Genomic DNA, 42,982 nt, shown 5'->3' with positions numbered 1-42,982 from the left:
CCCGGTGCGATACCGGGCACAGACCCTCGCTGCCTAGACTCTCAGTTACCGAGTCCAACTTCCGGGGAGCAGTTCACGACCCGAGGGGGCCTTTCGGCCGTCCGGCTCGCCTTCTTCAGCAGCTGGGCGACCCCGGCCCCGGTGGTGCTGTTCGTGTTCTGCGATTGTGGACAGCGCCCTGATCAATGCCGTGCATCGTGGTCCCGGACCCGGTGACCGGCACGCCCATGGTGGTGCCGACGCTATGCGCGGGCGCGCACCGGCCTGAACACGACGGCCAGCGCGATCGCGGCGGCCAGCGCGACCCAGCCGGTCCAGCTGCTCACCCCGACCTGCGCGGCCAGGTTCGGCGTGCGCAGCTGGTCCGCGTCGATGAACAACGCGGTCAGCACAGTGGCGACGGCGTTGTTGGCCCCGTGCGCGAGCACGCACGGCCACACCGAACCGGAGGCCAGCCGCAGCCAGCCGAACAGCACGCCCAGCAGCACGGCCGTGACCAGGAACGGCGGCAGCCCGGCCAGCTCACGGCCACCGGCGCCGAGGTAGATCGGCAGATGCCACAACGCCCAGATCACCCCGGAGGACAGCAGCGCGGGCCACAACCCCAGCGGCAGCAGCCGGGGCAGCAGGAATCCGCGCCAGCCCCACTCCTCGCACCACATCAGCGGCAGGGTGAGGGTGAACAGCAGCGCGCTGGTGCCGAGCATGCTGCCGATCAGCGCCCACGGCACCCCGGTGCCGCCCAGGGTGTCCGGGGCGACGGCGGCCCGCAGGCCGGAGAAATCCGCCAGGTCGACCTGGTAGTCGCCGGTGAGCCAGCCGAGGCCGAGTCCGGCCAGGTTGACCACCGGGATCAGCAGGAATCCGAGCAGCAGCCAGCGTGGCCGGTGCGGCCGGACCAGCGCGGTCGCGGCCGGGATCGAGGCAGGCCGCACCGACCACCGCAGGGTGGCGAAGGTGGCCAGCGCGACGCAGACCATCGAGCCGCCCTCCAGCACCGCCGAGGGCAGGCGGCCGCCGAGCAGGGCCCACCACAACCAGGTGGAGCCGAAGGCCAGCAGGACAAAAACACCGATGTGCCGCCAGGGCACGGCCGGGGCGCGGGTAGGCGCGTCGAGCAAGGTCATGACTTCCCCTCAGTCGGTCTAGCTGTTATAGATTACATATAACAGCTAGACTGGACCGTGTGCAGCTGAGCATCGACCTCGACAGCGAGGTGCCGATCTACCAACAGATCCGGGACCGGATCGTGGAAGCGGTCGCCGACGGCGGCCTGGCCGAGGGCAGTCCGCTGCCGTCCACCCGGCAACTGGGCGCCGACCTGGCGATCAACTTCCACACCGTGAACAAGGCCTACGACCTGCTCCGGCGGGAAGGGGTGATCCGGATCAACCGCAAGAGCGGCGCGGTGGTGCGCCGCGACCCCGGTTCCGGACCGCCGGAGCCGGGGTTCACCGAGGACTGGCAGGCGCGCTTGCGCACCCTGCTGGCCGAGGCCGCGGTGCAGGGAGTCGGGGCCGATGAGGTGCTGCGGCGGTGTGGCGAGCTGCTCGCCACGTTCCGCACTGGGGAGGAGAACGAGACGTGATCATGACTGTGCTGCTCGACCTGCTGGTGATCGCGCTGGTCACCGCGGCGGCCTGGTCCGGGCCGCTGCTGGCCCGGCCGACGCTGCCCTTCGGGGTCAGGGTGCCCGCCGCCCACACCGAGGACCCGGCGATCCTGGAACACCGCACCCGCCACGGCCACCGGGTGGTGGCCAGCGGCGCGCTCGCCGCGGTCACCCTGCTCGGCTGGTGGCTGTGGACCGGCTGGGCGCCGGGCCCGGAACTGGTGCTGTTGCCGATGCTGGGCGCCGATATCGCCTGGGCTCTGCTGGCCGCGCGCGAAGTCCGGAAAACCAAGCGGGACAAGGACTTCGACGCGGGCACCCGCCGGGTGGCGACCGCCGACCTCGGCCTGCGTGCCAACCCGGTCCGCCTGCCCTGGCCCTGGCTGGCGCCCGCGATCCTGGTCACCAGCGCCACCGCCCTGCTGCACAGCCTGACCCCGGGCGCCACCTTCGCGCCGGTGCTCGCCCAGCTGCTGCTGATCACGCTGGTGCTGCTGGTTACGGCCGGAATCCTGCGCGCCCGCCCGGAAATCGACCCCGAACGCCCGGTCGGTTCGGCCCGCCGCTACCGCGTGTACCTGCACGGCTTCACCCGCCTGCTGCTGGCCTCGGCGGCCCTGGCCAACCTCACCGTGCTCGCACATGCGTTGTCGCAGTGGGGAATTCTCCCCACCGACGGTTGGCTCACCGCACTCGGCTACCTGCCGCTCGCGCTGGCACTGGCCGCCTGGCTGCGCTTCAGCATCCGGGTCGGCGAGGCCGGACACCGCCTGCCGGCCGAACCCGGCGAAGAAGCCCCGGTGCCGGTGCGCCGCGACGACGACCGGCACTGGCACCTGGCCGGGATGGTCTACCTCAACCGCCACGACCCCGCCGTGCTGGTGCACCGCCGCTCCGGCCTGTTCTGGACGCTCAACCTGGGCCACCCGCTCGCCTGGACCGCCGTCGCCGCGGTCGTCCTCCTCGCCACGCTGACCTCCCTCGGCGTGCTCGAGCTGCCCAGCCGGAGCTGACCCGGCGAAAAGCCGCGAAACGGTGAAGAACCACCATTCCGCCCGTCCACCTGCCTAGACTCCCGCGGACCCGCCCCGGCGACCGTGAGGAGAACCGTGCCCCTGTTCCTGACCCGGCTGCTCGCCCGGCTCGCCTTCCTCAGCAGCTGGGCGACCCCGGCCGCGGTGGTGCTGTTCGTGTTCTGCACCAGCTGGCCGCTGATGGCGCTGGCCGAACCAGCGGACAGCGACCTGGTGCGACCGGGCAACTACTGGTGGTACTTCGTGGTCACCGCCGCCACCGTGGGCTACGGCGACCTGTACCCGACCTCGGACTGGGGTCACCTGGTCGGGGTGTACGTGATCATCGGCGGGATCGTGGCGCTGACCACGGTGTTCACCAAACTCGCCACGGTGCTGGAACAGGCGAAGGGACGGCGCATGCTGGGCTCCAACACGGTGGACGCCACCGGTCACATCGTGCTGCTCGGCTACGAACCGGGCCGCACCGAACGTTTCGTGGACCGCCTGCGTGCCGAGGGCGCCGACCGGGTGGTGCTGTGCGCCCTGGAGGAGGTCGGCACGCACCCGATGCCCAGCCCCGAGATCGACTTCGTCCGCGGCCAGCTCACCGACGAAGCGGTGCTGCGCCGCGCCGCCGTGCCCAAGGCGGCGGCCGTGCTCATCGACGCGCACGACGACAACGAGGCCCTGGCCATCGCGGTCGCCGTCGACCACCTGGGCTCGCCCGCGCACATCGTGGTCGCCCTGCGCGACACCGACCGCACCAGCCTGATGCACTACGTGGACAAGAACATCCACTGCGTGCCCTGGCACCTGCCCCGGATGATCTCCGAGGAGCTGACCTCGCCGGGGATCGCGGAGGTGTACACCGAGCTGATGGCCCACGGCGGTGCGAACACGTATTCGTTGCGGATCCCGGAATCGCTGGGTTCGGTGTCCATTGAGGACTGTCAGCTGGCGCTGGGGCGCAAGCACGGGGTGACGGTGCTGGCGGTGCGGGACGGGGCGGGCACGCTGGTGGTGAATCCGAGCTGGCAGAGCGAGGCTCCGGCCGGGTCGGTGCTGTATTACGTGAGTCCGCAACGGTTGTCGGATCGGCAGGTGGAGGACGCGCTGCGCGGCTGATCGCGGTCAGTGGGTAGGGTGCTGCGGCATGGCAAGGATCGTGGATGAGGTCTCGCGGACATTCAACGAGTACCTCCTGCTGCCGAATCGGACCCGGAAGGAATGCACGACCGGGACCGTCGAGCTGCGCACACCCCTGGTGCGGCACCTGGTGGGCGAGGCGCCGGCGATCGAACTGCAGGCGCCGTTCACCTCGGCGATCATGCAGGCGGTCAGCTCGCCGGAACTCGCGATCGCGTTGGCCCGCAACGGTGGTCTGAGTTTCCTGCACCACAACCAGTCGATCGAGGAACAGGTCGCGGCCGTCCGGAAGGTGAAGAACTTCAAGGCCGGCTTCGTCACCAGCGACACGAACGTCCGGCCGGATGACACCCTGAGCCACCTGGTCGGCATCATGCGCCGCACCGGCCACAGCACCGCCGCGGTCACCCACGACGGGAGCGCGTCCGGCCGCCTGCTCGGGTTGGTGACCTCCCGCGACTTCCACCCCCAGCGCCACGATCTGGACGGACCCGTCAGCGGCCGGATGACGGCCATCGCCGAGCTGCCGCACGCCGGCGGTGACTGCACGCTCTCCGCGGCCAACGCCAGGCTGTGGGACGAGCGACTGGACTGTCTACCGGTGGTAGACGACGACGGGCGCCTCCAGCATCTGGTGTTCCGGTCCGACTACGCGGACAACAAGCGCTTCCCGAACCAGGTCGTGGACGGCGACAAGCGGCTGCGGGTGGGCGCGGGCATCAACACCCACGACTACCGCGAGCGGGTCCCCGCGCTGCTGGCGGCGGGCGCCGACGTGCTGTGCTTCGACTCCTCCGACGGCTACAGCGACTGGCAAGCCCAGGCCCTGACCTGGGTGAAAAAGCACTACCCGGAGATCCCGGCCGGTGGCGGCAACGTGGTCGACGGCGAGGCGTTCACCTTCCTCGCCGAAGCGGGCGCGGACTTCGTCAAGGTCGGCGTGGGCGGCGGCTCGATCTGCATCACCCGCGACCAGAAGGGCATCGGCCGCGGCCAGGCCAGCGCGGTCCTGGACGTCGCCGCGGCCAGGGACGCCTTCGCCGAGCGCACCGGCGAGTACGTGCCGATCTGCTCCGACGGCGGCCTGGTGCACGACTACCACGTGTCCCTGGCGCTGGCGATGGGCTCCGACTTCGTCATGATGGGCCGCTACTTCGCCCGCTTCGACCAGGCGCCGGGCGCGAAACTGCCCACGCGGGACGGCTTCGTCAAGGAGTACTGGGGCGAGGGCTCGAACCGGGCCCGCAACTGGCAGCGTTACGGCCAGGGCGGCCAGGGCCTGGTCTTCGAGGAGGGCGTCGACGGCTACGTCCCCTACGCGGGCGACCTGCACGAGGGCCTGGCGGTCACCATCGCGAAGATCAAGTCCACCATGGTCTCCTGCGGCTCTGTCTCGCTGCCGGAGTTCCAGTCCTCCGCCCGGCTGACGCTGGTCTCCGAGCAGAGCTTCCAGGAGAGCCACGCGAACGTGACGGTGCGGGACACCGCGGCGACCGTCGACTGAGCGGTCGGCGCCACGGGAGAGGTCGCGGGCGGGGTATTCGCGCGCCCGAATTCCTTGAATGCAATAGTGGCTTCAGTGCTGAATGAAATGAAAGTTTCGCTGGTCAAGGGCACAATCTAGCCCTGAGGAGGGTCACGGATCGTAGGTGTGCGGAGGTAGCTTGTGCCCGCCTTGGCGGTACAGTGATCTGGCAAGGAGGGGTACCCATGACGGCGTTGCCGACCGACTACCTTTACCCGCCTCCGGGTGGGTGGACGCTGGCTGACGTACGGGCCCTTCCGGAGAAGTGTCGTGTGGAAGTGCTTGACGGAGCCCTCATCGTGAACCCCAGTCCACTGCCCATCCACCAGCGCATCATGCGCCGACTCGCTGCGGCTCTGGAGCCCGCGTTGTCGCCGGAGTGGCAGCTGGAGGTCGACATCGACGTGCTCCTGGAAGAGGAGCCGCTCGATTACGTCGCCCCAGACATCGTGGTCTTCTCGGCCACTGTCCCGTTGACCACTCGCCCGATTCCCGCGGGCACCGTGTTACTCGCGGTCGAGGTGGTTTCCAAGGGGTCTCGTCGGGAGGACCGGGGTTCGAAGCCGTTGGCCTACGCCGAGGCCGGCGTCCCGCACTACTGGCGCCTGGAGAGCCAGGCCAGCGGCGCACTGGCCCCAGTCATGCACACCTACGTCCTGGACGTGGTGACCGGCACCTACACCGAGACCGGCGTGCACCACGACCGGTTGCGCAGCAAGGTGATCGGCCCCGTGGACATCGACCTCGCCGCGCTCACCCGCTGACCGCCTACTCCACCACCGTCGCCAGTCCGCGCAACCGCGCCGCGTCCTGACCCGGTGGCGCGCCGAACATCCGCCGATACTCCCGGCTGAACTGCGACGCGCTGTCATACCCCACCGAATGCCCCACCGCAGCCACCTCCCCACCCGCGGTCAGCAACTGCAGCCGGGCCTGCTGCAACCGCAGGTGTTTCTGGTACTGCACCGGACTCATCGCCGTCACCGCGCGGAAGTTCCGGTTCAAAGTGGACACACTCAACCCGATCGCCGCCGCCAGATCATCCACCCGCAGCACCTGGTCAAAACGGTGCTGGATCCAGCGGATGGCTTGCGCGATCGTGGTCAGGCGGCTGTCCGCCAGGCCGATCTGCCGCACCAGTCCCGCCTGCGGGCCGGTCATCAACCGCCAGTGGATCTCCCGCCGGACCGCGGGGCCGAGCACGCGCAGGTCCTCGGGGGAGTCGGTCAGGCGTAGCAACCGGAGCACCGCGTCGAGCAGGTCGCGGCCGGCGGTGTTGATCGCGATGGCCATGCCGTCGGCCGGGGCGGTCTGGCCCGGGCCGGCGTCCAGCAGGAGTTGGGCGATGGTCCTGGGGTCCAGGGGGAGGCCGAAGCCGAGGAAGGGTTGGGTGGGGGTGGCTTCGGTGACCTGGGAGACCAGGGGCAGGTCGACGGTGACGATCAGGTATTCGCCGGTGTGGTACTCGAAGACGTGCTCGGCCAGGGTGGAGCGTTTGGCGCCTTGGACGACCAGGGCGAAGGCGGGTTCGGCGACGGTGCCGAGGGGTTCGGTCGCCTCGGGGGTGGCGGCCACGATGAAACCTTTGTCGCGCAAGGGGTGTGGACTGCCCGCGGCCAGGGCGCGGATGCGGGTGCGGAGTTCGGCCAGGACGTCCATGGGGTCAGTGAAGCATGGTGGGCGGTGGGTGCCAACTCGATCCGGGCGAAGTTGAGCGGATCGTGCACTCGGCTGGGTCCATTGGTCTAGGGGTTCGGGGGTGCGGCTGGTGGAATCAAGGGGTAACGCGGACGGCTGTTTCGATGATCATTCTGGAGTGCGCAGATGTCTCTTGATTCCTATGTCACCCTGGGTCGTTCCGGCCTGCGGGTGAGCCCATTCACCTTGGGCACCATGACTTTTGGCGAGGACCACGGCTGGGGCAGCAGTGTCGAGGAGTCGAAGGAGATCCTGGCCGCCTACCTGGACCGGGGCGGCAACTCGGTGGACACCGCCAACATCTACACCAACGGCCACGCCGAGGCCGTCATCGGCGATTACCTGGCGAGCCGGCCGGGGTTGCGTGACCGGATCGTGCTGGGCACCAAGTTCTTCGCCAATCTGCACGAGCAGGATCCCAACGGCGGTGGGCCGGGCCGCAAGGCGATCATGAACCAGCTGGAGGACTCGTTGCGGCGGTTGCGCACCGACCACGTGGATCTGTACTGGCTGCACAACTTCGACCCGGTGACCCCGGTCGAGGAGACCCTGCGCGCGCTGGACGACCTGGTGCGCGCCGGGAAGATTCGCTACGTCGGCTTCTCCGACGTGCCGGCCTGGGCCACCGCCGAGGCCGCCACCATCGCCGGATTCCGTGGCTGGGCCCCGATTGTCGGCCTGCAGGTCGAGTACAGCCTGCTGGAACGCACTTCCGAGGGCGAGCTGCTGCCGATGGCGCAGGCGCTGGGCATGGGCGGAATGGCCTGGAGTCCGCTGCGCAGCGGGCACCTCTCCGGCAAGTACACCCGCGCGAACGGCGGCCCGGTGGACACCGCCCGCGCCGGCCTGGTCGGCGGCCCCCGCGAACGCGACTATCCGGTGCTGGCAGTCCTGGACGCGGTGGCGGCGGAAGCGGGCGCGTCCCCGGCAGCGGTGGCGCTGGCCTGGGTGCGCGGCCGGGCGGGCATCGCCTCCACGATCCTGGGCGCCCGGCGGCGGGAGCAGTTCGAGCAGAACCTGGCCGCCCTGGAGGTCACCCTCACCGCGGCCCAGGTGGCGGCCCTGGACGAGGTGTCCGCGCCCAGCCTGAACTTCCCGGCCGAGAACAACCGGACCCTGTCCCGGGCCTTGCAGTTCGCGGGCGCCAGGGTGGACGGGGTCGAGTCCGCGGTACTGCCGCTGTTGCGGGCCAGTGCGGTCCGGTACTGACATCTTCAGCATCCCGACAGCCCGCACACAGCTCCACGACAGTCACCGCCCGCACTGTGGTGGCATGCGCAACCGCCACCGCACCTACCAGGGCCGCCCACTGCCCCGGCCGCAGGACGAAGTTGTCGACCAGGGACTGGGTTTCGACCTGGGCACGTTGTTGAGCCGCCGCCGGGTGCTGGGCTTGTTCGGGCTCGGCGCCGCCGGACTGGCGCTGAGCGCGTGCACCCCCAGTGCCACCGGCACCGCTCCCGCCGGCACGTCCGCCGCCGCCGCCGCGTCGTTGGCGGAGATCCCGGAGGAGACCGCGGGACCGTTCCCGGGTGACGGCTCGAACGGGCCGGATGTGCTGGCGCAGAGTGGGATCGTGCGCAGTGACATCCGGTCCAGCTTCGGCGCGTTCACCGGTACCGCGACCGGTGTGCCGATGAACCTGGAACTGTCCATTGTGGACATAGCCAACGGCGGCAGGCCGTTCCAGGGTGTGGCGGTCTACGTCTGGCAGTGCGATGCCCTTGGCCGGTACTCGCTGTACTCCGACGGGGTGCGGAACGAGAACTACCTGCGGGGCGTGCAGATCGCCGACGCCGAGGGGTGGGTGCGGTTCCAGAGCATCTATCCCGCCTGTTACCCGGGGCGCTGGCCGCACATCCACTTCGAGGTCTACCCGGACCAGAACAGCATCGCCGACGTGGCCAACGTGCTGGTCACCTCCCAGGTCGCGCTGCCGCAGGAGGCGTCGGAAGCGGTGTACGGCCAGCCCGGCTACGAGCAGTCCGGGCCGACCTTCCGGCAGGTGAGCCTGGCGCGCGACAGCGTGTTCCGGGAGGACGGCGGCGCCAGTCAGCTGGCCACGGTGACCGGTGCGGTGGGCACCGGGTACACCGCCGCGTTGCGGGTTGGTGTGGACAGCTGAGCACCCGCACCTGACGGAACGTCAGATTTCGGGACATTTGTACCCGGATTTTGCGTACATCAGTCGATTACGGCGAACCCGAGCTGATCCCTACCTTGTAGCCGCGTCCCTTCGGCGCACTGGGGATCGGTTCACAGGGGGTTCGGATGACAGCCGCCGTGCTGCGTCATGTCCGCGGTCGACTTGGCCTACTCGGGATGGTCACGGCGCTCGTCGGTACCACCGTGCTGACCCTGCCCGCGGTGGCCGCACCGACCGCGCCCGCACAGCGGGTGGAGATCGAGTCGGAACGGACCGAGACCGCGCAGGTGTTCCAGGAACCGGATGGCTCGCGCACCCTGGAACAGCATCCGCGTCCGGTGCGGGTGCGTGCGGGCGCAGGGTGGCGGGCCCCGGACGCCACCCTGCGCGTGGGGTCCGACGGCCGGGTCACGCCGGTGGCCGCGGCGTTGCCGATCACCTTCTCCGGCGGGGGCCGCGGGCCGTTCGCGCGCCTGGGTCAGGCCGGGGCGGCACTGGAGTTGAGCTGGCCCGATCCGCTGCCCGCGCCAACGCTCTCCGGTGCCTCGGCGACCTATGCCGAGGTGCTGCCGGGCGTTGACCTGCGGGTGACGGCTCAGGTCAGCGGGTTCACGCACCTGCTGGTGGTGCGCACGGCCGAGGCGGCCCGGCAGCCGAGGCTGGCGAAGCTGACCTTCGGCACCCGCGCGGACGGGCTGCGGATGGCGGCGGGCGAGCAGGGCGGGCTCACCGCGACCGGCCCGGACGGCAAGGTGGTGTTCCGGGCCCCGCAGGCCCAGATGTGGGACTCGCCGGTCACCGGTCCGCGGGCGCCCGGCGCCACCGGTGCGGACGCGCGGCGGGTGCGCATGCCGGTGGAGCTGGGCCGGGACACGCTGAGCGTCACCCCGGACCGGGCCATGCTGGCCGATCCGGCCACCCGGTTCCCGGTCTACGTCGACCCGGGCTGGGACGGCGAACCCGGTGGCTGGGGCCTGGTCTACGGCACCCCGGATGCCTACCGCGACCAGTCCTATTGGCAGGGCGACGGCGACGGCATCGCCAAGGTTGGTTACAGCAACTGGGAACGGCCGACCGTGCTGGCCCGGTCCTTCTTCCAGTACGACGTGCGCAGCCTGAGGAATCGCCGGATTTCCGTTGGCAAGAGCAGTTTCGACGTGTTCCAGAGTTACGCGCCCTCCTGTCAGGCGCGCTGGACCGAGCTGTGGCAGACCCAGGTCTACGAGCCGTGGCACACCTGGAACAACCAGCCGCCCGGGGTGCGCAAGCTCGGCGCGCACAACGTGGCGCGCGGCTACAGCGCGGCCTGTCCCGGCGACTGGCTCGGCTTCGACGTGCGGGACGCGGCGGTGGACGCGGTGGGCGGCAACGGATTCGTCACGCTGATGCTGCGCGCGGGCGATGAGGGCGATCCGCAGGCCTGGCGCAAGTTCCATCCCAATCCCAAACTGGTGATCAACTACAACACCTACCCGGACCGGCCCGCCGAGCTGAACGCCGCCGGCAAGCCCTGTGCGGTGCAGCCGCAGGAACCGCATCTGCGGATCACCACGCCGCAGCTGAACGCGACCGTGGGGGATCCGGACGGCGGCATGGTGGCCGCCGAGTTCGAGTGGTGGATCCGCGGAGAGCGGCCGGTTGATTCCTTCCGCACCGCGACCCAGCACTCCGGCACCCCGTTCAGCGCTGCCATTCCGGCCGGGACCTTCGGCGACGGCGGCCGGATTGGTTGGCGGGTAAGGGCTTTTGACGGTGAACTCTTCGGCGACTGGTCCGACTGGTGCGATGTCACCATCGACCTGACCGCCCCGCGCACCGCGCCGGAAGTCAGTTCCGCCGACTACCCGTCGGAGCAGTTCGGCGGTGGCATCGGCCGGACCGGCTGGTTCACCTTGTCCGCGCCGGGGGAGGCCGATATCGCCGAGTTCCAGTATCGGTTGACCACCACCGAGTTGCGGAAAGTGCCCGCGGTGAACGGGAAAGCGACCGTGCCGCTCACCCCGCCGCGGGACCTGCGCAACGTCGCCGAGGTGTACGCGGTGGACAAGGCGGGCAACATATCCCCCAAGCGTAGCTACGAGTTCTTCGTGCGCAGCACCAGATTCCCGCCGGTGCAACACTGGCGGCTGGACGGGAAACTGCCCAGCACCACCGTGCCGGACGCACTCGGCCGCGGCGCCACCGGCAACTTCACCCAGGGACCGGTGAGCTGGACCACCGGCCGGGACGGCGACGCGCTGCTCTTCGACGGCCGCAGCGGCCAGGTCGGACTCGGGCCGAAGTCCACTGTGCACACCGGGGACAGCTTCTCCGTCTCCGCCTGGGTCCGGCTGGACCGGCTGGACGGGCCCTGGCAGACCGCGGTCAGCCAGGACGGCACCCACGCCAGCGGCTTCTACCTGCAGTACCGCAGTGATGAGCGGCGCTGGGCGTTCACCATGCCGGATGCGGATCAGCACAACTTCGGCAAGGACCGGGTGACCGCGGATGTGCCGGTGCGCCAAGGGGTGTGGACACATCTGGTCGGGGTGTACGACTCGGCGGCCGAGCAGTCGCTGCGGATCTATGTGGACGGCCGGTTCGCCGGTTCGGCCGAGCACAAGGCGCGCTGGCACGCCGGCGGCGAGGTGCGGATCGGGCGCGGCAAGTACAACGGCGCGGCGGTGGACTTCCTCACCGGCGCGATCGACGACGTGCGGATCTACGACCGGGTGCTCGGCGACGGGCGGATCAACCCCGGGGACCGGGTGGCCGAGGGTTCGGACGTGCACACCTTGTCCACCAAGTGGTTGCAGGAGTCCGGGCAGTGGCTGGCCGAGGAGAACTCCGGCCGGCTGGCCGGGGACATCTCCGGCAACTACCGGGAGGCGGGTTTCCAGGGCGGGGTGGCCTGGGCGCCCGGCCGGGTCGGTTCGGCGTTGCGGTTCAACGGCATTGACGGGCACCTGAGCACCACCGGGCCCGCGGTGCGCACCGACACCAGCTTCACCGTCAGCGGCTGGGCGAAGGCGGATTCCGTTGGCACACAGTCGATGACGATGGTCAGTCAGGACGGGGACCGGGCCAGCGGGTTCAGCCTCGGCTACGACGGCGGGCGCGGGCGCTGGGCGTTCGGGATGAACCGCACCGACGGCGACCAGGCCGTGCTGGATGCCTCGGTGTCCGCCTCCGCGCCGAAACCGGGCGTCTGGACCCACTTGGCCGGGCGATATGACGCGGCGGCGGAGGAACTCCAGCTGTTCGTGGACGGCAAACCCGAGCCACCGCAACGGTTCCGGGCCACCTGGTCGGCCGGCGGCGGACTGAAGATCGGCCGGGCCAAGGTCGACGGCGGTGCGCTGCGGCACTGGCGCGGGGACATCGACGAGGTGCGGATCGTCGGCGGTCTGCGCACCGCGGACCAGCTGCTGGAGGAAACCACCCTGCCGTGGACCGGGCGGCCGCTGATCCGGGACGGCCTCAACCGCTACTACGGCCACAATCGGGACCACTTCACCACCGGCGGCGCGGGCGCGGGCGGGGCCGCCCCGCCCGGTTACCACCTGGAGCACGAGCTGGGCTGGTTCGCACCCGAAGGCGCGCCCAACACGCTGACCCTGTACTCCTGCCTGACCGGCGAGGACCAGTTCACCTCGGCCGAGGCGAACTGCGAGGGCTTCCGCAAACTGGCCACCCTGGGCCAGATCTACCGGACGCCGCCCGCGGGTGAGCCGACGGTTCCGTTGCAGCGCTGCCGCACCGAGGGCGGCGAGCACTTCGAGTCGATGCACGCCGACTGCGAGGGCAAGACGGTGGAGCACCGCCTCGGTTACCTGCGGGCCTACGCGCCGCTGGTGCGGTATGCCCAGCAGGACCAGCCCGGCGACCACCTCACCTCGGTCGGCGGCGTGCCCACCGGGTACCGGGCGGAGTGGCGGCTGGGCATGCTGCCGTTCATCCCGCAGCCGGGCACCAAGGCGCTGGAGCTGTGCCAGGACGGTACGGACGCGTTCACCGCGCTGGAAACCGACTGCGGCGGCAAGACCAAACTGCGCACGCTGGGCTGGATCCACACCGAACCACCGGCAGGCAAGGAATCGGCCCGGTTGCTGCGCTGCCGCCTGCCCAACGGGGAACGCTTCGAGACCACCGATCCCGGCTGCGAGGGCCAGACCCCGGACGGCACGCTCGGCTACCTGATCACCCGGCTCTGAGCCGCGATCCCACTGGGGGAGAACCACAATGCGCGCAAAGCAGAACCGCACCTCACCGCCGTGTTGGCCGTTGTCGTACACAGTCTTGGCCGGACTGGTACGCCCATCCGGCCAAGACACCGTCCGCAACGGCCAACACAGCGTCCAGAACGGCCAACACGCCGTACGACAACGGCCAACACGGTGGGGGGTGGGGGTGCTTCGCTGGGTGAGCGCGATGCTGGCCGCCGGGGTGCTGGTGAGCACTGTGCAGGCGTTGCCCGCGGTGGCGGCGCCTGCGCCGGTGGGGTTCACGCCGGGGCAGGTTGATCGGCAGACTCCGGTGGTGCCGGTGCAGGTCGAACGTGGGTCCAGGCACCGGCAGAAGGTCGAACCGCCGCGGATCTCGTGGCCTGCCAAGGATTCCGCGCGGGTGGTTGGCTCGGCGGCCAAGGCTGAGGTGCTGGATCGGGGCCGTGGCGCGGCACTGGGCGTGGACGGACTGGTGCTGGCGGTGACGGGCAGTGGGCCGGCGGAGGTGCAGCTCGACTACGCCGCGTTCCGGGATTCCTTCGGTGGTGACTGGGCGCAGCGGCTGCGGCTGGCCGAGTTGCCCGCCTGCGCGGTGAGCACGCCCGACCGGGCCGAATGCCGCACCAGGACACCGGTGCCCAGCCGCAACGATCCGGCCACCGGCCGGGTCACCGCGCGGATCGCGCCGTCGGCACCGTCCACTGTGTACGCCGTGGAGGCCGCGCCGGAGGGGGCGACCGGGGACTACAAGGCGACCCCGATGGCGCCGTCGGGGGACTGGCAGGTCGCCGCGCACAGCGGCAACTTCAGCTGGAACTACCCGTTCCGGGTGCCGCCGGTGCCGGGTGACCTCGCGCCGAAACTCGGCCTGGGCTACTCCTCGGGTTCGGTGGACGGGCGGGTGGCAGGGGTGAACAACCAGCCCGGCTGGGCCGGTGAGGGCTGGGACTTCTGGCCCGGCCACATCTCCCGCTCCTTCAAGGCCTGCGCCCAGGACAGCACGGTGGCCAAGGAGAAAACCGGCGACCAGTGCTGGGCCGGTGGTCACCACCTCAGCTTCGTCAACGGCGGCCGCTCCGGCGAGCTGGTGTGGAGCGAGGCGGACAAGTTCTGGCGCAGCGCGAGCGATGACGGCTCGCGGTTCGAGCTGAAGCAGGGCGAGAGCTATCCCGGCGGGGACAAGTTCGGCGAGTACTGGGAGCTGACCACCACCGACGGCACCCGCTACCAGTTCGGCGCGGTCAAGGACGCCCAGTCGGTATGGACCGTGCCGGTGTTCGGCAACCAGGCTGGCGAACCCTGCCACACCGGGGATTTCGCCACCTCGCACTGCGAACGCGCCTGGCGATGGAACCTGGACCGGGTGATCGACCGGCACGGCAACACCATCAGCTACACCTATGAGAAGGAGACCAACGCCTACGGCCTGAACATGGGCAAGGCCAAGGGTTCCTACACTCGCGGCGGCACCCTGCGCCGGGTCGACTACGGCCAGCGCGAGGGCGTGGCCGGGCCCGCCGCCGCCCAGGTGCTACTCGATCACGCCGACCGCTGCGCACCCGGCACGGACTGCACCCAGCGCAACGCCGCCAGCTACCCGGATGTGCCGTGGGACCTCCAGTGCGACACCGCGACCTGCACGAATAGCTACGCGCCGAGTTTCTTCTCCGCCAAGCGACTGGCCAAGCTGAGCACCCAGGTGTGGGACGGCGCCAAGTACCTGCCGGTGGACTCCTGGCAGTTGCAGCACTCCTATCCCAGGCCCGGTGACTCCACCCGGGGTTCGCTGTGGCTGGACTCGATCGTCCACACCGGACTCGCCGGTGGCTCGATCGCGCTGCCCGCGGTGGAATTCGCCGGCGAGTTCCGGGAGAACCGGGTGGACACCGCCGGCGATGGCAAGCCGGAGCTGAAGAAGCAGCGGATCACCTCGATCCGCAACGAGCACGGCGGCGAGATCACCATCGGCTACAAACAAGCCGAGTGCGTGCCGGGCGCGCTGCCCAAACCGGAGGAGAACGCGCAACGCTGCTTCCCGGTGCACTGGGCGCACGACGGTGGCATCGCCAAGGACGACTGGTTCCACAAGTACGTGGTGGACCACGTGTCCCTGGTGGACCGGGTGGCCGGCGCACCGGCCCAGGAAACCCACTACGACTACCAGGGCGGCGGGGCCTGGGCCTACCAGGACAACGAGCTGATCCCGCAGGAGCGGCGGACCTGGGCGCAGTGGCGCGGCTACCACACGGTGCTGGTGCGCGAGGGTTCGGCGCAGGTCCCGGCCAGTCAGCGGCCGGAGAAGGAGCTGCGCTACTTCCGTGGCCTGCACGGCGATCGGCTCAACCCCGGCGGCGGTGCCAAGCAGGTGTCCTTGCCTGACACCGAGAACCGGAACGTGGAGGACGCCACCGCGCTGGCCGGGTTCCAGCGCGGCGAGATCGTGCGTGACGGGCTCAGCGGCCCGGTGGTCACCGACACGGTCACCGACGCGGAGGTCCGGCGCACCGCGACCGCGCACAACCGCACCGCCTACTTCACCGGTGAGTCCCGCAGCCTGGTGAAAACCACGGTGTCCCAAGGCATCCGGCGCACCGAGAAGAAGACCCGCTACGACCAGCACAACCTCCATCAGGAGGTGGCCGAACTCGGCGATGTCGCCATCACGGCCGATGACCGGTGCGTGCGCACCAGCTACGCCCGCGACGAGGGCGCCCGGTTGCTGAACCTGGTCAGCCGGACCGAAACGGTCGCGGTCGCCTGCGACGCGCCGGTGCAGCGTCCGGACCAGGTGGTGTCAGACCAGCGCACCCACTATGACGGCAAGCCGTGGGGCCAGCCGCCGGTCAAGGGCGATGTCACCCGCACCGAACGGGCCACCAGTTTCCCCGGCGGGCAGCCGAAATACGAGCAGCAGGCCAGGGCCACGCACGACGGGTACGGCCGGGTGCTGCACAGCTTCGACGCGCTGGACCGGCGCACCAGCAACACCTACCAGCCGGAGACCGGACCCACCCGGACCACGGTGGTGGCCAATCCGTTGGGGCACACCAGCACCACCGAGCTGCGTCCGGAATGGGGCAGTGTCGCGTCCACTGTGGACACCAACGAACTGCGCACCAGCCAGACCTACGACGCGCTGGGCCGGGTCACCGCGGTGTGGAAGCCGGGCCGGACGCAGGGCCGGGACGACCCACACCTGCGCTACACCTACCAGCTGCGCGGCCGGGACGGCGTGAGCGCGGTGAGCACCCAAACCCTGCGCGGCAGCGGTGATTACGTGGTGGAGCACCAGCTTTTCGACGGCCAGCTCCGCCCACGCCAGACCCAGACCCAGGCCTGGACCGGCGACCGCGTGGTCACCGAACACCTCTACGACAGCCGAGGACTCCAGGTCTGGGAGAGTAAACCGTTCCACGCCAAGGGAAATCCCGGCATCGACCTGGTGCAGAGCCTCAAGGAGACCCCGCCGCCTGGGCAGGTGTTCACCGAGTTCGACGGCGCCCGGCGGAGCACCGCCAGCACCATACGCACGCCGGTGGACGAGCGGCGCACCGTGACCCGGCATCGCGGCGACCGGACCGAGGTGATCCCGCCGGCCGGGGACACCACCACCGCGACGATCACCGACGCGCACGGCCGGATCACCGAACTGCACCAGTTCCACGGCCCGCAACCCGATGGCGCCAAGGACATCACCCGCTACGGCTACTCGATCCGGGGCGAGCTGGAGACGGTCACCGACAGCGCGGGCAACCGGCCGCTGCGCACCGTGCACGACCTGGTGGGCAACCGGATCGAGGCGCACGACCCGGACAAGGGCGTGTCCCGGATGACCTATGACAACGCCGGGCTGCTGCGCACCAAGACCGACTCCCGCGGCCAGCTGCTGGTCTACGGCTACGACGACCTCAACCGGCCCACCGAGATCCGCGCGGGTTCGGCCACCGGGACGCTGCTGGCCCAGTGGGAGTACGACGCCACCCCCAGGGCGGGCGGCAAGGTGGTGCGCGGGCAGCCGTCCGCGGAGATCCGCCATGCCGGCGGCCAGACCTATCGCAGCTCGATCCTGGCCTACGACGAGGGTTACCGGCCGGTGCGCACCGAGGTCGCGTTGCCGCCCACCGAGACCGGGCTGCCCGCGAGCTACACCACGGTCAGCTCGTTCAACCCGGACGGCAGCCTGGCCGCGCTGACCCTGCCCAAGATCGGCGACCTGCCGGCCGAAACGCTGGTCTACCGGTACGACTCGATGGGCCTGCTGCGCACCATGTCCTCGACCGCGGGCAACTACGTGCGGCAGACCGAGTACACCGCCTACGGCGAACTGGCCGAACTGCGCCAGGGCCCGGACGGCGCGGTGATTTCCCAGCGGTCCTTCTACGAGGAGGGCACCCGGCTGATGGCCAGAACGCTGGTGGAGCGGGAGATCGGCAACCGCGTGGTGGACGACACCCGCTACACCCGCGACCTGTCCGGCAACGTCAAGAAGATCAGCAGCCAGGCCGCCGACGGGCTGGACACCCAGTGCTTCAGCCACGACCACCTACGCCGGATGACCCAAGCCTGGACGCCGGCCGGTGAATGCGGCACCGGTCCGTCCGGCTCGCTCGGCGGCCCGGCGCCCTACCGGGTCGGATTGTCCTATGACGCCAGCGGAAACCGGCGCACCGAGACCCGTTACGGCTCTGCGCCCGGCACCGACACCGTGCGCACTTACGACTACCCGGCCACCGGCGCGGTCCAGCCGCACGCGGTCCGCTCGGTGACCACCACCGCCCCCGGCAGCCAGCCCAAGGTCGAGGACTACCGCTACACCCCGACCGGCGGCACCGAGTCCCGGCCCGGCGTGCACGGCGGCAGGCAGCAACTCGGCTGGGACGCCGAGGACCGGCTCACCGAGGTCAAGGAAGGCGACAAAACCACCAGCCACGTCTACTCCCTCGGCGGCCAGCGGCTGCTCACCCGCGACCCCGGCGGCCGCACCCTGCACCTGCCACACGGTGAGCTGCGCTACGACGAGGCGAGCAAAACCCTGCGCGGCACCCGCTACTACAGCAACGGGAAGGAACGCACGATCGCCGTCCGCACCGAAGGGAAGCTGTCCTACCAAGCACTGGATCACCAGGGCACCGCGACCCTGACCGTGGACGCCACCACCCACCAGGAAACCCGCAGGCGCCTGGACGCCTTCGGCACCCCACGGCAGGCGGCGAACCTGCCCGGCAACCGCGGATTTGTCGGCGGCACCGAGGACAAGAGCACCGGGCTGACCCGGCTCGGCGTCCGCGACTACGACCCCGGCACCGGCCGGTTCCTGTCCGTGGACCCACTGCTCGCCCCGCAGGATCCCCAGTCCCTCAACGGTTTCGCCTACGCCAACAACAACCCGGCCACGCTCAACGACGCCAACGGCCTGCGGGCGACCATGTGCGCGGTGATGGACGACGGCTTCCCCGGCGAGCCCTGCTACCACGAGAAGTCCGGCGAGGAGTACCAGCGGCGGATCACCGAACGGCGCAACCAGCTCAAGACACCGGGCAGGTGCGGCCCGCCGCGGGTCTGCGGCTGGGAGTACAAGCTCAAGTTCTGCGGCCTGGGCGCGATGCGCGAGATCTGGCAGTCCTGCCCGGCCGCGCAACGCTCGAAGAAGGAGCTGGCCGACGAACGCCGCGCCGAGGACAACCGGCGTCGGGCCGCGGAGGAGGCGGAACGCCGCAAGACCATGACCTACACGGTCGCGGTCTGCGAGTCCCACACCGTCTCGATCGTCTTCGTCAGCTTCACCAGGGAGACCTGCAACCTCACCGACGCCGAGGGCACCGGCAAAAGCTCCTCGTCGAAGATCGGGTTCGGACCGGGCTTCGGCGCGAGCAAGACCGACTCGATCAAGCGCACCAACGGCCGGATCGGCGTCGGCGACCAGTCCAGCTGGGGCGTCGACGGCAGCCTGGGGCAGCTGGGACCGATCGGGGTGGACGGCGGAATCTCCCGGCCGACCTCCGGCAATGAACTCGGTGACCTGACAGTCGGCGGCGGCCTGTCCCAGGGGCTGGGCACCCCGCGGGTGTCCATCGGCTACGAGTACGGCACCACCTGGCGAACCTAACCAGGACCGGTCTCGGCGAGAACGGGCTTGGGTTTCCACCATCGGACAGCTCGCCAAGACCACCGGCCTGTCGGACCAGGACCATCCGGTTCTGGTCCGACAGCGGCGTGCTGCGGACCTTAGCCCGCTCGCGCTGACTGTCCTCGCCGCCAGGCCCGCACCGGCCGCGCGGGAGCCGGGATCAACCAGCTCGGTGTGATCTACCTGCCGCGGATCGCTGCGGCAGCACCCGCTGCAACCCGATGAACGCCAGCAACAGCACGCCGATCACGATCTTGGTCCACCAGGAGCTGAGGGTGCCCTGGAAGGAGATCAGCGTCTGAATGGCGCCCAGCACCAGCACTCCCACCACCGAACCGGCCACATAGCCCGCGCCGCCGGCCAGCAGGGTGCCGCCGATCACCACCGCGGCGATCGCGTCCAGCTCCATGCCCACCGCGTGCAGGCTGTAGCCGGAGAGCATGTACAGGCTCAGCAGCAACCCGCCGAGCGCGGAGCAGAACCCGCTGATCACGTACACCCCGACTTTGACCCGGCCGACCGGCAGGCCCATCAGGGTCGCGGAGGACTCGCTGCCGCCGACCGCGTACACGGTGCGGCCGAACCGGGTCAGGTGCAGCACGTAGGCGGCCACCGCCACCACCACGGCCGCGACGAGCACGCCGGAGGTGATGGCGAGTCCGCCGCCGAGATCGATCGAGGCGGTGGCCAGCGCGCGGAAAGTGTTGTCCTTGATGGGGATCGACTCCACGCTGATCAGGAAGCACAGGCCACGGGCGAGGAACATCCCGGCCAGGGTGACGATGAACGGCGGCAGCTCGAAGTAGTGGATCACCAGACCCATCAGCAGGCCCAGCACCGATCCGAGCACAAGCACGGCCGCCACCACGAGCGGCACCGGCCAGCCCGCCCGCAAGCCGGTCGCGGTGACCATGGTGGACAGCGCGACCACCGAGCCGACCGAGAGGTCGATGCCGCCGGTGAGGATCACGAAGGTCAGGCCGATCGCCAGCACGAGCAGAAAGGCGTTGTCCACGAACAGGTTCACCAGCACCTGGCCGGTGGCGAAGCCGTCGTAGGCCAGTGAACCCGACAGGAAGATCAGCGCGAACAACGTGTAGGACAACAGCACCGGCCGGAACCGGACTGGCACCAGCGCGTGGGCGCGGGCGGGAGCGGTCATGGCGTGACCACCTTCTCGGGTTCGGCGCGGGCACGGGGCGGACGGCGGCGCAGCAGCGCGCGGGCTTTCGGCGCCTGGGCCAGACAGATGCCGATCACCACGATCGCCTTGAACACCAGGGTGATCTCCGGTGCGATGCCGATGGTGTAGATGGTGGTGGTGAGCGTCTGGATGAGCAGCGCGCCGAGCAGCGTTCCGGCCAGGGAGTAACGGCCGCCGGTCAGCGCGGTGCCGCCGATGACCACGGCCAGGATCGCGTCCATCTCGATCCACAGCCCGGCGTTGTTGGCATCCGCCGCGCTGACGTTGGAGCTGATCATCAGCCCGGCGACGCCCGCGCACAGCGCGGCGAAGGCGTAGCAGGTCCAGATGATCCGGCGGGAGCGGATCCCGGCGAGCCTGCTCGCCGCCGGATTCACCCCGACGGACTCGATCAGCAGGCCCAGCGCGGTGCGCCGGGTCAGCAGGGTGACCGCGAGCAGGGCGGCCCCGCTGATCAGGATCGCCACCGGCAGCACCAGATACCCGGCGCCGACCAAGCGGTAGGCGCTGTTGTCCACGGTGATGATCTGGCCCTCGGTGAGCAGCATGGCCAGGCCGCGGCCCGCGGTCATCAGCACCAGCGTGGCGATGATCGGCTGGATGCCCAGCACCGCGACCAGGAATCCGTTCCACAGCCCCAGCAGCAGGCACAGTCCGAGGGCGAGGGCCATGCCGCCGAGCGCGGCCGCCGGGCCACCAGGATCGGCCGAACCCGCGATGTGGGTGCAGGCGAGGGCGCCCGCGATTGCCGCGACCGCGCCGACGGAGAGGTCCACGCCGCGGGTGGCGATCACCAGGGTCATGCCGAGCGCGACCAGCAACGTGGGCGCGCCGTTCTTCAGGATGTCGACCAGGCTGCCGTAGAGGTGCCCGTCCTGCAGCCGCACCGAGAAGAACTCCGGCGCCAGCACCAGATTGAGGGCAAGCAGCCCGGCCAGGGCCAGCAGTGGCCAGCGCAACCGAGAACTCACGAGCCCGTCCTTTCCGGCGTGGGCGCCGATTCGCCCGCGATCAACTCGACCACGGCGTCGACCCCGGCCTGGGCGTGCCCGAGTTCGGCCAGCACCCGCCGGTCCCGCAGCACCACGATCCGATCGGCCAGCCGCACCACCTCCTCCAGTTCGGCGGAGATGAACAGGATCGCCATGCCGGCCGCGGCCAGGTCGGTGATCAGCTGCTGGATCTGCGCCTTCGCCCCGACGTCGATGCCGCGGGTGGGCTCGTCCAGGATGAGCAGCCGGGGCCGGGTGACCAGCCACCGCGCCAGCAACACCTTCTGCTGGTTGCCGCCGGAGAGCGAGCCGGCAGGCGTGTCCGGGTTCGCCGGCCGGATGTCCAGCGCGGCAAGGTATTTCGCGACCAGCTCGTGCTGCGCCCGGCGGGACAGCGGACGTGTCCAGCCGCGGGCGGCCTGCAGGGCGAGCATCAGGTTCTCCCGGACACTGAGCTCGGCGACCAGGCCCTCGCCCTTGCGGTCCTCGGAACAGAACCCGATGCCCGCGCCAATCGCGCCTCGTGGGCCACGCCGCAGTGGCTTGCCATCCACGAGCAACCGGCCGGTGTCCGCCCGGTCCGCCCCGGCGAGCAGCCGCGCCAGCTCGGTGCGGCCGGAACCGAGCAGCCCGGCCAGTCCGACGATCTCCCCGGCCCGGATCTCCAGGTCGAACGGCGCGATGGCGCCCCGGCGACCAAGTCCCTCGGCCCGCATCAGGGCGGGCGCGGTCGAGGGCGCGTGCCGGGCGGAGCGCTCGATCTCGGCCAGCACGCCCAGTTCGCGGCCGAGCATCGCCGCGACCAGCGCGCGCCGGTCCAGCTCGGCGGCCTGGTGCTCGCCGACCAGACAACCGTTGCGCAGCACGGTCAACCGGTCGGCGATGGCGTAGACCTGGTCCAGGAAGTGCGAGACGAACAGGATGGCCACGCCCTCGTCACGGAGCACCCGGATGATCCGGAACAGCTCCGCCACCTCCGCGGTGTCCAGGCTGGAGGTCGGCTCGTCCAGCACCAGCACCCGGCAGTCCACCGCGATCGCCCTGGTGATGGCGACCAGTTGCCGCACCGCGATCGGGTGGCCGCTCAGCGCGGAGGCCGGGTCGATGTCCAGCCCGACCCTGGCCAGCAGCCCGGCCGCGCGGACCCGCATCGCCCTGCCGTCGATCCGGCCGAACCGGCGCGGTTCCCGGCCGAGCAGGATGTTCTCCGCCACGGTGAGATTGGGGCACAGGTTCACCTCCTGGTACACCGTGCTGATCCCGGCCTGCTGGGCCTGGGCGGGGGAGGAGAAGGCCACCACGGTCCCGTTGAAGCGGACCTGGCCGGAATCCGGGGCGTGCACGCCAGTGAGCGTCTTGATCAAAGTGGACTTGCCCGCGCCGTTCTCGCCCATCAGCGCGTGCACCTCGCCGGGGAACAGCCGGAAGTCGACGTCCTGGAGTGCTTTGACCCCGGGAAAGGCGAGGGAGATCTCGCGCATCTCGACGACCGCGTTGTGCTCGGTCATGACTCCGCCTTCGTCGCGGGACCGGGGTCAGTACTGCCGGGTGGGCAGCGCGGCCTTGGCCTGTTCGCTGGTGAAGGTGCCCTCCTCGGTGACCACCCTGGCCGGCACCTGCTCACCCGCGAGCACCTTCTTGGTCAGCTCCATCAACTGCTTGCCCAGCAACGGGTTGCACTCCACGATGAAGTTGATCTCACCGTTGGCCAGCGCCTGCATGCCGTCACGCACGGCGTCCACGGTGATGATCCGGATGTCCTTGCCCGGCACCTTGCCCGCGGCCTTGATCGCCTCGATCGCGCCCAGTCCCATGTCGTCGTTGTGCGCGTACACCACGTCGATCTTCGGGGTGGACTTCAGGAACGCCTCCATCACCTGCTTGCCGCCGGAGCGGGTGAAGTCACCGGTCTGCGACGCGACGACCTGGATCTCCGGGCGGGCGGCGATCTTTTCCGCGAAGCCCTTCTTGCGGTCGATGGCGGGCGCGGCGCCGGTGGTGCCCTGGAGTTCGACCACGTTCACCTGACCCTGGGAGTTGGCCAGCAGCCAGTCCGCGGCCTTGCGGCCCTCCTCGACGAAGTCCGAGCCGAGGAAGGTGCGGTACAGCGAGGCGTCCTCGGAGTCGATGGCGCGGTCGGTGAGGATCACCGGGATGTTGGCCCGCTTGGCCTCCAGCAGCACGGTGTCCCAGCCGGTCTCCACCACCGGGCTGAACGCGATCACGCTGACCTTCTGCTGGATGTAGGAGCGGATCGCCTTGAGCTGGTTCTCCTGCTTCTGCTGCGCGTCGGAGAACTTCAGCTCGATCCCCGCGGCCTTGGCCGCTTCCTGGACCGACTTGGTGTTCGCGGTGCGCCACCCGCTCTCGGCGCCCACCTGGGCGAAGCCCATGGTGATCGCGCCGCCCGCGCCGGCAGGTGACTGGCCACCGGAGCAGGCGGCGAGTGCGCTCAACAGGACCACGCTGGCGGCGGTCGTGATCTTCTTCAGCACGTGTTCCTCCGATGGAGCCGTTGGTGGGCCACAAGAGTGAGCGCTCACAACTCGTCCGTCAAGCTTCGGGTTACCAGACCGTAGCGGCGTTGACACGGTGGTGAGCCCTCGTTATGTTAGCGCTCACTTTTGTGACCCGGAACACCTTCCCTGTCGAGATGGAAGTACGGTCATGCCGGTATTCCCTGCTCGCTCCCGCCCCCTGCTCGCCACCCTGGCCCTGACCCTCGGGCTGGCCGTTGCCGTCCCCGCGGCGGCGGCCGCCCCGGGTGACCCCGCGCCCGCCCGCGCCCTCGCCACCGCCGCGGACACCCTGACGGTCTGGGACGCCGAGGACCTCCGCGGCAACGTCAGCCTGCCCATCGAGGCCGCGGGCGCCACCGTCCGCTGGCAGTCCAGCCGGCCCGACGTGATCACCGAAACCGGCGAGGTGACCCGCCCGCCGCAGGGCGCCGCCGCGGTCCCGGTCGCCCTGACCGCCACCGTCCGGCGCGATGGCCGGCAGGTGAAACGCCGCTTCGAGGTCACCGTCAGCCCGCTGCCGGCCAAGGCGCCCTACGAGGGCTACCTGTTCGGCTACTTCACCGGCGAGGGCAGCGCCACCGGCGAGCAGGTCTACCTGGCCGCCAGCCGTGGGAACGACGCGTTGCGCTGGGACGAGCTGAACCGGGGCCGGCCGGTGCTGACCTCAACCCTCGGCGACAAGGGGGTGCGGGACCCGTTCCTCATCCGCTCGCCCGCCGGCGACAAGTTCTACCTGATCGCCACCGACCTGCGCATGCACGGCAACGGCAACTGGGATGCCGCGCAACGCCACGGCAGCAAGCACATCGAGGTGTGGGAGTCCACCGACCTGGTGCGCTGGACCGCGCAGCGGCACGTGCGGGTCTCGCCGGACACCGCGGGCAACACCTGGGCCCCCGAGGCCTACTACGACACCGCGATCGGCGCCTACGTGGTGTTCTGGGCCTCGAAGCTCTACGCCGCCAACGATCCGCAGCACACCGGCAACACGCACAACCGGATGCTCTACGCCACCACCCGGGACTTCCGCACCTTCAGCCAGCCCCAGGTGTGGGTGGACCCCGGCTACTCGGTCATCGACTCCACCGTGATCAAGGACGGCGGCACCTACTACCGCTTCACCAAGGACGAGCGGAACAACTCGTCCAGCACCCCGTGCAGCAAGTTCATTCTCGCGGAGAAGTCCACCAACCTGCGCTCCACCAGGTACGGCTTCGTCGCCGACTGCATCGGCAAGGGCGCGCTGAGTCAGGGCGAGGGGCCGACGGTGTTCAAGTCCAACACCGAACGCCGCTGGTACCTGTTCATCGACGAGTTCGGCGGCCGCGGCTACCTCCCGTTCGAGACCACCGATCTCGCCTCCGGCCGCTGGACCCCGTCCACCGGGCACGCGCTGCCACGCAGTCCGCGGCACGGCACCGTGCTGCCGATCACCAAGGCCGAACTCGACCGCGTCCGCGCGGCATTCCCTTGAGCCCGAAGGAGTTCACGTGCCCCGCGTGTTGCTCTGCGCCGCCCTCGCGGCGAGCCTGCTGGTAGCCCTGCCCGGTGCGGGCACAGCGGCCGAGACCGATTACACCCTGACCGTCAACCCGGCGGGCCGGGGCGCGACCATCGACGACAGCATGTACGGCGTCTTCTTCGAGGACATCAACCGGGCCGCCGACGGCGGCCTGTACGCCGAACTGGTGCAGAATCGCTCCTTCGAGTACGACCGCGCCGACAACGCCGCCTACACCGGCCTGACCTCCTGGGCGCCCACCGGTGGCGTGGCCGAGGTGGTCGACGATGCCAGCCGACTCCACGAGCGCAACCGCCGCCACCTCAAGCTCGGCCTGCCCGCCGGGGTGGTGAACTCCGGCTACAACACCGGGATCTCGCTGCGGGACAACCAGTTCTACGACTTCTCGGTCTGGGCCCGCACCGACTCCGCCACTGGAACCCCGCTGTCGGTCGCACTGACCGACCCGGCGGGCAAGGAACTGGCCACCCCGCTGCGCATCCAGGTCCGCGGCGACGGCTGGGCCAAGTACACCGGCAGCTTCCGCGCCCGTGCCACCAGCACCACCGCCCGGCTGCGGGTCGAGGGCGGGGGAGCGGGCACGCTGCGGCTGGACATGGTGTCGCTGTTTCCCAGGGACACCTATAAAAACCACGGGCTGCGCCGTGACCTGGCGGAGAAGATCGCCGCGCTGAAGCCGGGTTTCGTCCGCTTCCCTGGCGGCTGTCTGGTCAACACCGGCAGCCACTACGGCTACGAGGCGCCGAACTACCAGCGCCGCCGGTCCTACCAGTGGAAGGACACCATCGGTCCGGTCGAGCAGCGGGCTGCCAACTGGAACTTCTGGGGCTACAACCAGTCCTACGGCCTGGGCTACTTCGAGTACTTCCAGTTCGCCGAGGACATCGGCGCGATGCCGCTGCCGGTGCTGCCCGCACTGGTCACCGGCTGCGGCCAGAACCAGGTCACCAGGGACCCGGAACTGTTGCGGCGGCACATCCAGGACTCCCTGGACCTGATCGAGTTCGCCACCGGCCCCGCCACCTCTGCCTGGGGCCGCGAGCGCGCCGAGCTGGGCCACCCGGCGCCGTTCCGGCTGACCCACCTCGCGGTGGGCAACGAGGAGAACCTGCCGGAGGAGTACTTCGCGCACTTCACCGAGTTCCGCAAGGCGATCGCGGCCAGGCACCCGGAGATCACGGTGGTGGGCAACTCGGGTCCGGTCGAATCCGGCCCCACCTTCGATCGGCTCTGGCAGCTCAACCGGGAGGCCGGGGTTGGGCTGGTGGATGAGCACTACTACCTGAGCCCGCAGTGGTTCCTGGCGAACAACCACCGCTACGACAGCTACGACCGCAACGGTCCCAAGGTCTTCCTCGGTGAGTACGCCGCGCGGGACAACCGGTGGCGCAACTCCCTCGCGGAGGCCGCCTACCTGACCGGCCTGGAGCGCAACGCCGACGTGGTCAAGCTCGCCTCCTACGCGCCGCTGCTGGCCAACGAGGACTCGGTGCAGTGGCGGCCGGACCTGATCTGGTTCAACAACCACGCCTCCTGGGGCTCGACCAGTTACCAGACGCAGAAGCTGTTCATGACCAACGTGGGCGACCACGTGATGCCCAGCACCGCTTCCGGCACACCGTCCACAATGGAGCCGATCACCGGCGCGATCGGCCTGTCCACCTGGGCCACCGCGGCGAGCTACGACGACGTCCTGGTGACCGCGGCCGACGGCCGGACCCTGTTCACCGAGGACTTCTCCGGCACCGACGCCCGCTGGACCAAGGCGGCCGGGCGCGGCAGCTGGGCGGTGACCGACGGCAGCTACCTGCAGTCCGACGCCACCGCGGAGAACACCCTGGTGACCGCGGGCAATCCGGCCTGGCGGGACTACACGCTCAACCTCAAGGCCACCAAGCAGTCCGGCAAGGAGGGCTTCCTGATCGCCTTTGGTGTCAAGGACACCGGCAACCTCTACTGGTGGAACCTCGGCGGCTGGGACAACAGCCGCTCCGCGGTGGAGAAGACCGAGGCCGGCGGCAAGAGCACGGTGCTGGAGAAGGACACCAGGATCGAGACCGGCCGGACCTACGACCTGCGGGTGGAAGTGCGCGGCAGGCAGGTCGCGCTGTTCCTGGACGGTCAGCGGTGGGGCGAGTTCACCGACGACCGCCGGGCGGAGCCGTTCCGTCAGGTGGTCACCAGGGACCTCGGCGCCGGGGAACTGATCGTCAAGGTGGTCAACGCCCAGGACAACGCGGCCCGGGTGCGGCTGGACCTGGGGCGCGACACCCAGGTCCAGCCCATGGCCAGGGCCACCACCCTGCAGGGCAAGCCGGATGACCTGAACACCCAGGCCGGTCAACCGATCCGGCCACGCACCTCGGCGGTCCGGGTGTCGAACTCCTTCACCCACACCTTCCCGCCCCACTCCATCACCTTCCTGCGCATCAAGGATCGGAGCCGGTCGTGAGCCCGCTCAACCGACGTGCCCTGCTGCTGGCGGGCGGTGCCCTGGCGGCCCTCCCACTCGGCGCCGGTGCGGCCGCCGCCGGTCAGCCGCTGATCCGCCAGCGGGCCGACCCGTTCATCACCCCGCCGGTCGGCGGCCGGTACTACTTCACCGGCTCGGTGCCCGAGTACGACCGGATCATCATTCGTGGTGCGTCCACAGTGGAGGGTCTGGGCGCGGCGGCGGAGACGGTGATCTGGCGGCGACCGGCCTCGGGCAGGCTGGGCGGGCACATCTGGGCGCCGGAACTGCACCGGATTGGCGGGAAGTGGTACGTCTACTTCGCCGCGGGCGACGCCGAGGAGCCCTTCCGCATCCGCACCTACGTGCTGGAATCCACCGGCGCCGACCCGCGCGCGGCCGGCTGGGTGCTGCGCGGGCAGGTGCGGACCGCCTGGGACACCTTCACCCTGGACGCGACCACCTTCGAGCACCGCGGCCGGCGGTACTTCCTGTGGGCGCAGAGCGAACCGGGCATCGACACCAACAGCAACCTGTACCTCGCGGAGATGGGCTCGCCACTGGCGCTGCGCACCCCGCCGGTGCGGATCGCGGTGCCCACGGCGTCCTGGGAGACCCAGGGCTTCAAGGTCAACGAGGGGCCCGCGGTGCTGATCCGCAACGGCCGGGTGTTCGTGACCTTCTCCGCCAGCGCCACCGACGCCCGCTACTGCATGGGCCTGCTCACCGCGGAGGCGAACGCGAACCTGCTCGACCCGCGGTCGTGGGTCAAATCGCCAGGGCCGGTGTTCAGCAGCAACACGGGCACCAGCCAGTACGGGCCAGGGCACAACTCGTTCACCACGGTCGGCGGCGCGGATGTGCTCGTCTATCACGCCAGGGACTACCGGGACATCAGCGGCGACCCGCTGTTCGACCCCAACCGGCACACCCGGGTGCAACGGCTGCGCTGGCGGTCCGACGGCACGCCGGACCTCGGAGTGCCCCGGGGCGGGGCGAACCCGGCCAGTTAGGGGAGAATGGTCCTGACGTGCCGGACGGGCGCCTGATCGGTGTTACCGCTAACATCGGGCGTCGAAGACCGAGGATCGGAGATCGCCTGTGGACAGCAGGACCTCGCGCAGCCCCGCGATGACCGATGTCGCCCGGCTCGCCGGTGTCTCCCATCAAACGGTCTCCAGGGTGCTCAACGAGCATCCCAACGTGCGTGAGCAGACCAGGCTGCGGGTGCGCGCCGCCATCAAGGAGTTGGGCTACCGGCCGAACAAGGCGGCGCGTGCCCTGGTCACCGGGAAGTCGCAGCTCATCGGCGTGGTCACGCAGAACTCCACGCTCTACGGCCCGGCCTCGCTGCTCTCGGCCTTCGAGGAGGCCGCAGGCGAGGCCGGGTTCGCGGTCAGCGTCGGCCGGGTCAGGGTGCTGGACCGGGACTCGATCGCGGCCGCGGTGGAACGGCACCGCGACCAGCGGGTGGCCGGGATCGTGGTCATCGCCCCGACGGCCTCGGCCAGCGACGCCCTCGCCGAGGTCCCGGCCGGGGTGCCGCTGGTGACCGTGGACGGCGACCCGGACCGCGCCACCCCACTGGTCACCGTCGACCAGGCGGCCGGCGCCTACGCCGCCACCAAGCACCTGCTCGACGTGGGCCACCAGACGGTGTGGCACGTGGCAGGCCCCGCGGACTGGTTCGACGCCGCGGGGCGGGTGCAGGGCTGGCGGCGCGCGCTGGAGTCCGTGGGCGCGGAGGAACCGCCGGTGGTGCCCGCGGACTGGAGTGCGGCGGCCGGCTACCAGGCCGGCCGGATGCTGGCCAGGATGCCCGAGGTCACCGCGGTGTTCGCGGCCAACGACCATCTCGCGCTCGGCGTGCTGCGCGCGATGAGCGAGCGCAACCGCCGGGTTCCATGGGAGGTCAGCGTGGTCGGCTTCGACGATGTGACCGAGGCTGCCTATTTCATCCCGCCGCTGACCACCGTGCGGCCTGATTTCGCGGCGGTGGCGCGGGAAACGCTCGGGTTGTTGCTGGCGCAGGTGAGCGAGGGCGGGACGGTGGAGCAGCGGCGGACCATCGCGCCGGTGCTGGTCAAGCGGGAGAGCGTCGCGCCGCCAGCCTGAGTCGGGTCTGTCCGCCTCGGCTTCGCCCGGGTTTCTTTGGTGCCGGGTGTCTGGCAGGGGAGGGCGTTGTGTCGCCTGTCTGAGTCGGGCCTGGCCGCCCTGGTCTCGCCCGGGTTTCTTTGGTGCCGGGTGTCCGGCAGGGGAGAGCGTCGCGCCGCCAGCCTGAGCTAGCCCTGGCCCGGGTTTCTTCGGCGCCGAGTCTCCGGCACGGCAGGGCGTTGAGCCGCTCGCCCGGTCCGGAGTCGTTCCCGCTGGCACGTGGCGGGGCGTCGCGCCGCCCACCCCTGGCCGCCCAATTCCGCCATCGTGCCTGGCCACCCGGGCACGGGCGGGTGATCTGGTCCGGCCGGCCGGCGGCCCCGCAGCGCCCGCCGGTGGCCATCCGGTAGCTGCGCGCGCTTTCCGGAGCAGGCCCCGCCTGGCCACCTCGGCTGCTGTCCGCCGCGGGACCGCCGGGCTGCCCTGAGCCGCTCGCCGAGTCACGGTATCCGCCCTTGACGAAACTAATGTTAGCGATAACATTCGCCATGTGACCGACCTGGCGACTGATCTCGATTCCTGTGTGGTGGGTGTCGACTTCGGCACGTTGTCCGGCCGTGCTGTCGTGGTGCGGGTGCGCGACGGCGCCGAACTCGGGGCCGCCGTGCACGAGTACCGGCACGGGGTCCTGGACCGGGCGTTGCCAGGCAAGGGGCGGCCGCTACCGCCGGAGTGGGCGTTGCAGGTGCCGTCGGACTACGTCGATGTGCTGCGGACCGCGGTGCGGGAGGCGGTGCGGGTGGCGGGGGTGGACAGCGCGCGGATCATCGGCATCGGCACGGACTTCACCGCGTGCACCATGGTTCCGGTCACCGCCGAGGGCACGCCGCTGTGTGAGTTGCCGGAGTTCGCCGGGGAACCACACGCCTACGTCAAGCTCTGGCGGCACCACGCGGCTCAGCCGCAGGCCGACCGGATCAACGAACTGGCCCGGCGGCGCGGGGAGAGCTGGCTGCCGCGGTACGGCGGGTTGATCTCCTCGGAGTGGGAGTTCGCCAAGGGGCTGCAGTTGCTGGAGGAGGCGCCCGCGGTCTACGCGGCCATGGCGCACTGGGTGGAGGCCGCGGACTGGATCGTCTGGCAGCTGACCGGGACCTACACCCGCAACGCGTGCACGGCCGGATACAAGGGGATCCATCAGGACGGTGGCTACCCGAGCCGGGACTTCCTGGCGGCGCTGAACCCCGGCTTCGCCGGGTTCGCCGCCGACAAGCTGAACCAGCCGCTGGCCGCGCTCGGCGACTGGGCGGGCGGACTCAGCGTGCGGGCGGCAGAGTGGACCGGGTTGCCCGCGGGGATCTCGGTCTCGGTGGGCAACGTGGACGCGCATGTCACCGCGCCGGCGGGCCAGGCGGTGGCGCCGGGGCAGATGGTGGCGATCATGGGGACCTCCACCTGCCATGTGCTCAACGGCGACCTGCTGCGCGAGGTGCCCGGCATGTGCGGGGTGGTGGACGGCGGGATCGTGCCCGGCCTGTGGGGTTATGAGGCGGGGCAGAGCGGGGTGGGCGACATCTTCGCCTGGTTCATCCGGCACCAGGTGCCTGCGGAGTATCACGAGCAGGCCCGCGAACGCGGGATCTCCGTGCACGAACTGCTCAGCGAGCTGGCCGCCGGGCAGGCCGTCGGCGAGCACGGGCTGATCGCGCTGGACTGGCACAGTGGGAACCGATCGGTGCTGGTCGACCACGAGCTGTCCGGTGTGGTGCTCGGCCAGACGCTGGCCACCCGCGCCGAGGACGTCTACCGGGCATTGCTGGAGGCCACCGCGTTCGGCACCAGGACCATCATCGACACCTTCCGGCTGGCCGGGGTGCCGGTCACCGAACTGATCATCGCGGGCGGCCTGGCGCGCAACGAGCTGCTGATGCGGATCTACGCCGACGTCACCGGGCTGCCGCTGTCGATCATCGGGTCGGGGCACGGACCGGCGTTGGGGTCGGCGATGCACGCCGCGGTGGCCGCGGGGGCGTACCCGGACATCCGGGCGGCCGCGGCCGCGATGGGATCGGTGCGCCGCGGGGTGCACCGGCCGGATCCGGCGAATGTCGAGGTCTACCAACGCCTGTACCGGGAGTACCAGGAGCTGCACGACTACTTCGGCAAGGGCGGCAACGAGGTCATGCACCGGTTGCGCGCCCATCGCCGCGACGCGCTGGAAAGGAAGAGCTAGATGTCGGCCACCGCCGAACTGCGCCGCACTGTCGCCGAACTGCACCGGGAACTGACCCGCTACGAGCTGGTGAGCTGGACGGCGGGCAACATCTCCGCGCGGGTGCCCGGCCACGACCTGATGGTGATCAAACCGTCCGGGGTGTCCTATGCGGAACTGACGCCGGACACCATGGTCGTCACCGATCTGCGCGGCAACCTGGTGGAGGGGGAGCTGGCCCCGTCCTCGGACACCGCCGCGCACGCCTACGTCTACCGGCACCTGCCCGAGGTCGGCGGCGTGGTGCACACCCACTCGCCGTACGCCACCGCATGGGCCGCCCGCGGTGTGCCGATCCCATGCGTGCTCACCATGATCGCCGACGAGTTCGGCGGCGAGATCCCGGTCGGCCCGTTCGCGCTCATCGGCGACGACTCGATCGGGCGCGGCGTCGTGGACACCTTGCGCGCCAGCCGGTCGCCTGCCGTGCTCATGCGCAACCACGGCCCCTTCACCGTCGGCCCGGACGCCCGGACGGCGGTCAAGGCCGCGGTGCTGCTGGAGGACGTGGCCCGCACCGTCCACTTCGCACTCCAGCTCGGCACGCCGGAATCCCTTGCCCAGCAGGACATCGACCGCCTGTACACGCGCTACCAGAACGTCTACGGGCAATGAGCCCGCGAGGAGAGAACATGCCGGTCGCGGCCAAGCCCCAGGTCTGGTTCCTCACCGGGAGCCAGCACCTCTACGGGCCGGAAACGCTGGCCCAGGTCGCCGAGCAGTCCCAGCGGATCCAGCGGATGCTCGCCGAATCCGGCCGGATCCCGGTGGAGATCGTCTGGCGGCCGGTGCTCACCGACGCGGGCGCGATCCGGGCGGCACTGCACGAGGCCAACGGGGATCCGGCCTGCGTGGGCGTGATCGCCTGGATGCACACCTTCTCCCCGGCCAAGATGTGGATCACCGGGCTGGACCTGCTGCGGAAACCGTTGCTGCACCTGCACACCCAGCTCAACGAGTCGCTGCCGTGGGCCAGCATCGACATGGACTTCATGAACCTCAACCAGGCCGCGCACGGCGACCGCGAGTTCGGCTTCGTGCAAACCCGGATCGGCGTGGCCCGCAAGACCGTCGCCGGGCACGTCCGCGATCCGCTGGTGGTGCGGCGGATCGAGGGCTGGGCCCGTGCCGCCGCCGGCGCCCAGCAGCTGCGCACCCTGCGCCTGGCACGGTTCGGCGACAACATGCGCGATGTCGCGGTGACCGAGGGCGACAAGGTCGAGGCGGAGTTGCGGCTGGGCGTCTCGGTGAACACCTACGGCGTCAACGATCTCGTCGCGCTGGTGGACGAGACGACCGAGGACGAGATCGCCGTGCTGGTCGCCGAGTACGCCGAGGCCTACCGCCTGGCGCCGGAACTGCGCCGCGGCGGCGACCGGCACGAGTCGCTGCGCTACGCCGCCCGGATCGAGTCAGGGCTGCGCCGGTTCCTGACCGAGGGCGGCTTCGGCGCGTTCACCACGAATTTCGAGGACCTCGGCGGACTGCGCCAGCTACCGGGCCTGGCCGTGCAGCGGCTGATGGCCGATGGCTACGGCTTCGGTGGCGAGGGCGACTGGAAGACCTCGGCGCTGCTGGCCGCGGTGCAGGCGATGGGCGAGGGCACCGGACGCGGCACGTCGTTCATGGAGGACTACACCTACCACTTCGGACCGGGTGAGCCGAAGATCCTCGGCGCGCACATGCTGGAGGTGTGCCCGAGCATCGCCGCCCGGCAGCCCTCCTGCGAGATCCACCCGCTGGGCATCGGCGGCCGGGAGGACCCGGTGCGACTGGTCTTCGACGCCGCGCCGGGCGCCGCGGTGGTCATCGGCCTCGCCGACCTCGGCGACCGGTTCCGGTTGACCGCCAACGAGGTCGAGGTGGTCCCGCCGGACGAGCCGTTGCCGAACCTGCCGGTGGCGCGCGCGGTGTGGCGGCCTGCGCCCTCGCTGTCGACCTCGGCGGAGTGCTGGCTCACCGCGGGCGGGCCGCACCACACCGTGCTCACCCAGGCCGTGGGCGCCGAGCCGCTGCGCGACCTGGCGCGGATCCTCGGCGTCGAGCTGGCGCTCATCGACGAGCGCACCAGCACCGATGAGTTCACCGACCGGCTGCGCTGGAACCAGGCCTATCACCGGCTCGCGCAGGGCCTGCGCTGAGAATCAGGGAGAAACAATGAGGTTTCCACGATCCGCGGCGCTGGTCGCGTTGCTGGCCACCCTCACCGCCTGCGGCTCCTCGGTGAAGACCGTCGACCAGCAGGGCGCCGCAGGCGAGGGCGCGCTGGTCGGCGTGACCATGCCGACCAAGTCCTCCGAGCGCTGGATCCACGACGGCGACAACATCCGCAAAGCCCTGGAGCAGCAGGGTTTCCGGGTCGACCTGCAGTACGCGGAGAACGACATCCCGACCCAGGCCAACCAGCTGGAGAACCAGATCACCAAGGGCGCCAAGGCGTTGATCGTGGCCTCCATCGACGGCACCGCGCTCAGCTCGCAGCTGCAGCAGGCCGCGGCCGCGAAGATCCCGGTCATCGCCTACGACCGGCTGATCCGCAACAGCCCCGCGGTGGACTATTACGCCACCTTCGACAACTACCGGGTCGGCGTAGAACAGGCGAATTCGCTGCTGGCCGGGCTGAAGACGCGGGGCGCCGGGCCGTACGCGGTGGAGTTGTTCGGCGGCTCGCCGGATGACAACAACGCCCCGTACTTCTTCAACGGCGCCATGTCCGTGCTCCAGCCGCTGATCGAGGCGGGCACCCTGGTGGTGCGCAGCGGCCAGCGCGAGTTCGGCACGGTGGCGATCCTGCGCTGGGAACCGGCCACCGCGCAGCGCCGGATGGAGGACATCCTCACCAAGACCTACACCAGGTCCAAGGTGGACGGTGTGCTCTCACCCTACGACGGGCTGTCCATCGGCATCCTGTCCGCGTTGAAGAGCAACGGCTACGGCACCGCGGCCCAGCCCTACCCGGTCGTGACCGGGCAGGACGCCGAGATCGCCTCGGTCAAGTCGATCATCGCGGGGGAGCAGTACGCCACCGTGCAGAAGGACACCAGGGAACTGGCCAAGGTGGCCGCGGCCATGGCGGGCGCGGTGCTGCGCGGGCAGCAGCCCGAGGTGAACAACGAGAAGGACTACCACAACGGCGTCAAGGTGGTCCCCTCCTTCCTGCTCCAGCCGGTCGCCGTGACCAAGGTCAACTACCGCGAGGTGCTGGTGGAGTCCGGCTACTACACCGAGGGCCAGTTGAAGTAGCGATGACCGAGCACATCCTGCGGATGCTGGGCATCACCAAGACCTTCGGTCCGGTCACCGCGCTGGACGGGGTGACGTTGTCGGTGCGGTGCGGGGAGATCCACGCGATCTGCGGGGAGAACGGCGCGGGCAAGTCCACGCTGATGAAGGTGCTCTCCGGCGTCCACCCGCACGGCTCCTATACCGGCGAGATCAATTTCGACGGTGAATCCCTCGCGCTCACCGGGATCCGGGACAGCGAGGCGCGCGGCATCGTCATCGTGCACCAGGAGCTGGCACTCTGCCCCGAGCTGTCCATCGCGGAGAACCTGTTCCTGGGCAACGAGATCGCCAGCAGGGGCTGGATCGACTGGAACCGGGTCAACCACGACGCGGCCGCCCTGCTGGCCAGGGTGGGCCTGCGGGAGAACCCGGTGACCCCGGTACGCGATATCGGCATCGGCAAACAACAACTGGTGGAGATCGCCAAGGCGCTGGCCAAGGACGTGCGGCTGCTCATCCTGGACGAGCCCACCGCGGCGCTCAACGACGAGGACTCCGCGCACCTGCTGGAGCTGTTGCGCGAGCTGCGTGCGCAGGGGGTCACCTCGGTGCTCATCTCGCACAAGCTCAACGAGATCACCGCCGTCGCCGACTCGATCACCATCATCCGGGACGGCCACACCATCGACACCCTGGACGTGCAGGCGGCGGAGGTGAGCGAGGACCGGATCATCGCGGGCATGGTCGGCCGCGACCTCACCCACCGCTTCCCGCCGCGCGAACCGGGAATCGGCGCGGAGGTGCTGCGGATCGAGGACTGGACCGTGCACAGCCCGGCCCGCCCGGACCAGGCGGTCCTGCACGGGGTGACGTTGTCGGTGCGGCGCGGGGAGATCGTCGGCCTGGCCGGGCTGATGGGCGCCGGGCGCACCGAACTCGCGATGAGCGTCTTCGGTCGCGCCTGGGGCGCCGCGGTCTCGGGGCGGATCCTCAAGGACGGCAAGGAGATCCGGCCGCGTTCAGTGCGCCAGGCGATCCGGCACGGCCTCGCCTACGTCAGCGAGGACCGCAAACGTTACGGCCTCAACCTGATCGAGGACATCCGGCGCAACATCTCCGCCGCCGGACTGGGCAGGCTGGCCCGGCGCGGCTGGGTGCGCGAGGGCGAGGAGTTCGGCCTCGCCCAGCACTATCTGCGTGCGCTGGGCATCCGGGCGCCCGGCGTGCTGACCCCGGTCGGCGCGCTCAGCGGGGGCAACCAGCAGAAGGTGGTGCTGGCCAAGTGGATGGTCACCGAGCCGGACGTGCTGATCCTGGACGAGCCCACCCGTGGCATCGACGTCGGGGCGAAGTACGAGATCTACAGCATCGTCAACCAGCTCGCCGAGCGCGGCGCGGGGGTGCTGGTGATCTCCTCGGAGTTGCCGGAGCTGCTCGGGCTGTGCGACCGGGTGTACGCGCTGGCCGAGGGCCGGATCACCGGTGAGCTGACCCGGGCGGAGGCGACCCAGGAACGCCTCATGCGGCACATGACCCAGGGACAGGAGCGGACCCGATGACCACTGAGGCCGAACTCGCACCGGGCGCCGCGCCCGGTAGGCCCACGGCACCGCCGTCGCGGCGCCGGTTCCGGATCGATGTGCGGCAGAGCGGCATCTACGTGGCCTTCGCGCTGATCGTCGCGCTGTTCACCGCGCTGACCGGCGGCACCCTGGTGGAGCCGCAGAACATCTCCAACATCATCGTGCAGAACTCCTATGTGCTCATCCTCGCGGTGGGCATGATCCTGGTGATCATCGCCGGGCACATCGACCTGTCCGTGGGCTCGGTGGTGGCGCTCACCGGGGCGTTGTGCGCGGTGCTGACCGTGCAACTGGGGCTGCCGTGGCCGCCGGCGGTGCTGGTGACGCTCGTCGCGGGCGGGCTGATCGGCGCCTGGCACGGCTACTGGATCACCTACTTCGGCATCCCGGCCTTCATCGTCACCCTGGGCGGCATGCTGGTCTTCCGCGCGCTCACCCTGAGCGTGCTGGGCAACCAGGGCATCGGCCCGTTCCCGGAGCCGATCCGCACGCTGGCCAACGGTTTCCTGCCCGGCTTCCTCGGCAACATCGGACTGGGCCCGCTCGGCGGCGCCGACCTGCTGAGCTTGCTTGCCGGGCTGGCCGTGGTGGCCGGAATCGCGCTGACCCAGTGGCGGGCCCGGCGCGGACGCGCGGGCTACGGGCAGGACATCGATCCGGCGCCGGTGTTCGTGGCCAAGGTCGTCGCGGCCGGGCTGCTGGTGCTCGCCGTGGTGGTGCAGCTGGCCCGCTTCCGCAACCTGCCGTGGGTGCTGGTGCTGCTGGCCGCACTGGTGTTGGGTTACTCGGTGCTGGCCGGGCGGTCGGTGTTCGGGCGGCGGATCTACGCCATCGGCGGCAACCCGCAGGCGGCCACCCTGTCCGGGGTGAACGTCCGCTCGGTCACCTTCTGGGTGTTCGTGAACATGGGTGTGCTGGCCGCGCTGGCCGGGGTGGTCTTCGCGGGCAGGCTCAACCAGGCCGGTCCCACCGCGGGCGCCTCCTTCGAGCTGGACGCGATCGCGGCCGCCTTCATCGGCGGCGCCGCGGTGCAGGGCGGGGTCGGCAAGGTGGTCGGCGCGGTCACCGGCGGCCTGATCATGGCTGTGATCAACAACGGCATGTCGCTGATCGGCGCCCCCAGCGAACAGGTGATGCTGGTCAAGGGTCTGGTGCTGCTGGCGGCGGTCGCCTACGACGTGTGGACCAAACGCCGGTCCCGCGCGCGCTGACGGTGGTCTTGGCGATCGAGGCTGGTTTTCGCAACGGGATGCTCCAGGAGTGGCAGGGGCACGGCTAGTCTGGGAGCGCTTCCAGTTCCAGTCGACTGTAACGGCGTCCGCCGCCCGATGTGAATGCCGGGTGACGAGAATCCGGGGCGGCAGACCCGATCGGACCAGCGAGGTGGACTATGCGATCACGAAAATCTCTGCTGAGCACGGTGCTGCTGAGCCTGCTCGCCTGCCTGTTCCTGACCGGCCCCGCGCACGCGGCCACCGGCTTCGCCGTGCGCGAGGGCAGACTGCACGACGCCAACGGGGTGGAGTTCGTGCTGCGCGGTGAACCACGCGCACACCTGGTACCCGCAGCGGTTCAGCTCGCTCGCGCACCTGTCCGCGCTCGGCGCCAACTCGGCGCGGGTGGTGCTCAGCACCGGCGACCGCTGGACCCGCAACGACACCGCCGATGTGGCCAGGGTGGTCGCGGAGTGCAGGCGGCAGAAGCTGGTGTGCGTGCTGGAGGTGCACGACACCACCGGCTACGGCGAGCAGTCCGGCGCGGTCACCCTGGACCGGGCCGCCGACTACTGGCTCGGCATCCGGGAGGCGCTGCGCGGCCAGGAGTCCTTCGTCATCATCAACATCGGCAACGAGCCGCACGGCAACAACGGTTACCAGCGCTGGAGCGCGGACACCCGCGGCGCGATCGCCAAGCTGCGCGGTGCCGGACTGCGGCACACGATCATGGTGGACGCGCCGAACTGGGGCCAGGACTGGTCCTTCACCATGCGGGACGGCGCGGGCGCGGTCTTCGCCGCGGACCCGTTGCGCAACACCGTGTTCAGCGTGCACATGTACGGGGTGTACAACACCGCGGCCAAGGTCTCGGACTACCTTGGCCGGTTCCTGGCCGCCCGGCTGCCGATCGTGGTGGGCGAGTTCGGCCACTTCCACTCCGACGGCGACCCCGACGAGAACGCGATCCTCGCCTACAGCCAGGCCAACCGGATCGGCTACCTGGGCTGGTCGTGGAGCGGCAACAGCGCTGACGTGGGATATCTGGACATGGCCAGCGCCTTCGACCCGGCCCAGCTGACCGGCTGGGGCCAGCGGATCTTCCACGGCCCCAACGGGATCAGGCAGACCGCGAAACGGGCCACGGTGTTCGGCGGGGCGGCCTGAGCGCCGGGGGAACCGCCAGGGTGAATGTCTGTACACACGTTGGCGCCCGGGTTAGTATCCGAAACTGGGAGCGCTCCCAGAAATCGCCCCCTGAGATCGCTCAGCGACGAGCGGAGGAACCGCGATGAGGTTCAAACCCCTGTTGACGAACTTGCGAACGGGCCGTGGTCTACGCGGCACGGCCGCGGGTCTGGCGGCGGTGCTGACCGCCACGACCTTCGGCACCGTGCTAGCCGCCCCCTCGGCCAGCGCCGCGCCCGCCTGCCGGGTCGACTACAGCGTGCACGACTGGGGCACTGGATTCACCGCCCGAGTCAAGATCAACAATCTGGGCGATGCGATCTCCAGCTGGACGCTGGGCTTCGCCTTCCCTGGCAACCAGCGGCTTTCGCAAGGCTGGAGTGCGAACTGGTCCCAGGCCGCCGACAGCCCCAACGTGACCGCGACGGGCAATGGAGCCCTGGGCACGGGGACCTCGGTGGAGATCGGCTTCAACGCCACCTACTCCGGCGGCAACCCCGCCCCGGCCGGCTTCACGCTCAACGGCAACGCCTGCACCGGCGAGCCGACCGAGCCGCCGCCGGGCGGGAGCCGGGAGAACAACCCCTACACCGGCGCCGACATGTACGTGAACCCGGACTGGGCGGCCAAGGTGCGCGCCGAGCCTGGTGGCGGCCGCATCGCGAACCAGCCCACCGGTGTCTGGCTGGACCGCATCGCGGCGATCAACGGCACCGCCGGCGCCAGGGGTCTGGTCGGCCACCTCGACGAGGCGGTGCGGCAGGACGCGGCGAACGGGGCGAAGCCCCTGGTGCTCCAGCTGGTGATCTACAACCTGCCCGGCCGGGACTGCTCGGCGCTGGCCTCCAACGGCGAACTCAAGGCCGCGGAGATCGGGCGCTACCGCACCGAGTACATCGACCCCATCGCCGCGATCCTGGCCAGGCCCGCCTACGCCAGGCTGCGCGTCGTCACGGTGATCGAGGTCGACTCGCTGCCGAACCTGATCACCAACGTCAGCGGCAGGCCCACCGCGGTCCCGCAGTGCGACACCATGAAGGCCAACGGAAACTACGTCGCAGGCGTCGGTTACGCGCTGAACAAGCTCGGCGACGTGCCCAACGTGCACAACTACATCGACGCGGGGCACCACGGCTGGCTCGGCTGGGACGACAACCTCAACCCGACCGTGCAGCTGATGTGCCAGGCGGCCAACGCCTCCGGCGCCACCCCGGCCGACGTGTCCGGCTTCATCGTCAACACCGCCAACTTCAGCGCGCTCGCCGAACCGTTCTTCAAGGCCGACACCGTGGTCGGCGGCAGGCCGCTGCGGGAGAGCACCAAGTGGGTGGACTGGAACCGCTACGTCGACGAGGTGGGCTACGCCCAGGACTTCCGGGCCAGGGCCGCCGCGGCCTGCTTCGGCCAGGACGTCGGCATGCTCATCGACACCGCGCGCAACGGCTGGGGCGGCCCCAACCGCCCGACCGCGGCGAGCACCTCGACCGACCCGAACACCTTCGTCAACCAGTCCCGCGTCGACCGGCGCATCCACCTCGGCAACTGGTGCAACCAGTCCGGCGCCGGCCTCGGCGAGCGGCCGAAGGCCAACCCCGGTCCCGCCGGTGTCGACGCCTACGTGTGGATGAAGCCGCCCGGCGAGTCCGACGGCTCCAGCAAGTACATCCAGAACAACGAGGGCAAGGGCTTCGACCGGATGTGCGACCCGACCTACACCGGCAACATCCGCAACGGCAACAACATGTCCGGCGCACTGGGCAACGCGCCGCTGTCGGGCCACTTCTTCCCCGCACAGCTGCAGGAACTCATGCGCAACGCCTACCCCGCACTGTGATCGCCTGACCGGACCCGGAACGCCGCCCTCGCAGCGTCGCGAGGGCGGCATTCCACCCCACCACGGCGGGGAAGGTGCGGACTTCACAGCCACCAGGCGAGCGGTGCTCGGCAACCGCCTACCCACCGGCGTCCCAGTCAGCCGCTGGTGACGTCGGTGGGTAGGCGGTCGGTCAGTTACCTGGAGCAATCACGGTTGTTCGGCGGTCAGCCCGTTCTGCCTGATCACCTGGGCGTAGAAGTGCGCGCTGCGCTTCGGGGTACGGACCTGGGTCTGGTAGTCCACGTGCACCAGGCCGAACCGCTTGGCATAGCCCTCGGCCCACTCGAAGTTGTCCAGCAGCGACCAGCTGAAGTACCCGCGCAGGTCGGCCCCTGCCCGGATGGCCTCGTGCGCCGCGCGCAGGTGACCGTCCAAATAGGACACCCGGTCGGCGTCCTCGATCTGGCCGTCGCCGTTGGGCTTGTCCGGCCAGGCCGAGCCGTTCTCGGTGATGTAGAGCGGCAGCGGCGGGTACTCGGTGTGCAGCCGGGTGAGCACCTCGGTGAGCCCGGCGGCCTGGATCTCCCAGTTCATGTCGGTGCGCGGCAGGCCCCTGCTGGGGAAGCGCACGTGTTCGGCGCCGATCCAGGTAGTGGGGCCGTCGGCGGGCTCGGTGGCCGCGCCGGAGACGTGCAGGCTGCTGTAGTAGTTGACGCCCAACAGGTCCAGTGGCGCACCGATCAGGTCCAGGTCGCCTTCCTGGATGTGGCCCGACAACCCGAACGGCTCCAGGTCGGCGAGCACGTCCTCGGGGTACTCGCCACGCAGCACCGGGTCGAGGAAGATCCGGTTCTGCAGTCCGTCGACCCTGCGGGCCGCCTCGGCGTCGGCTTCGGAACCGGGGTCGGCCGGGCGCACCGGGTACAGGTTGAGCGTGATCCCGGCCTGAGCCTGGAGGGCGGCGTCCCTGATCGCCAGCAGGCCGAGGCCGTGCGCCAGGTGCAGGTGGTGCACGGCGGCCACGGTGGCGTGCGGGTCGGTGCGGCCGGGGGCGTGCCTGCCCGAGGCGTAGCCGACGAAGGAGGAGCAGTAGGGCTCGTTGAGCGTGGTCCAGAACGGCACCCGGTCGCCGAGCGCGCCGACCACGGTCTGGGCGTACTCGCCGAAGCGGTAGGCGGTGTCCCGGTTCGCCCAGCCGCCGCGCTCCTCCAGCGCCTGCGGCAGGTCCCAGTGGTAGAGGGTGATCCACGGGGTGATCTGCCTGGCCAGCAGCTCGTCCACCAGGCGCTGGTAGAAGTCCAGGCCCGCCGGGTTGACCGGGCCGCCGTCCGGGCGGATCCGGGGCCAGGCCACGGAGAACCGGTAGGCGCGCAGGCCGAGGTCGGCCATCAGCGCGACGTCCTCGCGCATCCGTCGGTAGTGGTCG

General features: G+C 70.3%; 28 protein-coding genes (1 of these 28 running past the window's edge). 21 read left to right on the top strand and 7 right to left on the bottom strand.

Annotated features, from left to right (window positions below; all coding sequences use genetic code 11):
- Window positions 1–242: 242 nt before the first annotated feature.
- On the bottom strand, window positions 243–1,127 hold the full coding sequence (locus MZC64_RS45025) for a CPBP family intramembrane glutamic endopeptidase (RefSeq protein ID WP_247765875.1): 885 nt from the start codon (window positions 1,125–1,127) through the stop codon (window positions 243–245).
- Between the two features lie 59 nt (window positions 1,128–1,186).
- Between MZC64_RS45025 and MZC64_RS45020 the strand changes: the two genes are divergently transcribed.
- From MZC64_RS45020 to MZC64_RS45000, 5 genes are all read left to right on the top strand, one after another.
- Entirely contained in the window at window positions 1,187–1,588 is a 402-nt protein-coding gene (locus tag MZC64_RS45020; RefSeq protein WP_247765874.1) for a GntR family transcriptional regulator, read from the top strand.
- A 2-nt stretch (window positions 1,589–1,590) separates the two neighbouring features.
- Window positions 1,591–2,625 (top strand): DUF5808 domain-containing protein, encoded by a 1,035-nt coding sequence (locus MZC64_RS45015; RefSeq protein WP_374205896.1) that lies wholly within the window; start codon window positions 1,591–1,593, stop codon window positions 2,623–2,625.
- Window positions 2,626–2,721: 96 nt separating this feature from the next.
- Window positions 2,722–3,753 (top strand): ion channel, encoded by a 1,032-nt coding sequence (locus MZC64_RS45010; RefSeq protein WP_247765869.1) that lies wholly within the window; start codon window positions 2,722–2,724, stop codon window positions 3,751–3,753.
- 28 nt (window positions 3,754–3,781) lie between these two features.
- Window positions 3,782–5,278: an IMP dehydrogenase gene (locus MZC64_RS45005; RefSeq protein ID WP_247765867.1), complete on the top strand. Its 1,497-nt coding sequence runs from the start codon at window positions 3,782–3,784 to the stop codon at window positions 5,276–5,278.
- A gap of 206 nt (window positions 5,279–5,484) precedes the next feature.
- On the top strand, window positions 5,485–6,063 hold the full coding sequence (locus MZC64_RS45000; protein WP_282106923.1) for a Uma2 family endonuclease: 579 nt from the start codon (window positions 5,485–5,487) through the stop codon (window positions 6,061–6,063).
- A 4-nt stretch (window positions 6,064–6,067) separates the two neighbouring features.
- Here the strand turns inward: MZC64_RS45000 and MZC64_RS44995 are convergent, their stop codons facing one another.
- Complete coding sequence (locus tag MZC64_RS44995; RefSeq protein WP_247765865.1) at window positions 6,068–6,958, bottom strand: AraC family transcriptional regulator; 891 nt, start codon at window positions 6,956–6,958, stop codon at window positions 6,068–6,070.
- 165 nt (window positions 6,959–7,123) lie between these two features.
- Here MZC64_RS44995 and MZC64_RS44990 point away from each other — a divergent pair, with 165 nt between their 5' ends.
- From MZC64_RS44990 to MZC64_RS44975, 4 genes are all read left to right on the top strand, one after another.
- Complete coding sequence (locus MZC64_RS44990; RefSeq protein WP_374205892.1) at window positions 7,124–8,206, top strand: aldo/keto reductase; 1,083 nt, start codon at window positions 7,124–7,126, stop codon at window positions 8,204–8,206.
- 64 nt (window positions 8,207–8,270) lie between these two features.
- Complete coding sequence (locus MZC64_RS44985; protein WP_247765862.1) at window positions 8,271–9,122, top strand: intradiol ring-cleavage dioxygenase; 852 nt, start codon at window positions 8,271–8,273, stop codon at window positions 9,120–9,122.
- 197 nt (window positions 9,123–9,319) lie between these two features.
- Window positions 9,320–13,336: a LamG domain-containing protein gene (locus MZC64_RS44980; RefSeq protein WP_247765860.1), complete on the top strand. Its 4,017-nt coding sequence runs from the start codon at window positions 9,320–9,322 to the stop codon at window positions 13,334–13,336.
- 217 nt (window positions 13,337–13,553) lie between these two features.
- On the top strand, window positions 13,554–19,454 hold the full coding sequence (locus tag MZC64_RS44975) for an RHS repeat domain-containing protein (protein ID WP_247765878.1): 5,901 nt from the start codon (window positions 13,554–13,556) through the stop codon (window positions 19,452–19,454).
- A gap of 181 nt (window positions 19,455–19,635) precedes the next feature.
- Here MZC64_RS44975 and yjfF read toward each other — a convergent pair whose 3' ends face one another.
- From yjfF to MZC64_RS44955, 4 genes are read right to left on the bottom strand one after another with little or no spacing between them, the layout of a single operon-like run.
- Complete coding sequence (yjfF, locus tag MZC64_RS44970) at window positions 19,636–20,637, bottom strand: galactofuranose ABC transporter, permease protein YjfF (RefSeq protein ID WP_247765859.1); 1,002 nt, start codon at window positions 20,635–20,637, stop codon at window positions 19,636–19,638.
- Window positions 20,634–21,650 carry an ABC transporter permease gene (locus tag MZC64_RS44965; protein ID WP_247765856.1) on the bottom strand — a complete coding sequence of 339 codons (1,017 nt, stop codon included), beginning with the start codon at window positions 21,648–21,650 and terminating at the stop codon, window positions 20,634–20,636. Before MZC64_RS44965 ends, yjfF begins: the two co-directional genes overlap by 4 nt.
- Window positions 21,647–23,179, bottom strand: a complete 1,533-nt coding sequence (locus MZC64_RS44960; protein ID WP_247765854.1) for a sugar ABC transporter ATP-binding protein — start codon at window positions 23,177–23,179, stop codon at window positions 21,647–21,649. Before MZC64_RS44960 ends, MZC64_RS44965 begins: the two co-directional genes overlap by 4 nt.
- Window positions 23,180–23,206: 27 nt before the next feature.
- Entirely contained in the window at window positions 23,207–24,166 is a 960-nt protein-coding gene (locus MZC64_RS44955; RefSeq protein WP_247765852.1) for an ABC transporter substrate-binding protein, read from the bottom strand.
- 172 nt (window positions 24,167–24,338) lie between these two features.
- On the opposite strand from MZC64_RS44955, the gene MZC64_RS44950 reads away from it, so the two are divergent.
- From MZC64_RS44950 to MZC64_RS44895, 12 genes are all read left to right on the top strand, one after another.
- A complete protein-coding gene (locus tag MZC64_RS44950) occupies window positions 24,339–25,664 on the top strand; it encodes a glycoside hydrolase family 43 protein (RefSeq protein ID WP_247765851.1) in 1,326 nt (441 codons plus the stop codon).
- 16 nt (window positions 25,665–25,680) lie between these two features.
- On the top strand, window positions 25,681–28,164 hold the full coding sequence (locus MZC64_RS44945) for an alpha-L-arabinofuranosidase C-terminal domain-containing protein (RefSeq protein ID WP_247765850.1): 2,484 nt from the start codon (window positions 25,681–25,683) through the stop codon (window positions 28,162–28,164).
- Window positions 28,161–29,177 (top strand): glycoside hydrolase family 43 protein, encoded by a 1,017-nt coding sequence (locus MZC64_RS44940; protein ID WP_247765849.1) that lies wholly within the window; start codon window positions 28,161–28,163, stop codon window positions 29,175–29,177. Before MZC64_RS44945 ends, MZC64_RS44940 begins: the two co-directional genes overlap by 4 nt.
- An 88-nt stretch (window positions 29,178–29,265) precedes the next feature.
- Complete coding sequence (locus tag MZC64_RS44935) at window positions 29,266–30,279, top strand: LacI family DNA-binding transcriptional regulator (protein ID WP_247765847.1); 1,014 nt, start codon at window positions 29,266–29,268, stop codon at window positions 30,277–30,279.
- Between the two features lie 529 nt (window positions 30,280–30,808).
- Window positions 30,809–32,491, top strand: a complete 1,683-nt coding sequence (gene araB / locus MZC64_RS44930) for a ribulokinase (RefSeq protein WP_374205891.1) — start codon at window positions 30,809–30,811, stop codon at window positions 32,489–32,491.
- On the top strand, window positions 32,492–33,145 hold the full coding sequence (locus tag MZC64_RS44925) for an L-ribulose-5-phosphate 4-epimerase (protein ID WP_247765846.1): 654 nt from the start codon (window positions 32,492–32,494) through the stop codon (window positions 33,143–33,145). It abuts the gene before it with no gap.
- Between the two features lie 17 nt (window positions 33,146–33,162).
- Window positions 33,163–34,671: an L-arabinose isomerase gene (gene araA, locus MZC64_RS44920; RefSeq protein ID WP_247765844.1), complete on the top strand. Its 1,509-nt coding sequence runs from the start codon at window positions 33,163–33,165 to the stop codon at window positions 34,669–34,671.
- A 16-nt stretch (window positions 34,672–34,687) separates the two neighbouring features.
- Window positions 34,688–35,773 (top strand): multiple monosaccharide ABC transporter substrate-binding protein, encoded by a 1,086-nt coding sequence (gene chvE / locus MZC64_RS44915; RefSeq protein ID WP_247765840.1) that lies wholly within the window; start codon window positions 34,688–34,690, stop codon window positions 35,771–35,773.
- Window positions 35,774–35,775: 2 nt separating this feature from the next.
- Window positions 35,776–37,314 (top strand): multiple monosaccharide ABC transporter ATP-binding protein, encoded by a 1,539-nt coding sequence (gene mmsA / locus MZC64_RS44910; RefSeq protein WP_247765839.1) that lies wholly within the window; start codon window positions 35,776–35,778, stop codon window positions 37,312–37,314.
- Window positions 37,311–38,549 (top strand): multiple monosaccharide ABC transporter permease, encoded by a 1,239-nt coding sequence (mmsB, locus tag MZC64_RS44905; protein ID WP_247765838.1) that lies wholly within the window; start codon window positions 37,311–37,313, stop codon window positions 38,547–38,549. Before mmsA ends, mmsB begins: the two co-directional genes overlap by 4 nt.
- A 327-nt stretch (window positions 38,550–38,876) precedes the next feature.
- Entirely contained in the window at window positions 38,877–39,719 is an 843-nt protein-coding gene (locus MZC64_RS44900; RefSeq protein WP_247765837.1) for a cellulase family glycosylhydrolase, read from the top strand.
- 142 nt (window positions 39,720–39,861) lie between these two features.
- Window positions 39,862–41,574, top strand: a complete 1,713-nt coding sequence (locus MZC64_RS44895; RefSeq protein ID WP_282106922.1) for a glycoside hydrolase family 6 protein — start codon at window positions 39,862–39,864, stop codon at window positions 41,572–41,574.
- Window positions 41,575–41,763: 189 nt separating this feature from the next.
- Here MZC64_RS44895 and MZC64_RS44890 read toward each other — a convergent pair whose 3' ends face one another.
- Window positions 41,764–42,982, bottom strand: the 3' portion of a protein-coding gene (locus MZC64_RS44890) for a GH1 family beta-glucosidase (RefSeq protein WP_247765836.1). It continues 182 nt past the right edge of the window; 1,219 of the gene's 1,401 nt are visible here — the last part of the coding sequence; its start codon lies beyond the right edge, outside the window — the gene reads right to left on this strand; it ends in the stop codon at window positions 41,764–41,766.

The sequence above is a fragment of the Crossiella sp. S99.2 genome (assembly GCF_023094165.1).
Classification (GTDB): domain Bacteria; phylum Actinomycetota; class Actinomycetes; order Mycobacteriales; family Pseudonocardiaceae; genus Crossiella.
This window is presented reverse-complemented; position numbering and strand designations above follow the sequence as displayed.

Coding starts and splice junctions, on each gene's coding strand:
- mmsB (WP_247765838.1), top strand. CDS start 37,311: ATGACCACTGAGGCCGAACTCGCACCGGGCGCCGCGCCCGGTAGGCCC.
- MZC64_RS44925 (WP_247765846.1), top strand. CDS start 32,492: ATGTCGGCCACCGCCGAACTGCGCCGCACTGTCGCCGAACTGCACCGG.
- chvE (WP_247765840.1), top strand. CDS start 34,688: ATGAGGTTTCCACGATCCGCGGCGCTGGTCGCGTTGCTGGCCACCCTC.
- MZC64_RS44990 (WP_374205892.1), top strand. CDS start 7,124: ATGTCTCTTGATTCCTATGTCACCCTGGGTCGTTCCGGCCTGCGGGTG.
- MZC64_RS45025 (WP_247765875.1), bottom strand. CDS start 1,127: ATGACCTTGCTCGACGCGCCTACCCGCGCCCCGGCCGTGCCCTGGCGG.
- MZC64_RS45000 (WP_282106923.1), top strand. CDS start 5,485: ATGACGGCGTTGCCGACCGACTACCTTTACCCGCCTCCGGGTGGGTGG.
- MZC64_RS44975 (WP_247765878.1), top strand. CDS start 13,554: ATGCTGGCCGCCGGGGTGCTGGTGAGCACTGTGCAGGCGTTGCCCGCG.
- MZC64_RS45005 (WP_247765867.1), top strand. CDS start 3,782: ATGGCAAGGATCGTGGATGAGGTCTCGCGGACATTCAACGAGTACCTC.
- yjfF (WP_247765859.1), bottom strand. CDS start 20,637: ATGACCGCTCCCGCCCGCGCCCACGCGCTGGTGCCAGTCCGGTTCCGG.
- mmsA (WP_247765839.1), top strand. CDS start 35,776: ATGACCGAGCACATCCTGCGGATGCTGGGCATCACCAAGACCTTCGGT.
- MZC64_RS44950 (WP_247765851.1), top strand. CDS start 24,339: ATGCCGGTATTCCCTGCTCGCTCCCGCCCCCTGCTCGCCACCCTGGCC.
- MZC64_RS44995 (WP_247765865.1), bottom strand. CDS start 6,958: ATGGACGTCCTGGCCGAACTCCGCACCCGCATCCGCGCCCTGGCCGCG.
- MZC64_RS44985 (WP_247765862.1), top strand. CDS start 8,271: ATGCGCAACCGCCACCGCACCTACCAGGGCCGCCCACTGCCCCGGCCG.
- MZC64_RS45015 (WP_374205896.1), top strand. CDS start 1,591: ATGACTGTGCTGCTCGACCTGCTGGTGATCGCGCTGGTCACCGCGGCG.
- araA (WP_247765844.1), top strand. CDS start 33,163: ATGCCGGTCGCGGCCAAGCCCCAGGTCTGGTTCCTCACCGGGAGCCAG.
- MZC64_RS44960 (WP_247765854.1), bottom strand. CDS start 23,179: ATGACCGAGCACAACGCGGTCGTCGAGATGCGCGAGATCTCCCTCGCC.
- MZC64_RS44980 (WP_247765860.1), top strand. CDS start 9,320: ATGGTCACGGCGCTCGTCGGTACCACCGTGCTGACCCTGCCCGCGGTG.